The sequence below is a fragment of the Phocaeicola coprophilus DSM 18228 = JCM 13818 genome (assembly GCF_000157915.1).
Taxonomy (GTDB): Bacteria; Bacteroidota; Bacteroidia; order Bacteroidales; family Bacteroidaceae; genus Phocaeicola; species Phocaeicola coprophilus.
On the sequence record NZ_EQ973643.1, the window covers coordinates 477767 to 532627 of the forward strand.

Sequence of the window (54861 nt, forward strand, 5' to 3'; positions counted from 1 at the left end):
TTTTCGGACTAGCTTCTGCCGGTTCTATTGTTTAACTTTTAATCTTTCGGTAAAAATTTACCGAAGTATTGCTAAAAAAAACATCCATATAATATGTTGTTTTGTAAGTTTTATATATATTTGCATCGTTTTATTAAATCTATTTTAATAGAAAGAAATTAATCCTAAACAAATAACAGATACCCGTTTATTAGAATAGAGACAATAAACATAACTGACCTTGTATTAATTTAAATTTAAAACCATGTTAGATCGATTTAAAACTGTAGGCATGCTGTTTGCCTTTTGGGGTGCTTCTACGGGAACGGCATCCGCTTTTACCCCCCCTATAACACATTGATACACAGTGATATTACACAACAAGACGGTGTATGTAAAGGTGTAGTAAAGGACAATCAGGGAGAAACTGTCATCGGTGCGTCCGTTGTTGTAAAGGGAAGTACCAATGGTACCATTACAGGTCTTGACGGTGATTTCACCCTTAACAATGTAAAGAGAGGTGATGTTATCCAGATTTCTTACATCGGCTATGTGAGCCAGGAAGTCGTATGGCAGGGAACTCCGCTTAACATCACATTGAAAGAGGATTCCCAGACGTTGGAAGAAGTCGTGGTGGTAGGCTTCGGCTCGCAGAAAAAAGCCAACCTGACAGGTTCGGTTTCGCAGGTCAAGATGGACGATGTGCTGGGCGAACGTCCTGTAACCAATGTCAAGAATGCCCTGCAGGGTTCTATGCCTGGCCTGATGGTAAGTGGTGGTGCATCACCGGGTGAAGCAAAAAGCTTCAACATACGTGGTACAGTATCCATCAACGGTATGAATCCGCTGGTGCTGATTGACAACGTCGAAGGTGATATAGACTTGCTGAATCCGGAAGATATTGAAAGCGTCACCGTACTGAAGGATGCGGCATCGTCTGCCATCTATGGTGCACGTGCAGCTGCCGGTGTTATCCTGATTACCACCAAAAAAGCCAAGAAAGGCGAAAAGTTCAACTTGAACTACAACGCCAATTTTGGTTTCCAGACTTCTATCAACAGTCCCAAACAGGCTTCCCTTGACGAATACCTGAGAGCTTACCAGGCTGCCGGTTTCTCTGAAACTTACTATGCCGGAAACGGATCCGTGAGTAAGTGGCGCGAATACCTGGCCGGGTATAAGGAAAATCCTGCTGCTTATCCTACCGTGGGTGACGGTATCTATATCGGTGAAGACGGTGCTCCCTATTACCTGAACGACAAGGATGTGTACAAGGCCTTTCAGGAAACCAGCTTCATGCAGACGCATAATCTGACTGCCAACGGAGGTACTGAAAAACTGCGCTACCGTCTGAGTGCCGGTCTCACCAAAGAAGACGGGCCGCTGATTGAATCGAAAGATACCTACATGCGTAAAAACATCTCTTCTTTCATCAGTGCAGACATCACCGACTGGCTGACACAGGAGGCAGATTTCCGTTATACCGTGGCAGACCGCTCAGAACCGATGGGTTCCGGTGACGGTATCTACTGTATGAATCACATCTCGTTCTATCCTTCAGGTATGATGCCCGGTTCGGTCAATACATCGGTAGACAAAGACTTGCCTCTGATTACTCCTGAAAACCAGATCCGCTATAACAACCCGTATCTGACAGACACCGATAACACGCGTATCTACCTGCGCACCATCCTGCGTCCCATCAAGGGGCTGGAGCTGGTGGGTGAATATACCTACGACCGAAAAAACTGGCAGAAGTCATACTATGCCAAAAAGTGGGAATATACTACAGAGCAGCTGGGTTCCAATAATTCAGTTACTTCAGACTATCTGTTCAAGAGCGAAGACCATGAAGACTATAATGCCCTGAACCTGTATGGTACGTATAACTTCTCAATCAAGGAAGACCATATGTTCAAGGTAATGGCCGGTTTCAACCAGGAACGTAAGCAGAATTCATGGATTTCCGTACAGACGCACGATATGATTGCTCCTTCGGCTCCGTCATTCACCAGTGCCACAGGAAAAATCATTCCTCAGAACTCATACAGCGACTACGCTATCCGGGGAGCATTCTATCGTATCAATTATAATTATAAAGACCGCTACCTGTTCGAGGTCAACGGTCGTTATGATGGTTCTTCCAAGTTTCCTAAGGATGACCGCTTTGGGTTCTTCCCGTCCTTCTCTGTCGGTTGGAACATTGCCCGGGAAGCCTGGATGGAAAAGGCATTGGATTATGTAAGCGACCTGAAACTGCGTGCATCCTGGGGACAGATCGGTAACCAGAATATTGGTAACTACGGTTATTATTCTACCATGCAGCCGGTGGGTAACAGCAACTACTGGCTGAAAGACGGTGAATTCATTACTTACATCAGTACTCCCGGTCTGGTATCCAATTCCTTCACCTGGGAAACCGTAGAAACCTTGGATATCGGTTTTGATGCTTCCATGTTCAACAGCCGCCTGCAGGTGACTTTCGACTGGTACCAGCGTACTACCCGTGATATGCTGATAGCCGGTATCCAGCTTCCTGCCGTAGTAGGTACTTCTGCTCCGATGCGGAATGCAGCTGACATGCGTACACGCGGTTGGGAAATTGCCGTAAACTGGCGTGACCAGATTGGCGACTGGAAGTATAACGTAGGCTTCAACCTCTATGATTATAAGTCAAAAATTACCAAATACAGCAACAATGAAGACAAACTCTTGTCTCAGAATTACTACGAAGGAAAGACATTAGGTGAAATTTGGGGTTATGTAAGCGACGGGTTCTATACCATTGATGACTTTGACGGTCCCGGTACCTGGCAGCTGAAAGACGGGGTTGCTTCGCTTGACGGATATAATCCGCGTCCGGGTGACGAGAAATTTGTGAATCTGAACGATGACCGGGGTACTAACGAAATCAATAGTGGCTTGAATACGGTAGATAGTCCCGGAGACCAAAAGGTAATCGGAAACAGCACTCCGCGCTATAACTTCGGAGTCAATTTAGGAGTAAGCTATAAGGGATTTTCTTTGAGCGCCATCCTGCAGGGTACTGCCAAGCGTGATGTATGGATCGGAGGCATGTCACTCTTCCCCTTCGGCGGCAGTGCAAAAGCCTATTATCCGGTGTTCTACAACCAGACCGACTATTGGGAACCGATGGGCAGCTGCGACGGACAGTACACCGAAAACGACCGCGAATATTGGATAGCCAAGAACCCCGATGCGTCTCTGTATCGTCTCTACAGCAATATGCAGAACCATGGTTCCAACCAGCGTGCGTCCACCAAGTATCTGCAGAACGGTGCCTACATGCGTCTGAAGAACATCACCCTGGCCTATACCTTCCCCAAGGCACTGATCAGCAAAGTCAGCCTCAGTGCACTGAAGGTATTTGTCAGCGCAGAAAATTTGGCCACCATCAGTTCACTGCCTAAAGGCTACGACCCCGAGAGATTGAGCTGGGGATACCCGTTCTACCGTACTCTTTCATTCGGTCTTAATGTTACACTCTAAAACCTACGATTGAACCATGAAAAAGATTGCAAAATATACAGCCATTGCCGCATTGGCCATAGGCTTTGCGGGATGTAATGACAGCTTTCTCGATAAAGCTCCAACTACCACCATCAGTGAAGTGACGGCTTTCGAATCCTATAAGTCCACCCAGGCCTATATGTGGCCATGCTATGCCATCCTCTACAATACCACCATTGCCACCTCGCCCAATGACCACGGCTATGCGTCGGTATATAATGGTGATCGGAATGCCGGTTATTTCTCCAACCGTACACCGGGAGGATATAATGCCTATGCCTTCCAGACGGTAGCTCCGTCCTCTTCGGGCAACGGCTGGGATTTCGGCTGGATCTATCACATCAACATCATGCTGAAGGGACTGGAAACCTCTTCCATGCCTACTGCCGAGAAAGAACACTGGCAAGCGGTGGGATATTTCTTCCACGCTTTCTGGTATATGGAGTTGATCAACCGCTTCGGTGATGTGCCTTGGATTGATAAGGTGCTCGACCCCGACACCGATGAGCCTTACGGTCCGCGTACTCCGCGTGATGAAGTGGCCAACAACATCCTGACCCGTTTGAAATGGGCGGAAGAGCACATCGGTAATTTTGAAGAACAAGATGGCAGAAACGCCATCAATCAGGCTTGTGTCCAGATGGCCTTGTCGCGCTTTACCTTGCGTGAAGGTACCTGGCGGAAATATCACGGTCTGAATGATGCAGACAAATACCTCACGGAATGCGTACGGGTATCGAAAGAACTGATAAACAAATATCCGGAACTCTATACCGGTACAGACGGTCAGCCGGCTGCCGGCTATGGCGAACTGTGGACATCGCCCAGTCTGGCCAATGTGCCGGGCGTGATTCTGTACAGAGAGTACAAGACCGACTTCCTGACCTCCATGTTCAATTTCCGCGAACGGAATGACCAGGCAGTCTATCAGCTGTCACAAGATATGGCTGATATGTATCTGACCCAAAACGGTCTGCCCATAGCCAATGCACAGAATACACAGTATAAGGGAGCCAGCAAGGACATCTACGACATCTTTACCGACAGAGACCCGCGTATGTATCATACGGTGACTCCTCCTTACTCTGTCATACAGGGAGGCACCGATAAACCGGCTGAAAACCCAAACTGCAGCTGGGGATATGATACCCGTGATCCCAAATACCGCAAGTTCATTGATATTATGGGGGCGGATGTTACAGTATCTAATCCCGGCAAGGCCGGGCAGATGAAACGTTTGCCCATCAGCAACTGGAATGCAGGTAATCTGATCAAGAAAATGCCTAACCTCAGGGGTGACAACGGACCTTGCAGTACTGCATCGGGCTATTATCTGTGGAAAAACTACAATGGCTGGGAATTGAGCAACAACAATTCAGCCATGTGCGATTCTGACAAGCCTATCTTTAAGGTGGAAGAAGCAATTCTGAACTATGCCGAAGCTGCTTGCGAACTCGGACAGTTTGACCAGGCTGCAGCCGACATCTCTATCAATCGCCTTCGTAAACGTGCCGGTGTAGCCGACATGGAAGTGGCCAAGATTGACGCCTCGTTCGACCCGAACCGTGATAAGGGCAACAATCCTCACTGGTCCGGTGAAATGCCTGACTATGAAGTAGAACCACTTTTGTGGGAAATCCGCCGCGAACGCATAGTTGAATTGATGGGTGAAGGTTTCGGCTTCTATGATGTACGCCGGTGGGCCAAAGCTCCTTATTTCATCAACCGTCAGGAAAAAGGCATGTGGTGGAGTATGGACGATCCTCTCTATACGGCCAACACCAATGGTATCCTGAATACCGAAACAGGCTTGAAAGATGAGACACTCCGGGAAGGTTATATCTATGTTCAACCCAGTCCAAAAGTGGAAGGGAAGGGATGGATTGACAAATACTACTTGTATTGTGTACCTACCGAACAGCTTCTGCTGAACAGGAATCTAACCCAAAACCCGGGATGGCCTACGGTTAATGAATAGCTTATACAGAAGTCGGAGCAACTTGACAGATGGAGTGTTGTTCCGACTTCTGCTTGTTACCCGACAGATTTTTTCTATCACCGTTGCGCAGCATACCTTGAACCCGCATTTCCTGGTGACACTGCCGGGGAATGCACACAGATGCAATAGTCAAGAATTAAAGCCAAAACTTTTTCGGTTTAATTTCAAAAGTCAACAGATATCCAGCTATTAAAAGTAAGATAGACCTTTTGGGGACAAACGGAAAAGATACATGTGCAAAAATTGCCAAAAAGATTTGCCGAATATCAATTTTAAACTATTTTTGCCTGAGAAAATAACCAGTTAGCATAAAAAACCACAGAGAACAGCTTAATGTTCCTCTGTAAAATAACAGTTCTATTTATAAATTGAATTTCTCGAAACCTTATGAGAATTATTAGTGTTAAAAAAGTATCAACATTCATTTTGTTCCTTATAGGAACTATGGTCGGTTGTCAGCACAAGAAGTGTCAGTTGCAGAACCTGAATTCGTCAACAGTTACTGCATCCTTACCAGTGACAGTACCATGAAATTGTTACCGAAAGAAAACGGAATGATAGGTAAACATGAAACCAAGACCAAAAGTTTGCTCAATAAGATTTCGAAAGTTGCCGATGTAGCTGGTTCAGCTGGTGCATTAGGTGCAGTAATCGGTGTCAATTCCGATAATGTATCAGGTGCCATGACAGGTATCAAGGTACTGACCACAGCAAGCAGCGTAGGTGATGTTGCTTCGTCTGCCAGTTTCCTGGCAGGTTCCGTCGGCATGGATGTTATCTTTTCAGGAAAATCATCTAGCTATGTCCATAAATTATGATGGCAAGGATGTGCGTTTACTCATCAAGTCAAGCAGCAATGAGGAAGATCCGCTCGGCATCTATCGCATTGTAAAATTCAATACGCTGAAAAAACAGCGCCGTATCCAATGGTTTGAATTTGAGCCTGCCGTTTTAGCCTCAGAAGAGGCGCAAAAAAGCGTTTTTTTTAAACTTTACAGGACACAAATACGGAGAACAAGCTTACTTACCGTTCCCGCATCGGAAATTGAAAAAGGAGAATATGGGATATTTTTCATGAGTATTATTACAGCTACATCCATTCCCGTGGGAACTTTCAGCATTCAATAGAATCCAGTTTTGGAATAGTTTTGTCTTATGAGTACGGCTTCTAGAAATATGATGTGGTGATGTGGCGGCTGAGCACCCCAATGTGGTGCACGCATGAAGGAAGTCACCTTTGCGCAGTATACACCGAATCCGCATTTTTCGGTGACACAGCCGGAGAAGTGAGAAAAATGGAGATCTTATAAAGAATATTGCTTCAGAAGAAACATTAAGTAACCATTCTATTTTCCGCCTTGACACGCATGTTCCCTAAACCTACCTTTGCGCCGTAACCCTTAAACAACAATGATTATGGCAAAAGAAAAAGTAAACTACCAGGAGGTATATGACCTCTATCAGTTATGCAGTGAGACCAAGGATCTTCGTGAGCTCTGTGCGGATTATGGAGTAAATTACGACAAGTTCATGAACTGGCAGCGTCATCAGCTATGGAGCGAAAAGTTAGGCAAGACAGTTCAGGTTGAGCAACCCAAGGTTGCCAAAGTCCGGATAACCGGCAAGCCTTGCAACAGTCCAACCGTAAAGTTGGAGGTGAAACAACCTGAAGGTGAATCTCCGATTAAGTGGGTAAAACTGCAATTGACATCAGGTGCCACATTGTTCCTGAGAAACACCACAGTTCTTGATTTGAGTCTGTTGCTTAATAAAATGATAGGATGATATGCTTGGACTGAGTGCTAACCTGAACTATTACCTGTTCAACGGTAATGTGGATTTACGGAAAGGCATCCCGTTTGTGTGAGAGTATAAGGGAAGAGATGTCACTTGACCCGAGCGATGCATCCAATGTATATATGTTCATGTCCCGGAACCGGAAGGTTGTGAAGATACTTCATTACGAACGCGGTTTTTATGTGCTTTACGAGAAACGTCCTGTTATGGGAAAGTTCAAGAAACCTGTGTTTGATGAAGTTTCCAAATGCTACCGGATACAGTGGTCTGACATGGCTTACCTGACGGAAAGCATCGTAGTGGACAGGATGTATGTAGTCGTCCCTTAAAAAGCCCATTTTTGAAGGTGTGTCGTAATACCCGATGCACCTTCTTTGGGCATAAAAAAGAAGGTGCGAATTTTGACACACCTTCTTCTGTTTTTTATTCCTTATCTGTTCATTATCCCATTAACCGGAACACTGGCGAAATAAACCAGCGTTTATACATCAGAGTTGCCAGCTGATAAACGAAGAAAGCACTCACTAACCCTACCAGTGAATCAACCAGATAATGTGCCTGGATATATACCGTAGCACAACAAAGCAAAACATAAAAAGGAGCAAGTACCGCCGCCAGCTTCCGGCTCACTCTCCAGGCCATGATCATAACAATGGTAGAGATCGCAACATGCGAACTTGGGAAAGCTGCCGTCGGACGTTCACCGACTTCCTGGGATGCTTCCACCAGCTGATAAAAGAATCCCTGATCGTAACCGGGCCCCGGAACCAGATAATCATTCCAGTTGAAATAATCTCCAATCGGAGGAAATATTCCGGCATTCACTTTATCCATACCAATAGCCGGGAAATAAAATTGCGGACCAGCCACCGGAACAAGGATGTAAAATAAATAATAAATAAAAAATGAGGTAACCAGTACAAAACAGATTTTTTCAAACCATTCAAAATGCGTCAGGAAATACCACACCGTCACCACCAGAATCATAGGATAATAAAAGAAATATCCCATATTGAACGGCTCACTGAACCAAATAGACGGACAATGTTTACTGAACTCTACGGATGGCTGACACCCGAACAGTCCCTGCTCAACTGTAGCAAAGATATAATCCAGGTTCGGGAATAAACGATTAAACTCAAAAGTATCCGGATACCAGTAAGCTAAGAGTGACATTTGTACGGCCATCCGCACAAAAGCAGTCAGACGGCAAGGAAAAGTCTGATACAATGCAATCAAACCGAAAGTAAGTGCCACAATACCGGCACGTTCCAGCAACATTACTCCCGGATGATCCATTCTCGGGAATAACAACAATATCAGCAAGGACGTCAGGGCATTATATATCAGACTTATACTTTCTACCGCAAACAGTCCTTTTCCGCTCTCTACACGTTCAAACAATTTCACAGCCATCCCTCCTTCTTATACCAGTCCATGGTTTCTTTTACTCCACGTTCCAAAGGATACTGCGGCTGATATCCCAGTTCTTCTTCCAGAGGACGGATGTTGCACTTCCAGTTACGCTGACGCATAATCTTATATTTATCTCCATTCAGTGTGACAGGCTTGCGTGTGAATTTGCTCACCAGCTCACAGACCCAGGAAATAGCACGAAGAATCACCAAAGGACAGGTCAGATGAATCATCCACGGATTTCCCAGTTCCTTCCGGATCAGTTCGGCAAAGGCACGCGAGTCATACACCTTTCCGTCGGTTACAAACCATTCACGACGTACGACGCCCTTTTCCAGCGCCAGAAAAACGGCCTGAACCAAATCCTTTACATACACGAAAGTCAGATCCTGACGCCGGAAACCGGCACCAAAGTCAACATGTCGTTTCACGGCCTGTGCCATCAACAAATAATCACGTTCACGAGGGCCATAAACTCCCGTAGGACGAAGAATGACATAAGGAAATTCAGGAAGAGAACGAAGGTACTCCTCTGTATGCAGTTTACTGAGTCCATATGCTGTATCCGGACAAGGAGTATCAGACGGTTCAATAGGAGTCCGGTCATCTTCTCTCACCGGGCCGAACACACTAAGCGAACTGAGCATGACAAAACATTTGGGAACCATGTCCAGGCGTTGCAATGTCTCTATCAGATTACGGGTAGCCCAGAAGTTTCCAATCTCAAAATCAGCTTTGTCCAGACATTTGGTTACGCCCGCACAATGGATAATATAATCCCATCCTCCGTGCTTACGCTTATGAAGAGCCAGCTGAGCCTCCAGAGAATCAGAGTCAGTCAAATCCAGTTCCGCAAAATTCAGCCGACTGTCTGACAGATAACGACGGCTGCTTCTCCCGCGTACTCCGGCCCACACCTGCATCCCGCGTTCCAAAGCCTCATCCACCAGATGACTGCCAATGAACCCGCTGGCGCCGGTCACTAATATTCTTTCTTTCATTGGTTTCCTGTTTTGATGAATCCGCATGATCAGGAAAAGAGTTTTTCCACAGGCAAGCAACAGTTCAAACACTTCCGGACGGCCTTATGACATTCATGCTTCATCAATATTGATTTTTGATTAAATTTAGTGGCAAAGATAATAGTTTTTCAGTTCTTTCACTTAAAATATAGACAGTTATTCATCCACCTTTCCATTTATTTTGTTTACTTTGTAGTAAATCATCAAAAAGGAATTAACATGGCTAAGAAAAAGAAAGAAAAAAAAGGCGGAAAACGCATGAAAAAGAAAGAACTGGTGGAACTGATCATCAGTTACTTCCGCATCAGGCCGACTGAATCAATCAATCTCAAGCAGTTGTTCCAAGGGTTGAAACTCACCACTCATCCATTGAAGATGCTTTGCGCAGAAATCATCGAAGAAATGGCAGAGGATAATTTCCTCATTGAAACAGAAAAAGGACGCTACAAGCTTAACGATAAAGGTCAGATTCTCACAGGAACCTTCCAACGGAAAAGTAACGGAAAGAACCTTTTCATTCCGGACGAAGGAGGAGAACCCATCTTTGTGGCAGAACGCAATTCTGCACATGCCATGAATAATGACAAAGTGAAAATCAGCCTTTGCGCCAAACGGAAACGTCATGAACTGGAAGGACAGGTTATAGAAATCCTTCAAAGAGCTGAAACCAACTTTGTCGGCACTTTGAAGGTCAGCAAGAATTATGCATTCCTGCTGACAGAAACCAACACGCTGGCAAACGATATTTTTATTCCCAAGGAAAAGCTGAAGGGCGGAAAAGATGGAGACAAAGCAGTTGTTAAAATCATAGAGTGGCCGGAGGAAGCCAAAAACCCGTTCGGAGAGGTTGTTGATATCTTAGGAAAAGCCGGAGACAATACCACCGAAATGCATGCGATTCTGGCGGAATATGGCTTGCCTTACACTTATCCGCAGAATGTGGAAGCTGCAGCTGACAAACTTTCGGCTGAAATCACTCCTGAAGACTATGCCGAACGTGAAGACTTCCGCGACGTGGTGACATTTACCATTGACCCCAAAGACGCAAAAGACTTTGACGATGCGCTTTCCATCAGACAGCTGAAACCCGGATTATGGGAAGTCGGTGTGCACATTGCAGACGTATCACACTATGTCAAGGAAGGAAGCATTATTGATAAAGAAGCTGCCAAACGTGCCACTTCCGTATATCTGGTAGACCGCACCATTCCGATGCTTCCAGAACGTTTGTGTAACTTCATCTGCTCCCTCCGCCCTGACGAAGAGAAACTGGCCTATTCGGTAATCTTCGATATGAACGAAAAAGCAGAAGTAAAAAATTACCGCATCTGTCATACGGTAATCCGTTCCAACAGACGTTTCACTTACGAAGAAGCCCAGAATATCATTGAAACCGGTGAAGGAGACTATAAAGAAGAAGTTCTGGAACTGAACCGTCTCGCACAAATCCTGCGTGAGAAACGACTGGCTGCCGGAGCAATCAATTTCGACCGTTGCGAAGTGAAGTTTGAAATCGACGAAAAGGGAAAACCTGTCAGCGTCTACTTCAAAGTCTCCAAAGAAGCAAACAAACTGATCGAAGAGTTTATGTTGCTGGCCAACCGGACCGTAGCTGAACATATTGGTAAGGTGCCTAAGAACCGGAAGCCTAAAGTATTCCCTTACCGTATCCATGATCTTCCGGACCCGGATAAACTGGATAATCTGAATCAGTTTATTGCACGCTTCGGCTACAAGATCCGCACCGGAGGAAGTAAAAACGAAGTATCCAAGTCCATTAACCGGCTGTTAGGGGACATTGAAGGCAAAAAAGAACAGAATCTGATTGAAACCGTTTCCCTACGAGCCATGCAGAAGGCCCGCTATTCAATCTATAACATCGGGCATTACGGACTGGCATTTGACTTTTATACCCATTTCACCTCACCGATCCGCCGTTATCCGGATTTGATGGTTCACCGGTTGCTGACCCGTTATCTGGCAGGAGGAAGAACCGCTCAGGCAGACAAATATGAAACTCTTTGTGAACACAGTTCTGCCATGGAACAGACAGCCGCCAGTGCCGAACGTGCTTCCATTAAGTACAAGCAAGTGGAATTCATGAGTGAACGGATCGGACAAGTTTTTGAAGGAGTGATTTCCGGAGTAACCGAATGGGGATTGTATGTGGAAATCAACGAAAACAAATGTGAGGGCATGATACCGATGAGAGATCTGGGCAATGATTATTATGAGTTTGACGAGAAAAACTATTGTCTGATCGGCAGACGCTTTCATCGCAAATTCAGCTTAGGAGATCCCGTCAAGATCAAGGTAGCACGGGCCAATCTGGAAAAGAAACAACTGGACTTTACCCTGGCTGACGAATAAAAAACAAGAAACAATTATAACCACCATTGCCACGATGTATCGAGCGATGGTGGTTTTTCTATATCCAGCCTTTTCCCTTCGGGCAACTTATTTTACCCTCCGGTTCAACTGATTATTTGCTTTCTCGGGACGAGATTTGCCCACACGTTTTCCACTGCTTTTCTTTTTTCCTGCCTGCTTAGCCTTAAAAGCAAACGGATTTTTCTTATTTACTACCATATCATAATATATTTACGCAAAAATACACTATTTTTGCCAAATAACAAACTTATCAACAAGCCTATGAGCCCATTTGATTACACTCCTATACTGACACAAGCCGTCGACGAGCTTTCTGACAGCCTGTCCTATCAGGGGCTTTTCCATCAATACAAAGATGGTGAACCCTTGCCCTCCGGAAAAACACTGCATCACATTGTGGAGCTGGCACGTGCCATTCTGTTTCCAGGATACTTCGGTAATCCTGCCATCAACAGCCGTACCATCAATTACCACATTGGAGTTAACATTGAAGAACTGTTTGGTCTGCTGACCGAGCAAATTCAGGCCGGCTTATGTTTCGGAGTGGAAAACAATGGACTGGACAATAATGAGAACGAACCTTGCAGAGAAAGTGCCACCCGCCTGGCCGCACAATTCATCAGCCGGCTGCCATCCATCCGACATACATTGGCCACAGATGTAGAAGCAGCCTATTATGGAGATCCGGCAGCTACCTGTTTCGGTGAAATCATCTGTTGCTACCCCATCATCCGGGCCATAACCAATTACCGGATTGCTCACGAACTGTATATGCTGAATGTTCCGTTAATTCCACGCATCATTACAGAAATGGCACATTCAGAAACCGGCATTGACATCCATCCGGGAGCACAGATCGGCCATCATTTTACCATTGACCATGGTACCGGTGTCGTGATCGGAGCAACCTGTATCATCGGAAATCATGTAAAACTCTATCAGGGAGTAACCCTGGGAGCCAAAAGTTTCCCGCTGGATGAACAAGGCAATCCCATCAAGGGAATTCCACGCCATCCTATCCTGGAAGATGAAGTAATCGTTTATTCCAATGCCACTATCCTGGGACGCATTACCATCGGCCGCGGAGCAATTATAGGAGGAAATATCTGGGTCACCGAAAGTGTGGCTCCGGGAATGCGTATCGTTCAGCGAAAAGAGTAACCCTTTCGAACGCGCCTGGAAATATCATTATCCTGAAAATATTCAAAGAGAGCTTCTGAATCCTGCTTCAGGGGGATCTGAAATCCCCCTGAAACAGGATCAGGCTTAAAAGTTTGTCTTCTTGCCTGTTTCTCTTTTCAGTTCCTCAAAGCGCATCATCATCCGGCGCAATACCTTAGGCTCTGATTCAGACAAATCATTCTTCTGTTCCGGATCTTTCCGGATATTATACAACTCGTATGTTCTGTTTTCCCCGGGATAAGGAGGAATCATTACCCAGTCCCCTTGCCGGTAAGCATAATCCAGCATACCTTCAATAACCAGCTCATTACGCCCTTTTCTGTTCTTTCCCAGGAAGGTCTGTAAAGTATTCTGGCTGTCGGTACGATCCGGATAACTCTGTCCCACCAGAGAAGCCAAAGAAGCCAGCAAATCCATCTGACAGACAAAAGCATCTGATACTCCCGGTTCAACAACTCCCGGCCAACGTACAATGAAAGGAATACAGGTACCACCGGCATACCTCATTGTTTTCCATCCCCGATAAGGCCCGGCAGGCTTGTGACTGCCTACCAGCTCTTCAGCCTGATCCTGATATCCGTCGTCCAGAACAGGACCATTATCGCTGGTCAGAATAACCAGAGTATTATCCGTAAGATTCAGCCGGTCCAGCTCCTTCAAGAATTCCTCAACGCACCAGTCGGCTTCAAGAATCACATCCCCGCGAGGCCCCATGCCACTTTTCCCGATAAACCGTTCATTAGGAACCCGGGGAACATGAGGCTGATGAAGCCCATAATAAAGAAAGAAAGGACGGTTCTGATTTTCCTGAAGGAAATGTTTGGCTTTCTCCAGGAAAAGCTCAGCCATGTCTTCATCGCGCCATTGCGCAGCCTTGCCTCCCTTCTGGAATCCGATACGCGGCACTCCGTTCACGATCGATCCTCCATGCCCCACACTCGGATGCATCCGTAACAGTTCCGGATTATCCTTGCCGGTCGGTTCTCCGGGAAAGTTCATACGATAATTTACGTACAACGGATCATCCGCAGACAAACCTACTCCTTTTCCATTTTCAATAAAAATACATGGAACCCGGTCATTAGTTGCAGCCTGTATGAACGAATAATCATAGCCGACTTCTTTGGCTCCCGGATAAATCGGCTGATTCCAATCCACAGCACCATCTCCAAGCCCAAGATGCCATTTTCCCACAGCGCCAGTTACATATCCGGCAGAACGCATCATCTTCGGCAAAGTGATCCGGTGAGTATCTATGATCAGAGCAGCATTTCCCGGAAGAATCTTTGCCTGAGGATTACTCCAAGGATACATTCCCGTCAACAGAGAATAGCGGCTGGGAGTAGAAGTTGCCGCCGTACAATAAGCATCAGTAAAACGCAATCCCTCGTTGGCCAGACGATCCATTCCGGATGTCTGAATGGCAGTCGCACCATAACAGCTCAGATCTCCGAAGCCCAGATCATCCGCTTCAATAATCACAACATTAGGACTCTCCATTTTAGTCTGCCCATATATACCTGCAGGCACTAAAAGCAATCCTCCAATCAAACCTATTTTCATATATCAGATCTTTTCAATTACGACAATACACAGTTAAATTTCTCCATACTCTCCGCCAGCATCAAAAGGACGATTCATCGGCATAACACAGACGATTCTGTTGTATCATGCCGGTGAAACTTTTGTTTCGTCTTGAAGAAACTTCTGTTTTCTGCTGGTGAAACTTTTATTTTCTATTAGTGGAACTTTCAGTTTCAACTGGTGGAACAAAAAGTTTCAGCTAGAAAAAACTCCTGTTTCATCCTAAGAAAACACTTCTGTTTACCATATACTTCTGCCTCATCGTGGGAAAAAAGATCTTACGGGAACAGGATCTTTGCAATCTTCCGGGAATATGCTTCCGCATACTGAAACATACCCAGGTCAGTAGCATGCACTCCATCCACCTGACTGTCCATGCTCAATCCCAGTTCCTCAAAAGTCATATAATACAGTCCATCCACCTTCTGCTTGAGTTCCTGATAGCAGAGACGAAGCTGTTCATTGGTTTTTTCAAATCTGCTTCTTTCCGCATCCGAAACCCGATATCCCATATATCCGTCATGTTCAACCAGCAGAATCGGTGCCTGACTTTTTTCACGCAAGATGCGTATTCCTTTCGCCATCCGATCCGCAATCAGTCCAACCCGGTCATCTTCTGTCATATTAGGCATACAGTCGATAACAAACAAAGACGCATCAGTCTCAGCCAGCAGTCTGAAAAACTCCTCCTCTAAGCGTCCGTTTCCGGAAAATCCCAGATTGACCACAGGGAAATCGAGCTTTCTTTGCAGAATATTGGTCCAGGCCATACCGGGACGCGAGGCGCATGCTCCCTGCGCAATGGATGTTCCATAAATCACTACAGGCTTCTTCTTTGACGGAGCAGCAAACTCAAAATGACTTCCGGCCGGTACACCTATTTCCATCAGGTTTACTCCATTGTAAAGAGGCAGGTAAAGACAGAATTCATTTCCTTTGTCCGACTGACGAGGATAAGTAAGATTATCATATGTATAACGTACCGTATCTCCAAAAGAATATTTTCCGGCACACCATAAAGCCTGTCCGTCAGCATCCTTCATGTACAAATCGACTCCACTGACTCCCGTTGCCGGCATATGCGGCATAGAAAAGCCAGATGTAACCGTGTATTTCACCTGTATTTTCGATGCATTTGTCTTGAACTTAATATACAAGCCTGCACTCTGACAGGACAAATCCCACAAAGCTTTCCGTACCACCTTCTCTGCACGGTCCGGAAGACGATGATATTTTGCACCGATCTCTTCATTCCAGCAACGTCCCTGTACAGGGATTTCCCCTTTACCAAAAGGATTATACCAGTCAGTCTGTGCAAAAATCTGGACACTGCTCCACAAAAGAACAGCTAAAATTCCCAAAGAATGTTTCATATCAGTCACTTTTTAAAACTTCTCATTAAAGGCACTCTTGATAGGTCGGGCAATCCATACCTGCGGTTGTTCAACTCCCAGCATAAATGCCACAGTACCTGCAATATCATACACCATTGTACTTTCGGTAATCTGAGCACCCTGCTTGATACCTTTTCCATAAAAGACAATCGGTGTCTGCATCTCATTCATCGTCTTACCGCCATGACCGGTTCCTTTTCCCCCATGATCGGCAGAGAGTATAAATACGGTCTCGTCCATCATTCCGGCCTCTTTTACTGCAGATACGATCAGTGCCAGAGCCTGATCCAGATGAGTCAGCATCTTAAAATAATCTTCTGATTCCCAACCTTTGCTATGTCCGGCACCATCCGGCTCACCGAAAATAACCGAACAAAACATCGGTTTCTTCTCCTTGAGGTAAGACAATACATCCTTCAGTTCTTCTTTGGAGTTTTCAGCAGACAGATTCAAAGGCTGAACATGATTAATGGCCAAAGTATCAACCAGGTATTTCATGCCATTCCATTCATAGAAGAAACCAAGTTCTGCATCAGGATATTTGGCTCTGATACCACTGTAGATATCCGGAAATATACCATGTTCGTTGAGAACCCGAGAAGGCAGGTCAGGTGTAGAACTACCCCACTCAGTATATCCGTGAAGTTCCGGACCTGCTCCCATAAACATCGAAGCCCAGTTGACGGCACTTGAAGAAGGAAGAACCGAACGGTTTTCCAAAGTGTAACAGCCATCCTGCATCATACTGCGGAACTGAGGCATTTCCGCACCATTATTCAGGCTGTATGAACTCAAGCCGTCGAAACCGACAAGAACAATATGCTTCGGAGGATTCGGCAGAGACTTTCCATTCTCACTTCCACTACAAGACAAAAGGACGCATGACAAGATGCTCCAAACGACTAAATACAATTTTTTCATAATATAAATTCTTTAAATGTTTATAACCCTTATTTCCCATCAGAATAAATGTTCCCTTCAACACAAAGTTCACCTCATTTACTACTTTGCAAAGTTTTTACTTTAAAGGAACAAAAACAATATATGCATCATCTGCTTTTTTCACTGCCAAAGATAATACTTTGGGAGCATTATTTTCAAAAAAAAACAAAGGGACGTTCCATCCGGTCAGGCAAAATACAACCTCCCCCATACAATGGAATCTCCTTTTTCATAATCTTGAAGTCCAAAGCTTTCTTCCAGTCCAGGCCATTGGAAGAAACCATCATTCCTATATAAGTATGTGCATGAAAGCAAGCATAATAAACAGAATTCTTCTGATCACACCATAAAGACATGTCCTCCGTATCCCAGTCCTGAATAACCGGCTTATCCTGAAGAACAAATCCCCTATCCGGATAACTGGAAACAGCAACAGCCTGATTACGTTCAAATTTGGTAGAACCAGGCTTGTCCCCTTTCACAATCAAATAATAGCGTTTATCAACTCCTTGTACGATTGCAGGATTTACAACTAATGTTTCAATCGGTCCGTCAGGTTCCAGCAAAGGCTTTTCATTAATTGAAAATTCTCCATTCAGACTCTCGGAAGAAGCAACAAACGTACGCTGATTGACCCTCAAAGGTTGCCAGTTCTTATGAGAATAACCACCCCGGGCTGTCTCTATCAATTCTTCATTAGAGATATCTCTGTCTAAAGACGTACTGCAAAAATAAAGATAATATTTCCCCTCAAAATATTTAATCTTAGGATTATGAGCCGTTATCATATCTCCTTTCCGGTATACATCCTTTTCGAAATCAAGAACGGTATTCTGATAGTGATAAGGCCCAGCCGGATGATCTGCCACAGCATGTGCTATGGTCGAATGAGTCAGCCAGGCATAAAAAGTGTATGTCCGTTTCCAACGGGAATAAAACAAATGATATTTTCCGTCTTCCCCCTTAATCACCGAACTGCACCAATGATAAAAAGTGGAATCACGAAAAATATTTTCTGCCTTTACCTTCATGATCTTATCAGAGAAGGTAAGTTCATTCTCTCTGGCAAGAATATCCTGACAAGACTCCAATCCGGTGTCCTCTTCATTTGTCAGAAAATCGTCTGTCGCCGGATTTTCTCTCCCGTCCTTTTTCACAAAAGAAGAGATGTCTCTCTGTCCTGAATTATCGGACAGAGAGAACACCTCTTGAGAGAAAAAACTTATAATCAATACATTAAGAAGAAACAGCAATAAAGATCTTTTCATGAAAGCTTAATCTTTGAAATCAACAAACACGTCTTTTATGAAAGATACCAAAGGAAAGCTGCCCAACTTCTCCGGCAAGCCGATTTCTGAAGGAGTCGGCGGCAAGAATTTTGCTTCCGTACCCTTCATGGAAAGTCCGTTATGATCAAGTGTCACAATGCCATACAAAGGTTTGTCGAAGGTCAATGAATATTTCAACAGAGAATATTTGTCATTGATTTCTGCCGGATATCTCTTCTCAGTCTGGGTTTCACAATCTGCCCAAACATACGAGGCACTGTTGATCTGAACATAAGTAATCCCGTTAATCACATCCGTATAGTTGCTGTGATTGTGACCGCTAAATGCAGCAACAACTTTTGTAAATCCGGCTCTCTTGTTTTCAGCTTCCAGAATGTCGCGTACATCATATCCATTATTCATTGCTCTGTCTATACTCTGGTGAGAAAAAAGAATGCAGCGTTTGATTGTTGACGCCAGATCCTTTTTCAGCCATTCCATCTGTTCAGGATCCATAAAGGCCCGCTTACGGCTGTCTACATAATAATTGGCTTTATTATAAGGAATATATTTCCCCTCATCAAACAAATTATTTCCGTCAAGCACAATAAAATGGAAATCACCCTTGTCAAAAGAATAATAACGGCCCGGCATGCCGAATCCGGCAACAAACTCTTCTTTGGAATATTTATCCAGGTCGTGATTTCCCAGAACATGATACTTTTCTCCTTTATACTGATCCCATACTTTCTGCAAAGGCTGGCTGACACTGTCCAGACGAATAAAATCGCCCAACTGAATCAAAAAGTCTACATTCTCTGCATTAGCTGCATCCACTACAGCCTGCATACGTTCACGCCCATCAGGAAGATCGGGAGCATGAAGATCGGAAACAATAGCAAATTTAATGGGTTTCTCTGCTTGTTTGCAAGAGTACAATCCCCACATACTCAACACAATGAAAATGCCATAAAACAATTTAGTTTTCATAATATCAATTAATTTAGTATTCTATATCCTTCGCTTATCCAGGCAATCATTTGGTATAACGACATAATACTATTTCTGAAGCCAACGGGTCAAAGAAGTTGTTGGAGTCTTCACTACAAACTTATAAAACTTGGAAGACGGATACTTTCCTAAATCCACAACAAAACGTCCTGTACTGGCTTTTACCCGGCCTATTTCTGACCAGTTATCCTTACCTCCTTCTTTATAAGCATTGGTTGTAGCCATATAAACAACAGCCTCATCTTTGGCACCTTCCCCTTTCCAGCATAAAGTAACCTGATTGTCATAAGGATGAGTTGTCAGCTCATAAATATCCGTAGGACCATAGAAGGATATACCATCTTTTTCAAAAGCTACATCTCTGGGCATCTGAAAATCCATAAAACGACAGATTGTAGGAAGTATATCTACCAAAGCTAAAGTAGGACGGGTAAACTGTGCATTCAACGCACGGACATTGGTTGAAACCCATACACTACGTTCGCGGGCCAATTGTCCACCATGATGATGTCCGCTTTCTCCACGGCCATGGTCTGTTGTCACAATCACCATCCATTCTTCATCAAACTTCTTTTCACGATATTGAACTGCCTCCCAAATCATTCCAACCAGATCATCTGTCTTATTTACATAACGGTCCATAAAAGCCCCATCACCATAAATATGGAAACCGGAATCGGTATACCACAAATACACCCAACTCAAATCAGGAGCATTCTCACGGATACAAGCAGCGGCTTCTTTGCATACAACTGAGTCAATATCAAAAATATGAAGGTCATCTTTCTTCGCAGGGAAACGATTCTTATCCAATTCATACCCATCACAGACATAATCTATTTTCAGATGATCAGTCTCAGGCTTTCCTTCACCGATCAATACAGTCCGGTTATCAGTCCAGCTGGAAAACAAAGCCGTCTTAAAATCTTTATTTTGATTCTTGGCTATCCGGAAAAGTGACCAATAATTATAATTGGGATTCAGATTGGAATTCCCATTTACATTATGTTTATTCATCCAGGTTCCTGTCAGAATATTCATGTAACCAATCGCTGATATGGTAGGAGTCTGCGAATATGCACCTACTTCTCCTCCCGTATAAGCACGGGCATAACCTCCCTTGGAAGCTATATCGAATATATTCTTCGGATGTACCCGCTCAATATAATCAGCAGGAATACCATCCAACACAATGTAAAGAGCCTTACGTGTTTTGCCTTGAAGGGCTGTCACACAACAGACAACCCATAAAAAAAATCAGTAACCGTTTCATCATAATACTATTATAAAGTTATGTTTAATAAACCCCAACTACCATACTGGTCAACATACTTTTCACACCCATCTTCTTGGGGCTGTTATAAAAAATTGCTGACCACATTTTAAACCCTTATTCCACATAGCAGAAATTGATTACAAATTAACAGAAATAATGGGAGAAAATAAATAATCTATTCAATTTTTTTGTTACTTTGCCCTTGGTTTTTGTAAGACCTTAAATATACAATCATAAAAAACAGACATTTACACACAAAGGTATCAATAAAATTACTTATGAAAAAAAGACTTTTATCATGGAGCGTATTAGGCTTGCTGTTACTAGGACAACCTGCCTTCTCGCAAAATCTGTTACTGCCGGTTCCTTCCGATAAACCCAGTAAAGCCCAACTCAAACAAATCGAACGGAAATATGGTATGTTCATTCATTTCGGAATTAATACTTTTCATGACGAAGAATGGACAGATGGCTCCAAACCAGCCGAATCATACGCTCCTTCACAAATTGATGCAGAACAATGGATACGGTCTGCCAAGGATGCCGGTATGAAATACGTTATCCTGATAACCAAACACCATGACGGATTCTGCCTTTGGGACAGCAAATACACAGAATATGATGTTGCATCTTCCGGAAATCATACAGATGTGGTAGAAGCTGTAGCCAAAGCATGCAAAAAATATGGAATAGGACTGGGACTGTATTATTCTTTATGGGACCGGAAAGTAAATCCGGATGTGGATGATCAAAGCAAAGACGCTGCCTACAATTCTTACATGATTGCGCAATTAAAAGAGCTGGTTGACAAAGTAAAGCCATATACACCTATCGTCGAATTCTGGTTTGACGGAGGATGGACCAAACAGAATTACCGCTGGCCTGTTATGGATATCTACCAGACCATCAAGTCTCAGGAGCCAGATTGCCAGATCGGTATCAACTGGAGCATTGGTTCCCCCGAGAATGTAGATGCCCACCCGGTACTGCCGGAACAGCAAAAAGCAGGATTCCCTATTCGTTATTTCCCCAGTGATTTCCGTCTGGGTGACCCGTATCTGCCAACCGATAATGATCCTAAGACTTTCACTCACGATGGTAAAGATTACTACATGCCATGGGAATCCACAGTATGTATCAGTCAGCGATGGTTCTATAATACAACAGACAATCAGTTTAAGTCTGTAGAAGAGCTGGAAAAATTATATCGTCAATGTACCAAAAACGACAATATCCTGATTCTGAACTGCCCTCCGGGAAGAGACGGTAAATTAAGAAACAAAGATATTGAGATTTTAAAAGAACTCAGAAAACGTTTAGGTATCTAATATATACGGAAAAAGAGGGTGTCATAACATTCAAATCTTAAGTATCACTTTACTACATTATAACACCCTCTTTCCGATTAAAGATTATTCCAAAATCCCCGTCTCAGCGAAGATATTCCTTGAAAAATGTTTCGATCTTATCAAAAGGAATAATATCTGTCTGATCGTACAAGTCTACATGACTTGCCCCGGGAATAATCATCAGTTCCTTATTATCCCCTTTCAACCGCTTGAAAGTATCTTCACTGAAATAGCGTGAATGGGCTTTCTCTCCATGAATCAGCAAGACAGCACTCCGAATCTCATCACAATAAGAAAGGATAGGCATATTTATAAACGAAAGTGCAGATGTTTTATTCCATCCGTTATTAGAATTCAAAGAACGCTGATGATATCCCCGCTTCGTTTTATAATAAGCATAATAATCCTTCACAAATTGAGGAGCATCTTCCGGAAGCGGATCAATCACTCCTCCAGCAAGTGCATAACTGCCGTTTTTCATATCTTCCGTACGCTGAGCATTCAGCTGTTTCCGAAGTTCATAACGCTGGTCTGCATTCATGGCATCAAAATAGCCGTTGGCGGTTACCCGGCTCATATCATACATCGTCGAAGCGACCGTTGCCTTGATGCGTGTATCAATGGCTGCTGCATTGATGGCAAATCCTCCCCAACCACAGATTCCCATAATTCCAATGCGGTCAGCATCCACCAGATCACATACAGACAGAAAATCGACTGCTGCACAGAAATCTTCCGTATTTATATCGGGAGAAGCTACATAACGCGGTTCTCCACTGCTTTCCCCTGTAAAAGAAGGATCAAAAGCAATGGTCAGAAATCCCCGTTCTGCCATTGTCTGAGCATACAAACCTGAGACTTGTTCTTTAACGGCTCCAAATGGTCCGCTCACGGCGATTGCAGGAAGTTTGCCTTCTGTCCCTTTAGGAATATACATATCTGCAGCCAGTGTAATACCATATCGGTTAACAAAGGTTACCTTCCGATGCTCTACTTTATTACTCTGTGGAAATACTTTATCCCACACTTCTGTCAGTTTTAAATCTTTCATACCATTACTGTTTTTTAAACCATTCTTACTTTGTGCATTCAAAGCTTCTCCAATAAAAAGAAAAGCCAATAGAAAGCCAATAACCAGTTTATTCATAAGACTTCATTTTTATATTGCAAATGTAATGCCTGCCTGATTATTATTAAGTACCCGAATTACAGATAATTGTATCTGGATTACATTTTCAGGTACCCCTTGTGATTGTTGAATGGTATCATGTCAGATTTTTATTTCTAAAGTTCTGTAGGTGTACGAAATGAACTGATTAATTCCAGTAATTCCTGATTAGCACGACCATTTATTGCAGCCTCCCGTTTCTCCTCAAAAAGATCTAAAGTAGCAGAACATTCTCCACAAATATCAATACCGGCTATTTTTTCATGACGAAAGACAACTGCCAGCAACTGCTCCAGTTCCTGAAGACTGAGAGATCCTTGATCCCAATTGGTTACAGCCGATTCTGGATTAAGTACATCCTTATCTATGGAAATATAAACAGGTTCATTAACATGCTCTGATGCAAAACGCTTCCAGGTTTCTTCCTGTTTCAGCGCTTTTTCTCCATAAAAATGAACCCTATCTCTGTAAATATCCGGCACTGCACGGATTAACGCCTCCGAGGCTCCGGCTACAACCACTTTCTGTAAATAAGGGTTCGTATCCAGCATATCCTTTACCCAGCTTCCGCAAGAAATCATATCCTCAAACAAAGGAGGTTGCATATCCGGATGATGATCAAAAACTAATAGAGAAAACGGATAGTTCAGTTTGTCCGTCCAGAATTTTGTCAGGTAATGATAATTTCCTGAGTCAATAAAATGAATTCCTTCTGCCGGATAATCCGCAATCAATCGTTTGAGAGAAGCAGCTCCTTCTTCATCACAATAGCATTCCGTCCCATACAAATGACGGCAATCCAGCCAAATACAGTTTTGATTACGGATAAATGGTTCATAGTTATACACTCCTGTAAAATCCATGATAATCAATTGTTTCTTCATATATCCTCCTTTTATGGAATCGTCGGACAAAGATAACAAACTTTTGATCACCGTTTTTTACGGATTGTGCTAAAATAAGTTTTCCACAACCCTGAGCCGGATGTTCAGAAGTTGTGGAAAACTTAATTGATTATTTCAGACGAACAGAGTAAATGGATGGTTTTCCGTTTGACTGAAGAATACGAATCTGCAAACACTGGGCGGATATCGGTTCATCCAGTTTGCAGGAAATTGTTCCATATCCCATAAAGCTTTCTCCACGCTGTTTGGGAATCACGCCACTCTGGTAAACCGGAACCCACTTTCCATTATCTTCCTTATCAATGGATAACTGTGTGATGCTATTTTCACCGATAATCAGGAATATCTCCTGAAACTTACTCTCTTTCCGCAAATTCACAGTCATGGAGGCCAATGAATCAGCAGACATCCATGAAGTAGAGACATCATTATCCACTGCATAAGACGGACCATAATGCAATGTATCATTCTTATAGATGCTTGTAGCCTCAGCAGTAGCATCCGTAATCAAGGACTGAGGTTTCTTCAGTTCTTTTGGGAAAGGTTTTCCGTTTTCAATACCCAGTTGCCGGGCCAACGTCAGAATATTTTCGATTGCTTTCGGATTCTGCTTTCCCTGTGTATCTGGAGGAATATTCAGCAACAGACAGTTGTCATTAATTGTTGCCGTATAGAAAATGTCTGCCAGTTCTTCGACATCACGCACTGTAGTGTCTTCCGGATGACTGAACCAGTTTCCAATTACAGAAATTGTCTGTGTACTTTCAAATGGCAGATAATATTGCTTACCGCTGTGTGTATAAATTTTAGGATCATCAGCCACAGGAAGGAAAGGATCCCATAAACGAAAATCAGAAGGGAAATAAATAATAGAATCACCTTCCTGCATATCTACAGGACGTTTACCTATTGTCCAGTTGGTTGAGATCTGACAGTCCGGCTGCATACTTTTTACAAAATCATATACCTCCTGCAGATGCCAGTCTTCCGTTTTCCGGTCCCAGGCTCCGTCAAACCAAAGTTCATGAACCGGCCCATAACCGGTCATCAACTCCTGAAGCTGATTCTTCATATACTGAATATACACTTTTTTATCTTCATCCTGATAACAAGGCTCATGCCGGTCCCATAAAGAATAATAAACAGAGAATGCTATCCCTTCTTTCTGGCAGGCATCCGATACAGCCTTTACAATATCTACCTTATGCTCAATAGCCGGATTGGCAATGTCATGATCGGTATACTTACTATCCCACAAACAAAATCCGTCGTGATGCTTCGTTGTAAGAACAATCGAACGCATGCCGGCCTTTTTTGCATTTCTCACCCAGCCTGCAGCTTGTTCTGCAATGTCAGCCGGTGGAGCATAAACTCCGGCAGCAGCAGTTCCGTCACTCCATTCTGCATTCAAATAAGTATTCATCCCGAAATGCAAAAACATACCATATTTCCGGTCAATCATAGCTTGCTGGCCCGGAGTAGGCTGAATAGTTGAATTAGAGTCCGTAGTTGAGCAACTTTGCATCATTCCCCCCAAGCAAAGCCCCAACATCAAAATGCCTGAATGTGTTAATCTTTTCATTTTCTTTTTATTTATTATCTAGGTTAATCGGCAACAAAGGTAACAAACTTTTTCAAGAACAAAACCCTTCCATCTGGAAACATGAAAGCAATTATGTAAAGAAGATTATACAAATGTCTAAAAAATGTTATAAAGCAGAGTTTTTTCAAGTAACCTCTTGCAGATTTCAGAAAAGTCCGTACCTTTGCAACGTGTTTTTCATAGTATTAGATTTAAGGTTAACAAAGGTTGGAGTACAGCGGTACTCCTTTTTTTTTGCCTAATCTCAACATCTCCTCTATCAAACAACATAATCCCAAGGAAAAACCACTCAAACCATTGATTGACAAACCAAAAATTCGTACTTTTGCAGAATCAATTGAAATTACGTAATTTAAATAAAATGAATCAAGAATTTGAGCTGATAGCCAAAACCTTCCAGGGGCTGGAAGAAGTACTGGCACGAGAACTCACCGAGCTGGGAGCCAGCAACATTGAAATCGGACGCCGTATGGTATCATTCACCGGCGACAAGGCCCTGATGTACAAAGCAAACTTTTGTCTTCGCACAGCCATCCGCATCCTGAAACCAATCAAACATTTCACTGCCAAAACAGCCGACGAAGTGTACAATGCTGTGAAAGCGATCGCCTGGGAGGAGTATTTGGACAACATGAGCAGCTTTGCTGTGGATGCCGTAGTATTCTCAAACGAATTCCGCCACTCCAAATTCGTTGCTTACAAAGTAAAAGATGCCATCGTAGATTATTTCCGTGAAAAGACAGGCAATCGTCCGTCGGTCCGTATCAGTAATCCGGACCTGGCTATCAACATCCATATAGCCGAAGATCAGTGTACTTTGTCTTTGGACAGTTCTGGAGAGTCTCTTCATCGTCGAGGATACCGTCAGGAACAGGTAGAAGCTCCGCTCAATGAGGTACTTGCTGCCGGAATGATCCTGATGACCGGATGGCGTGGAGAATGTGATCTGATCGATCCGATGTGTGGATCCGGAACAATTCCCATCGAAGCGGCCCTGATTGCACGCAACATTGCACCGGGTATTTTCCGCAAGGAGTTCGGCTTCGAAAAATGGAAAGATTTTGATCAGAATCTGTTAGACTCCATTTATAATGATGATTCACAGGAACGTGAATTTACACACAAGATTTATGGCTACGACAATAATCCGAGAGCAAACGAAATTGCGACTCATAATGTCAAGGCTGCAGGAGTAAGCAAAGACGTTATTCTGAAAATCCAGCCGTTCCAACAGTTCGAACAGCCAAAGGAAAAAAGTATTGTTATCACCAATCCTCCGTATGGCGAACGTATCTCTTCCGGAGATTTGCTGGAACTTTATAAAATGATCGGTGAACGTCTGAAACACGCCTTCACCGGTAACGATGCATGGATCTTGAGTTATCGGGATGAATGTTTCGACCAGATCGGTCTGAAAGCTTCAGTCAAGATTCCTTTGTTCAATGGTGCACTGGAATGCCAGTTCCGTCAATATCAGCTGTTTGACGGTAAATACAAGGCTTTCCGTAGCGAAAACGCAGGAAAAGACTTTAAGCCCAGACGCAACACAGACTCTCCGCGTCCCAAAACACGTTCATTCTCGCGCGACGGAGAACAGAAGGGTTTCCGTAAAAAAGAAGACCGTCCGTCCGGTTCCCGTAAAAACGAAGGCTTCCGCAAAGAAGAAGGCTTCCGCGGACGCAAGGCTGGTGACGGAAAAGAATTCACGCGCGAACGCCGTAACGAGTTCCGGTTCAAAGACGAATCAAAGCCACGCACACCACGTCCTTCCACAGACGACGGACGCCCGAAACAGGCTCCCGGTCCACGCTACATGCACAGCCGCCGCAAACCGGAAATCGAGAGAGAAAACAATGAATCAATGGATGAACAATAATTACCGCTCAATCAAACAATGAAACGCGTATTCTTACTTGTATGCCTATTCTGTATGACAGCAACAGCTAGCTTCGCACAAGAAAAGAAATCCTATACCCTGGAAGATGTCATTCCGGGAGGAAACAATTACTTCAACCTGGTTCCGAAAAATATACCGGGACTGCAGTGGTGGGGAGACGTTTGTGTACGTACAGATGTAGAGAACATCGTAACCATCAATGTCCGCAATGGAAAAGAAACTGTACTGGTAACACTTGATGAAGTAAACGAAGCACTTCTCAATGGAGAAAAACCTTTTCAGCCAACTCAGGAACTGAAACAGCTCCGTACACTGATGGGAGCTTCTCTTCCCTGGGGAGATCAGAAAGTAATTACATTCCGTCAGGGAAACTATATGGTATGGTATGATTTCGGTCAGAAAAAGATCAGCAACCTGTTCCGTCTGAACGAAAAAGCTGCCAATCTGGACTTCTGCAAGGAGAATGGCTACGTAGCCTATACCGTGGGAAGCAATCTTTGCATCGCACATGAAGGAGAAAAGGATTTGCAGATCAATCCTGACGAAAAGAAAGCAGATCCGATGGATATCGTATACGGACAGGCTGTTCACCGCAACGAATTCGGAATCTATAAAGGTACATTCTGGAGCCCGAAAGGAAACTGTCTGGCTTTCTATCGCATGGATCAAAGCATGGTAACTGCTTATCCGCAGGTTAATACCACTACCCGCATTGCAACCCTTGAGCCGGACAAATATCCGATGGCAGGAATGACCAGCCATAAGGTAACCGTAGGAGTATATCATATTCAGAGCGGAAAAACAGTTTATCTGCAGGCCGGAGACCCGACAGACCGTTACTTTACCAATATCAGCTGGTCTCCTGATGAAAAGAGCATCTATGTTATCGAACTGAACCGTGACCAGAATCATTCACAACTGGTACGCTACAATGCAGAAACCGGTGCCAAGGAAGCTATGCTGTTTGAAGAAACTCATCCCAAATATGTAGAGCCACAACATCCCATCGTATTCCTTCCCTGGGATAGCAACCAGTTCATCTACTGGAGCCAGCGCGATGGTTTCCATCACCTGTACCTTTATAATAAGGAAGGACAGCTGATCAAACAGCTGACACAAGGAGACTGGCTGGTTCAGGACATTCTGGGATTTAACACAGCCCGCAAAGAAATGATCATTGCGAGTACGGAAATCTCACCTCTGCAGACCAATATCTTCAGTCTGAATGTAAAGACAGGCAAACGCACACTGCTCGGCCAACAGGACGGAACACACTCAGCACGTCTCTCTGCCAGCGGAACTTACCTGATTGACAACTTTACATCATTCAATGTTCCCCGTGAAATCAGCATTCTGCCGACCAACGGAAAGACCGGAATCAACCTGCTGACAGCTACTGATCCGATGAAAGAACAGTATAATCTCCCGGAAATCACACTGGGTACCATCAAGGCAGCCGACGGAAAGACAGATCTTTATTATCGTCTCATCAAACCGGTCAACTTCGATCCTAACAAGAAATATCCCGCCATTATCTATGTATATGGAGGACCGCACGCTCAGCTGATCCACAACAACCGTTTCTATGATGCACGGGGATGGGATCTGTACATGGCTCAGAAGGGATATGTCATGCTGACCGTAGACAGCCGTGGAAGTGATAACCGCGGACTGGAATTTGAGAACTGCACATTCCGTCAGTTAGGTGTGGAAGAAATGAAAGATCAGGTGGAAGGAGCTAAGTTCCTCCAGTCACTGCCTTATGTAAATGCAGATAAGATCGGTGTACACGGATGGAGTTTCGGTGGATTCATGACTACTAACCTGATGCTCACTTACCCCGAAATCTTCAAGGTAGGTGTTGCCGGCGGACCGGTTATCGACTGGCAGTACTACGAAGTGATGTACGGTGAACGCTACATGGACACTCCGCAGACCAATCCGGAAGGCTACAAGAACTCAAACCTGAAGCTGAAAGCCGGTAACCTGAAAGGACGTCTGGAAGTGATCATCGGTGGAGCAGACCCCACCTGTGTGCCTCAGCACAGCTATACTTTCCTGCGTGCCTGCATTGATGCCGGAACGCATCCCGATTTCTTTGTCTATCCGGAAGACGGACACAACATGATGGGACGCGACCGTGTACATCTGCACGAGCACATCACCCGCTACTTTGAAGATCATCTGAAGTAAAGCAAAACAAGAAAAGTCAAACCCATAATAACAAAACGAATTATGAAACTCTTATTGTTAGGCTCCGGGGGCCGCGAACATGCACTGGCATGGAAGATTGCACAAAGCCCTAAAATAGAGAAACTATACATTGCACCGGGAAATGCCGGTACACGTGAAGTGGGCGAAAACGTAGCTATCAAGGCTGACGATTTCGATGCCATCAAGCAATTCACTCTCGACAACGATATCCAGATGGTGGTTGTAGGTCCGGAAGATCCGCTGGTAAAAGGAATCTACGACTATTTCCGCAACGATGAAGCGTTGAAAAACATTCCGGTCATCGGTCCTTCAAAAGCAGGTGCCGTACTGGAAGGAAGCAAGGAATTCGCCAAAGGATTCATGCAGCGTCATCACATCCCGACCGCAGGATACAAGAGCATTACAGCCGACAACCTGGAAGAAGGACTGGCTTATCTGGAAACTCTTCAGGCACCCTACGTGCTGAAAGCCGACGGACTGTGCGCCGGAAAAGGCGTACTGATTCTCCCGACTCTGGAAGAAGCCAAGAAAGAACTGAAAGAAATGCTGGGCGGCATGTTCGGAAATGCTTCTGCAACAGTTGTGATTGAAGAATTCCTGAGCGGAATTGAATGCTCCGTATTCGTACTTACCGACGGTAAGAGCTATAAGATCCTGCCCGAAGCCAAAGACTACAAACGTATCGGTGAAGGCGACAAAGGACTGAACACCGGAGGTATGGGTTCTGTATCTCCCGTGCCGTTTGCCGACAAGGAATGGATGCAGAAAGTAGAAGACCGCATCATCCGTCCTACAGTTGAAGGACTGGCAGCTGAAGGTATTGACTACAAGGGATTCATCTTCTTCGGACTGATCAATGTGAAGGGTGATCCGATGGTCATCGAATACAATGTCCGTATGGGTGATCCCGAAACGGAAAGCGTCATGCTGCGTATCAAGAGTGATCTTGTAGATCTGTTTGAAGGCGTAGCAGCAGGCAATCTCCACGAAAAGGAACTGGAAATCGATCCCCGCTCAGCAGTATGCGTCATGCTCGTATCAGGCGGCTATCCGGAAGCTTACGGAAAAGGTTATCCCATCAGCGGTATTGAGGAAGCCAAAGCCGGAGGCAGCATCGTATTCCATGCAGGAACAGCTGTTAAAGACGGACAGATCGTGACATCCGGAGGACGTGTCATCGCAGTCAGCTCATATGGAGCCGACAAGGCAGAAGCTCTGGCACAGTCATTCTGCAATGCCGGAAAGATCAGTTTCGAAAAGAAATATTTCCGTTCTGATATCGGATTCGACCTCTAATCATCCGACAATGGCAATAAGAAACAGATTTCAATATGAAGTGGCAACGGGAAGAATGACGCTTCCTGTTGCCATTCTCATTGCATTACTGGTTTGGGGGAGCACTTGCAGAGAATGGACCGAACTGGTTTCAATGGCTCTTTGTGCAGCAGGCACTTATCTTCTCATTGAGCTAAATACTACTTTTGCCCTTATCCATACACGCACCACCCTTCCCTCGGCCCTGTTTCTGACACTTTATGCCTTCTGTCCTTTTCTCCATGCCTACACACCGGCAGTCTGGCTTCCGGTTCTCTTTTTGGGCATTCTGTTTGCCCTGTTTCAGAGTTACGAAGCCTTCTATGCCTCTACTCCTGTGTACCATGCCTTTCTGTTGCTCGGACTAGGAAGTCTGGCCATTCCTCCCGTGCTTTATCTTATTCCTCTTATATATATTGCAATGGGAGATCTGCGCTCCTTCAGTGCACGCACTTTTTTTGCCGGACTGGTAGGAATTGCCACCCCTTACCTGTTTCTGCTCAGCTATCATCTGTATTTGGGAAATCTGGAATCTGCCTGTGATACCCTTCTCTCCTCATTCCGCCCCATGCCGATTGATTACAGCATACTCAGTCTGGAACAGGCCGTTTCAGGCGGCATTGTCCTGCTGATCATACTTATTTGCAGCGTTCGTAGCCTCATGGCAACCTATCAGGAAAAGGTACAGACCCGTATCATGCTCCGCACCTTGCTGATTCTGGAAGCAGGTATCCTGCTGCTTTTACTGCTTCAGCCTCATCTGTTTAATGCACTGTTCCCGCTACTGATCGCCTTGGGAGCCTTGCCTTGCGGACATCTCTTTGCTCAGACATACAATCGTTTCACCCGTATATTCTTCGGCACAGCATTGCTTCTGATTCTGATGCTGGGCTTGTTTAACTTATGGATGCATTTATTCAGTTTCTGACCGAGTGGGGCTATTGGGGAATGTTTATCTCCGCTTTCCTCGCCGGTACCATTCTGCCTTTCAGTTCCGAAGCCGTCATGCTGGCCTGCGTCGGTCTGGGACTTGATCCGGTTCTGTCCACACTAGCCACCACTGCTGGAAACGCCCTCGGCGGACTGACCTGTTACTGGATCGGCCACCTGGGAAAAATGGAATGGATTGAAAAATATTTCCGGGTAGATCATAAACAGCTGGAGAAAGCCACACGCTTTATTCACGGACGCGGTTCCTGGATGGCCTTTTTCTCTTTTCTGCCTATCATCGGCGATGCTGTCCTGATTGCCCTCGGCCTGATGCGTGCCAATGTGTGGATCGTCACTTTCTCAATGACCCTCGGAAAACTGGCCCGCTATGCCATTCTTGTTGCCACGACCACTGAACTGTTTCTCTAAAAACAACCAATAATGAAAGAAAGAACCCTCGAAAAGACAGCCGACGGAAGCTATACCCTCTTTGTTCCGGAAATGGACGAGCATTATCATTCCGTAAAAGGTGCACGGACAGAATCAGAACATATCTTTATCAACATGGGATTGAAACAAAGTTCTGCTGCTGCACCTCATGTACTTGAGATCGGTTTCGGAACAGGTCTCAACGCTTTTCTGACTCTGCTGGAGGCTGAAACAAGCGGACGCGACATCCGTTTCACAACTCTGGAACGCTACCCATTGCCCGAAGATCTCATCCGTCAGATGAATTATCCCGAACAGATCGCTCCCCAGCGCAGTGAGGCATTCTACAGTCTTCATCGTGCTACATGGAATGTCCCTGTACAGATAACTCCCCATTTCACCCTCTGCAAAATAGAAACTGACTTCACCACCTGGCAGACCGATGAACGCTTCGATGTAATTTATTTCGATGCCTTCGCTCCCGAGAAACAACCCGAAATGTGGAGCCAGTCTCTGTTTGATCACCTGTATGCTTTACTCCGGCCTGCCGGTATCCTCACAACTTATTGTGCCAAAGGTGTCATTCGCCGGATGCTCCAGTCTTCCGGTTTCCACGTGGAACGTCTTCCGGGACCTCCGGGTGGGAAACGTGAGATTCTGCGTGCAAGTAAGGTTGAACCCTGTCCTTAAAAAAAGCCTTCCAGGTTTTAAAAAAACGCTTCGGCGTACACGAGAAAAGGCTTCGATGTTTTGATGAAAAGACTTCGACGTTTTCCAGACGTACTTCCTATCAGTTTTTTCATATTCACCCTCCCTCCCTTTCGTGAAAAAACATTTAAAAGTCTTTTCTCTTTCTTCAGAAATGTTTCTAAAAATCTTTTTCATTTTTGTCAAATCAACGCAAAACTATTGTAAAAGCATACATATTTTCACAATTTGTCGATTTTGCCGTTAAAATGTATTGATTGACAAACCGAATCAAGCTATTCATGTCTATGTTTGCTCTTGCCGAGGCGGAAGAGGACAGACAAAATCCTCAAAACGACGCGGTGCTTGAAAACTTGAATAACTTTGAAAACGAAACTTATTAACTTGAATTTTGAGGATATATCTGCAAATATAAGAAAAGATTTTACTTATTAAAACTGGAATATTAACTTTTTAAAACTTGGATTTACTTATGAAAAAGAAATTCATTGCAGTGTCAGTACTGATTTGCGCATTGGCACTGGGTTCAACGACACTTACTTCTTGTGTTGACGACAACGAATCAGCATCAGTTACCGCTATCCGTGATGCAAAAGCAAAACAGTTAACAGCTCTCGCTGGATATTATGACGCACAAGCTTTGTACCAACAAGCTAACGCTAACTACCAGCAGGCATTAGCTGATGAGAAAAATCAACAGACTGCTCAGGATGCAGAACAATGGTCGTATGAACTGGAAAAAATAAAGAAAGATTATGAAGAGCAGATTGCTTCATTTGAACAACAGATAGCTAATTACAAAAAACAGTTGGCTGAGAATATGAAGGACTATCAAGCACAATTGTTTACAAATTATGAAGATGCTGCTGATAAAGTAAATACAATTAATGGTGAAATTGCTAATAATTTGTATTTGATTGCCAAATTGGAGAATGGTGTAGCTTCCGCAAAGGCTGCTATTGCAGAACTGAACTATACAGATGAACTTACAATTGCAGAGAATAAGGCTAAAATTGAAGCCTATAAGCAAATGTCCGGTAGTAGCTTGAGTGATTTGAAGAGTGAATTAGCTGAACTTGAGACTCAACTTAAAGAAGTGAACCTGAAGGATTCGGAAGCAGACCGTAAATTGGCTGATGCTGAGGAAGCCTTTAAGCAGGAAGTTACACCTATTAAAGGGTATAATGCTACGGGTGCAAGTGCTGATGCGACATTAGCTACAGCTCTAGCTATTGATTCTTTAAGAAACAATGGTTATTTCTGTAATAAGCATCTGAAGACTACTGGTCAAAATTTACCTGCTACTTATCTTGACAATGTTACTTTATATGCAGAAGGTGCGGAAAAACTTGGTACTACTTTTGCGGCAAAGGCATCACTTACTAAATATTCTCTTAAAGCAAGTGCTGTAACCAATGCGGCAAATCTGATTGCGGCAGAAGTTTATGAAGCAGAAAAAGCATTAGGTAAAACAGATGATGCGGCAACAGGAACTTCTCTATATGCTCAATACAATGCTAAAGGTGAAGCTGTAAAAACTGCTCAAACAACTTATGATAATGCATTGAAGGGTACAGATAATGCTGCTATTGAAGCTGCAAGAAAAGCTCTTGAAAATGCTAAATATCAACAGCAGCTATTTGCTGAAAGTACTTTAGCTGACGGTATCGAAACTGTAAATGATGCTAAAGAATTACAGATTCTGTTCACTAATGTACAGAAGGCTTTCACAGGTGATACTTATAAGGCTTATGAAACAGCTATCACTACAGCTTTGGCAGGAGAAAACGCTAAGGCAATGGTTGCTGCACAACAAGAAATCAATAGCTTAGCTGTTACGAGTGCTCAACTGACTGCAAGTAAAGGCGCTCTTGAACAGTTGATAGGTAATTTGGATGGTACCATAGATGATTTAGATGTTGATGCCTTGATTTTGGCATGCGAAGAAGAGATTGCTAATGCAGAAAGAGATATTGCTAACCGTGAATATGACGCGAACAATATCATTAACGATCCTCAAAATCCAGCTATTGGCTTAACAATAGATGACGCTATAGCAATGCTTGAAGCTGACAATGAACAATTGAAGGTTGAGTTAGTTGCAGCAGAAGCTAGACTGAGTGCAGCTAAAGCAGCGTTGGATGCAGAATTTGGATCAGCTTCTTCTGAAGTTCCTGAAACTCCTGCAGAAGGCGAAGAAACTCCTGCTGAATAAGCAAAGGTCTCTTGAAACAAGATGCTAATAGCAAAAAGTTTATAATCCGAAGGAAGGAGGAGCAATCCTCCTTTCCCGAAGGATAAACCCAACAACAAAACAGAAAAATATGAAAATCAATAAACTTTTAATATTAGCCGCACTCCCGATGATTGGACTTACAGCCAATGCCCAGGATAAAGGTCCGCAAAAGAATGACTTTACCGTGGCAGCAACCGTAAGTTATAACAATACAGTAATGCAGAATGCTGCCGTAGGCACTCTGCCCAGCTACAATGGTTTCCAGGCTCAGTCAACCAACTGGAATGACAAGTCTCTACAAGTGGGAATCGAAGGTGGCTGGTTCTTCCTCGACGAATGGAAACTGGTATTGGGAGGAGGCATGAGTATCACCAAGCATCCGGGTTATTCGGGCGTGCCGGGAAGTGCCGACAGCGACGAATCATTCGAATGGGGTGATGTTCCAAGCTACGGCGCTGTAGCTGATCAGAACTTCGTGCAATTCAATGTTTACACAGGAGTTGATCGCTACTTCAAGACGAAAGTCGACGGTCTGTATCTCTATGCCGGAGCACGCGTGGGTTACGCCTACGGACGTAACATCTCATTCACCGACGATGAGTACAACATGGGTAAATCAGTTGGCGAAGCGTTCAACGTACGCGGAGCACTGACCGGAGGTGTAGAATATTACATCACAGACGGCCTGTTCGTAGGTGCACAGGTTGACCCGTTTGCTTACACCTACAACCGCAGCTTGATCAAGCCGCAAGAGGGACTGAGCAACCTCGATGCCAATAGTCATAACTATTCCATCCTGGCAGCCCCGACAATTAAAATTGGATTCAAGTTTTAATAGATACACGTAGAGTACTATTAAGGGGGAAGGCTCTGTCGGGAGACAGGGCCTTCATTCATTTTTCCTTCTTCCTAATCTGACGAAACTTCGGATTCTTGCTTTCAGACTTCGGAAAGATTTTGTAGCTTTGCGAAGAATACTCTATCTAATATCTGAATATATGTGTATAAAAAAATATCTTTTCCTGCTTCTGGCGGTGCTGTCACTTGCTTCATGTGCCGGAAACGGGAATAATGACAAGCGGCAGACTCTGACCGTAACCATCGAACCGCTCCGCTATTTCACGGAAGCTATTGCCGGGGATAAATTCAATATTGTCAGCATGGTACCCGAAGGAAGCAATCCTGAAACGTATGACCCTACCCCGCAACAGCTGGTGAAACTGGCCAAGAGTAAGGCATACCTGCAAATCGGACACATCGGATTCGAACAGGCATGGATCAAAAAGTTACAGGCAAATACACCGAACCTGCCGTTCTACGACATGTCGGAAGGCATTGATCTGATTCATGAAATCAACGGACATACGCACGGAAAGGAAGACAAGCACGCACATGGTGTGGAACCGCACATCTGGAACTCCACACAGAATGCGGCTATCCTGGCTGAGAATATCTATAAAGTTCTGTGTGAACTGGATCCGGCCAGCGAATCTTATTTTCATCAGAGACTGGACAGTCTGGAAAAAGAAATACAGACTACTGACAAGGAAGTACAGGAACTGATGGAGCATGCCGACCAGGCTTTCCTGATTTATCATCCGGCACTGAGTTATTTTGCCAAAGATTACGGAGTGAAACAGATCAGCATCGAAGAAGGAGGAAAAGAACCTTCACCGGCTCACCTGCAGGAACTGATCAGAACCTGCCGCGAAAATCAGGTACGGATCATCTTCGTACAGCAGGAGTTTGACGTGCGCAATGCGGAACTTATTGCCAAGGAACTGGGCGTGCAGGTTGTTTCCATTAATCCGCTCAGCTACCGCTGGAAGGAAGAAATGCTCAAGGTAGCACGGGCTTTGTCGAACCCTGACAAGAACAGCGGCGTATGAAAACACCGATCCTGCAAATGACCGGCATCTCTGCCGCTTACGACAACAAAACAGTTCTGGAGAACATCAACCTGACAGTGTTCGAACAGGATTTCCTCGGTGTCATCGGACCCAACGGAGGAGGAAAGACCACTCTCATCAAGGTGATGCTGGGCTTGCTGAATCCCACCGCCGGCAAGGTGACTTTTTATCAGGAAGGAAAAGAGGTGCCCGAAATCAGCATGGGCTACCTGCCTCAGTATAATTCCATCGACAAGAAATTCCCAATCTCGGTCTATGAGGTCGTGCTTTCGGGACTGAACCGGCAGAAATCGCTTTTCCGGTCGTTCTCGCCTGCCCAGCATGAACAGGTGAAACAGGTCATTGCACGCATGGGACTGGAAGGACTGGAGAAAAGAGCAATCGGACAACTGAGCGGTGGACAGCTGCAACGGGCCTTACTGGGACGGGCACTCGTCTCCAATCCGCAGGTTCTGATTCTGGATGAACCCAATACCTATATCGACAAGCGTTTCGAAGCGAAGTTATATTCTCTGCTGGAAGAAATCAACCGCGAGCGGGCCATCGTACTGGTGAGCCACGACATCGGTACCGTCCTGCAAAATGTAAAGAGTATTGCCTGTGTCAACGGCACACTCGACTACCATCCCGACACGGAGGTGCCTGCGGAATGGCTGGAAAAACACTTCGGATGCCCCATCGAACTGCTCGGCCACGGGAATCTGCCCCACAGAGTCCTGAAATGCCATCACCACTGATTTCTTTGAAAACTTTAAGACGCGTGAACCTCGCTGGAAGTAAATTCTTTACTATCTTTGCCGCATTGAATGTTAATGAAATAACAAAATGAAGCAACAGTACAACAAGATTAACAATCTGGTGGGTTGGATCACGTTTGTCATTGCAGCTTTCACTTACTGCATGACCATCGAACCGACTGCCAGCTTCTGGGACTGCCCCGAGTTTATCACGACCGGGTACAAGCTGGAGGTGGGACATCCGCCCGGCGCACCTTTCTTCATGCTGACAGCTAACCTGTTCAGCCAGTTTGCCAGCGATCCTTCACAAGTAGCCATGATGGTAAATATCATGAGCGCACTGATGAGCGCGGCATGTATTCTCTTCCTTTTCTGGAGCATTACGCACCTGACACGGAAGCTCATCTGCCCGGATCTGGACCAGCTGACCAAAGGAAAACTGATCTCAATCATGGGAGCAGGCGTTGTCGGAGCACTGGCCTACACATGGAGTGATACATTCTGGTTCAGTGCCGTCGAAGGAGAAGTATATGCTTACTCAAGCCTGTTCACGGCCATCGTGTTCTGGCTGATCCTGAAATGGGAAAACCGCGCCGACGAACCTCACAGCGACCGCTGGCTGATCCTGATCGCTTACCTGACAGGACTTTCCATCGGTGTTCACCTGCTGAACCTGCTGTGTATTCCCGCCATCGTACTGGTATACTATTATAAAAAACACCCGCAGGCCAATCTCAAAGGAAGTCTGCTGGCACTTGTCGGCTCCATGATCCTGGTAGCAGCCGTACTTTACGGTATCGTTCCGGGCATCGTGAAAGTAGGCGGATGGTTCGAACTGCTCTTTGTCAACAGCTTCGGCATGCCGTTCAACACGGGAGTCATCGTCTACCTGGCTGTTCTGGTTGCCTCACTCGTATGGGGTGTCTATGAAAGCTACACGCAGAAGAGCCGCAAGCGCATGAACATTTCGTTCCTGCTCACCGTCGGTCTGCTGGGAATTCCGTTCTACGGCCACGGCACCGGCAGCGTAGTCATCGGTATCATCGTTCTGGCGATACTGGCCATCTATCTGTTTGCCAACCTCAGCGAGAAATACCGGGTCAGCGCACGCACGCTGAACACCAGCCTGCTGGCCATGATGATGATCGTGGTAGGATATTCTTCATACGCTGTCATCGTGATCCGTTCGTCAGCCAATACGCCGATGGATCAGAACTCTCCGGAAGACATCTTTACTCTGGGTGAATATCTGGGACGCGAACAGTACGGAACCCGTCCGCTGTTCTACGGACAGACATACGCTTCGAAACCGGCCCTGAAACAGGTGGACGGCGGATGCATGTACGACGTGACAGAAGGAGCTCCGGTGTACCAGCGCAAGGAAAAAGAACGTCCGGATGAAAAAGACAGCTACGAAATCGTACGCAACAAGACGGAATACAAATACGCACAGAACATGCTCTTCCCCCGCATGTGGAGCTCGGATCATGCCTCAGCCTACGAACAATGGCTGGGAGGTGTGGAAGGCAAACAAGTGCCTTACGACCAGTGTGGTGAAATGATCATGGTGAAGGTTCCTACCCAGTGGGACAACATCAAGTTCTTCTTCATCTACCAGTTGAACTACATGTACTGGCGCTACTTCATGTGGAACTTTGCCGGACGCCAGAACGACATACAGGGACAGGGAGAAATCGAACACGGCAACTGGATTACGGGCATTCCGTTCATCGACAACGCACTGGTGGGCGACCAGACTCTCCTGCCCGGCGAGCTGAAGAACAACAAGGGACACAACGTATTCTACTGTCTGCCGCTGCTGCTCGGACTGATCGGTATGTTCTGGCAGGCTTACCGCGGAAACAGAGGCATCCAGCAGTTCTGGGTGGTATTCTTCCTCTTCTTCATGACGGGACTTGCCATCGTGCTCTACCTGAACCAGACTCCGCTCCAGCCGCGTGAACGCGACTATGCATATGCCGGTTCGTTCTATGCCTTTACCATCTGGATCGGTATGGGTGTAGCCGCCATTGCCGAATGGCTGCAAAAGAAGAAAGTGAGTGAAACCGCAGCTGCCGGAATCGCTACCGTAGTCTGCCTGCTGGTTCCCATCCAGATGGTAAGCCAGACATGGGACGACCACGACCGCAGCGGCCGGTATACCTGCCGCGACTTCGGACAGAACTACCTGAGCACCGTGCCGGAAAAAGGAAACCCGATTCTTTTCACCAACGGTGACAACGATACATTCCCCCTGTGGTATAACCAGGAAACAGAAGGATTCCGCACCGATGTGCGCGTCTGCAACCTGAGCTATCTGCAGACAGACTGGTACATTGACCAGATGCGCCGTCCGGCCTACGACTCTCCTTCAGTACCGATCAACTGGGAACGTATAGACTACGTATCCGGCCACAACGAGGCTGTTTATGTACGTCCGGAAGCCATGAGCACTGTCATGAACTATTACAAACAGAATCCCGAAGAAGCCAAGCAGGAATTCGGAGACAATCCTTACGAACTGAAGAACATTCTGAAACACTGGGTTCGTTCGCCGAAAGAAGGCCTGCAGATGATTCCTACCGACAGTATCGTACTGAAACTGGACAAGGAAGCCATCAAGCGTTCGGGTATGCTGGCACCGGATTCCATTCCGGAATACATGCACATTTCACTGAAAGGCAAGCACGTGCTCTACAAGAGTGAGCTGATGATGCTGGAAATGCTGGCCAATGCCAACTGGGAACGTCCCATCTACATGGCCATCACCGTAGGTTCGGAAAACCATCTGAACCTGACCAACAACTTCCTGCAGGAAGGTCTGGCCTACCGCATCACTCCGTTCGACAACGTGAAGCTCGGACGCCGCCTGGACAGCGAAAAGATGTACGACAACCTGATGAACAAGTTCAAGTTCGGAGGAATCGACAATCCGGACATCTATCTGGATGAAACCGTCCTGCGCATGTGCGACACTCACCGCCGCATGTTCGTACAGCTGGCCACCCAGCTGATCCGCGAAGGCAAGAAGGACAAAGCCCTGAAAGCTCTGGACTACTGCGAGAAGGTGATCCCGAGCACGACTGTCCGTCACGACTACGTGATGAGCAGCTCAAAGGAAATGGCTCATGACTACATCGAACTGGGCGAACATGCCAAAGCCGACAACATCCTGAGACAGCTGGCTGACAATGCCGTGGAATACATTTCCTGGTACATGAGCCTGGACGATGTCCGCTTCACAGGTGCATACGAAGACTGCACACGCTATTTCTACATCCTGGACGATGTATGCAAGGAAATGGAGTTGCTGAAAGATCCGTCGACCGGCAAAGTCATGGATTCGGCTGCACACTATACACAGAAATTTGAACAGCTCTACAAGCTGCTGGAACAGCGTGTAGGCAAAAAGTAAAAAAACAGAAGGCACAGCGCGTTCTCCCTGCGGAGTAATGCGCTGTGCCCTAAATTTTAAATAAAGTGCTGATAGAACAACCCCCTCAAATCGTACGCTGGCTTTATCCCCGTGCCCTCTGGCGCATGGACAAGAAGGTAAAAGCCGTTTACCTGACCTTCGATGACGGCCCGATCCCGGAGATAACTCCCTGGGTACTGGACCTGCTGGACAAATATCACATCAAGGCAACCTTCTTCATGGTGGGAGACAATGTACGCAAGCATCCGGAAGAGTTCCGGATGGTAGTCGAAAGAGGGCACCGCATTGGCAACCACACCTTCAATCATATCCGCGGATTCGAATACCTGAGCCGGAACTATCTGGCCAATGCCGACAAAGCCGACGCCTATCTCCATACGGATCTGTTCAGACCGCCGCACGGACACATGCGATGGCTGCAATATATGGTCCTGAAACGGAAATACCGCATCGTGATGTGGGATCTTGTAACCCGCGACTACAGCAAACGGCTGAACGGCCGGCAAGTATTTGCCAAGGTGAAGAAATATGCACGCAACGGCTCCATCATCACGTTCCACGATTCCCTGAAATCGGAAAAGAACATGAAATATGCCCTGCCCCGCTCCATCGAATGGCTGCTGGAACAAGGCTATGAATTCAAGGTGTTCGACTGACACTGTCTGCCTGACAGACCGGGAAGACCATTCAGACCGGTCACAGCATAACCTATCATATACGGAAACACATGGACAATTATCCGGAAATAAGCAACATCAGAAAAAGCATCAAAAGCCATTATCCCGTTTCTGATGAATCCATCGACCTGCTCGGGAAGCATTTCAGGAAACACCTTTTCCCTGCAAAGCATCTGATTATCAGAGGATGTATTATTGACAGGAATGTCTATTTCATTGAAAAAGGCCTGACCCGTTCCTACTGTCTTGCCGACGGAAACGAACATACGACCTGGTTCTCAAAGGAAGGAGACATTACTTTCGGCCTGCTCTGTCTGTATCACAATCGGGCCGGATTTGAATATGTAGAAACCATCGAACCCACTCTGGCATACTCCATTCCCATAAGCATCCTCAATGAATTATATGAAACCAACATCGAAATTGCCAATTGGGGAAGAGTCATCCACCAGGAATGCCTGCTGTCGCTGCAATGCATACGGATAGACAATCTGACAATGACCGCAAAAGAAAGATATGAAGCACTGCTCAGCACATTTCCGGATATCTGCCAAAGAGTCAATCTGGGCTACATCGCTTCCTTCCTCGGCATATCGATATCTGCGTTAAGCAGAATCAGAGCCGGAAAATAATTTCCTGTACAGATTTTGACCTATGTCAAAAAAACACTTCCCGGCAGTGGCTATTTTTGTTGCAAAAAACAATGAAAGAACCATCCTATGCAAGCAGCGACAAGCGAATTATATGGCTTGATCTTGTGAAATTCATCGCTATCTTCATGATGATAGCTGTCCACTGTACCGACAATGTGACTCCGGCCGAACGTTCAGAACCCTGGTACAATCTCTGGGGAAGCTTTTACGGCTCCTTCATGCGTCCCGCCATTCCACTGTTCGTAATGGTTACCGGCGCCCTGCTCCTGCCTGTCAGAGAGAATCTCTCCACCTTTTACGGCAAGCGTCTTACCCGGATCGTCGTTCCATTTCTGATCTGGTCAGTCCTTTATAACCTTTTCCCCTGGATAACCGGATTGCTGGGGCTGTCACCAACCGTCATCAACGATTTCTTTGCCTGGGCCGAACCCGATCAGTCATTTTCCGGAGCCTTGCATCACATTCTGATGATTCCTTTCAACTTCTCTCTCCTGGCGGTTCAGATGTGGTATGTCTATCTTCTTATCGGTTTATATCTTTACATGCCTATATTCTCTGCCTGGGTCCGGCAAGCCTCTGTCCGGGAACAAAGATTCTTCCTGTTGCTGTGGTTTGTTTCTCTCTTCATTCCCTATCTGAGAGAATATCTCACAAAAGACCTGTGGGGAACCTGTTCATGGAATGAATTCGGGCTTCTTTATTACTTTGCGGGACTCAACGGTTACCTGCTATTGGGGCATTATCTTATCAACAACCCTGTTAATATCAGCTGGAGCAGACTCATTGCTTTCGGCCTGCCCGTCTTTATCACAGGATATTGCATCACTTTTCTGGGCTTCAAATCGGTTACTGCAGTGCCCGGACAACCGGTGGAACTGGTAGAACTGTTTTTTACCTATTGCAGCCCGAACGTACTGATGATGACACTTCCCCTGTTTCTTGCCATGCAGAAAGTGAAAATACGATCAGAAAGAACCAGGCGTTTTGCCGTAAACATCTCGACATGCACGCTGGGGATCTGGATGTCACACTATCTGTTTCTGGGCCCCTGTTACATGCTGGTTGAATCACTTCCGATACATACCATGCTGAAAATGATAGTCTGCACAATCCTGCTGCTGTCCGTAACCTGGATATTTGTCTATACAGTCAGAAAATCAGGCAACATAGGAAGGTGGATCATGGGATGACGAAGGGAAATGATTTCATTTTGACATTTTGCTTTTTACGGCCCGTGAGAATCAGGAATTCACGTCCTGAAGGACGGGCCATTCTGATTTCGCGAACGATTTTTCGGATATCTCCCTGTACCATTGTTGATTAGATCAAAATTTAACACTTCCGGGAGACTCCTTCCAGCTCAAAATGACGAATCCGGAAAGGTCTGCCTTCCTTTTTTCATCCGTTTGCAGACCTTTCCGGAAATTCGTCTGCACGTTTCAGACGAAACGTCTAAACATTATCGGCAAAACGAATAGTCATCTTCATTGAATCGTCTGCAAGTTTCAGCAAAGGTATGCAGTCAGAACCGGGAAAATCCGCATATTTATCCCTTTTTTCGGGTACAGACCTGTATGTTTATCTGGTTTCCATTCATACCTCTTCCCCAATGAAGCAAAATGCCTCAACAGGGAGTCAGCCCAAAAGCGGAAAAAGAAACATTCTGTCAGGAAAATCCCCGATCAGAAAAATCAATGCAACAGACAGAAGAACAGCGTAATTTGATCTGCGACAAATTATTATTGACTGCGATTGCCTACCTTTGCGGAGAAAACCACAATCAACGTCAATATAATAATGATTCATAGGAATATAACAAACTATCAGTACGAACTGGATATATTAAGGGCCCTTGCATGTTTTCTGGTCATATGGCAACATGTAACGGAGTGCTATTATATACAGCCTGATTTCACAATCAATAACAGCCCTGACATTACCATGATCGGCTGGATAAACAGCCTTACCCCTATAGAGGTACCACTTTTTGTCATGATATCAGGATATTTCCTTTTACCCATGAAAAGTGATCTTACGCAATTTTTCCGCAAAAGAGCCCTGCGTGTGGTTTACCCCTTCGTCATATGGTGTATTGTGTATGCCATATACTACTATTTCAAACGCAACGATACAATACAAGATGTTATCAACAACATTCTGCATATTCCCGTCAACTTCGGAACAGAAGTCGGACATTTATGGTTTATTTATATGATTCTGGGACTATATATATTGACTCCAGTCATATCACCCTGGCTGGAACAATGTTCCAAAAAACAATTGCAGGGATATCTTTGCTTGTGGGGATTCACCAATTGCATCCCCTACATTCATCTTGTTTTCCCCGCCATATTGGGAGAATGCTTTTGGAATCCCTCCCCAATGTTGTACTATTTTACAGGGTTTGCAGGCTATTACATACTGGGATTTTACATCAGACGCTATAACAGTTTATCCTCACGGACATCCCTCATTCTCATCGTTACAGGGTATCTGTTTACTGCCTTTTTCTACCAATACAGAATAAATGTGGCAACCAGTGTAAGCGAACTGGAACTAGGATGGCGCTTCTGTGCCATCAATATTTCACTCATGGCTTTTGGAGTATTCTCCCTGATCAAGAATATACACTGGAAACAGAATGGCCTGACTGCCGGATTTATAAAAGACCTCTCCCGGAAGAGCTATGCTGTCTATTTCATTCATCTGATAATTGTCCAGTATCTGCATCCGGCCATCAGTCAGACAGACTTACCTATATATATAAACATTCCTCTGATAACGACGATATGTTTCATTTGTTCCTATCTGATAATCAGCCTGCTGTATTTGATACCCGGCATCAATAAATATATAGGATAAGAATATATTCACAAGGCATTCATATACATTAACCTAAAATAAACATATATCCAAAATGAAAAATTTTACTGCATCATCGGCTTTCACAGATACAAAGCCGCACTATGAACTTCTTGACGGACTGAGAGGCGTAGCCGCCCTGCTGGTCGTATTCTATCACATCTTCGAAGGATTCTCCTTTGCCGGAGGAGGAACACTGATCACAACCATCAACCACGGATATCTGGCAGTAGACTTCTTCTTCATACTTTCCGGCTTCGTTATCGGTTATGCCTACGACGACAGATGGGGAAAGACGCTGACAATGAAAGATTTCTTCAAGCGACGTCTGATCCGCCTTCATCCCATGATCGTAATGGGCGCCGTGATCGGTGTCATTGCCTTCTTCGTACAGGGAGGTGTGAAATGGGACGGAACGCACGTTGCAACCTCCATGGTCATGCTGACCCTGCTGCTGTCTCTGTTCTTTATTCCCGCCTATCCGGGAGCAGGCTACGACATCCGGGGCAACGGAGAAATGTTTCCGCTTAACGGACCAAGCTGGTCGCTGTTCTTCGAATACATCGGCAACCTGCTTTATGCACTTTTCATCCGTCGTCTGGGCAACAAGGCACTGACCGTTCTGGTCGTTCTGCTCGGACTGGGACTGGCAGGATTTGCACTGTTCGATGTCGTAGGATACGGCATGCTGGGAGTGGGATGGACACTCGACGGACAGAACTTCCTGGGAGGCTTGCTCCGGATGCTGTTTCCTTTCACTCTGGGCATGCTGATATCAAGAAACTTCCGTCCGTTCCAGATAAGAGGCGCTTTCTGGATCTGCGCAATCGTCCTGCTCGTTCTTTTCTGTGTTCCCTACATTGAAGGAAAATCTCCCGTCTGCCTAAACGGTGTATTCGAAATGATCTGTATTGCAGTCATATTCCCCGTTCTGGTATGCATCGGTGCTTCCGGCAAGACAACCGACAAGCAGTCCACCCGCATCTGCAAATTCCTCGGAGATATCTCCTATCCGCTCTATGCCGTACACTACCCGATCATGTATGTATTCTATTCCTGGCTGATAGAGACCAGACAATATACCCTCGGAGAAACCTGGCCGGTTGCAGCAGCGGTATATTTCGGAAGCATCCTGACGGCCTGGCTCTGCCTGAAACTTTACGACGAACCTGTCAGAAAATGGTTAAACCGCAGATTTATGAAGAAACGTTCGCTGTAGGCTAAGGCATTATTCTTTCGATACTCCCCAATCATGCGCTCAAATAAAAGTATATTTACAGAAAGAGTATAGAAAATTTGGAATAATCGTTTAATTCTTATAACTTTACTAGACCTATAAAAGCAACCTTAAAAAATTAAAGTTATGAAAAAGATTATTTTACTATGCCTTTCAATGCTCCTCCTTACATCCTACGGATGTAAGGAGGAGGATGTAACCATATTAAAAACTCATCTCTATTATTACAATATAGCAATAGCATTTGAGAACCAGTCTGGTGAAAATCTGGTTGAAGGAATTCCTTACGACGAAAGTTCCAACAGTATTCTGAATACGGAGTACAAACAGACTATATCTGTATCGCCAGATGAATCCGGTTTTAAACCGAATCTTTACAGAGTAAACGAACCAGGTATATGGAAAGATGAAAATGGAGAAGAAAATTTCTTTTTCACTGCAATGATGTATAACAATATATATACTATGGTTACCCAGAAACTGGTTTGCCCGCATATCTTCGGAGATAACAATGAGCATGTACTTGTCTCTTATTGGAAAAGCCTTTCTGCTGAAGAATATACGTGTACAGGATTTACTCTGAGAAGATATTGTAATTTACTATACAATGAAAAAACATAATATGCAATTTAAAAGAGAATGATAACCCTGTCATCATATTCTACCAACTAAAATCCTAACAACCATGAACACATTAAGCAAACTGACACTAATATCTGTCATGATTTCAGCTATGGCAGGTTGCTCCGTACGCAAAGACGGAAACAACTTATCCAATGTAACGACTGCCGATTCTCTTCTATTTACAGAACCGCTTGACACTTTGCCGGACGGAGTGATCAGTTCGGTCAGCTGGCTTCCCTTGCAGAATAGCGACCAAAGAATTATCGACGAAATCTCAAAATTGTCTGTTGTTGACAGCTTTATAGTCATAGGAAGCCGCCGGCAAGCTGTTCTGCAGGTTTATTCCACCGAAGGTAAGTTCTTGTATGAGATTTCCGAAAAGGGACAGGGACCGGAAGAATATCTTGAAATCGCAACATTTACTGTCACTCCTACTTCCATATATATTCTTGATAACTTTTCTCATAAAATATCCCGCTATACACTTGAAAAGGGAACTTTCATGGGAAAAACGGAAGTTCCTTTCGTAGCCTGGGATATGGAAGCATTTGATGACAATGACTTTCTTTTCACCTGTCTGAATAACAATCCTGACGTAAAGGTTTCACCGTCACCCGTAGACTTTGCCGTGTGGCGTACGGACAGTCACTGGCAAATTACAGACAAATATCTGCCAGTGGAAAAAGAATATACGGAACTTTATGGCAAGTCACGGTATTTTACCCGGTACAAACACGACATTGTTTTCCATTCCTTTCAATATGATGGCTTCTTTACTTTCTCCCGGAAAGAAGATCCCGTTTTTCATCCCATCCTGTTCTCCCGTCCGTTTCCCCGCGACAACGAGTCTCGTCTGAAAGAAGCCAATTCCGGCCAATGGCAGTTGCTGGCTGAAACCCCATTTGTGGTTGACGGCTATAATATCGTAGAAATAAGTATCGCCGGTCAGGGCCAGCAGATGTTTGCCGTCAACGCCAGCAACAAGATATTCGGCAATTCAGAAGTATGTCCGAAGAATATTCCGATCAACATCATAGGTACGATGGGAAATCATTTTGTAGGCTACATAAATGACAATTATGAGCTTTACAGGAATCTCGTTGCATACGGATTCCAGAAAGGAAGTCCGGAAGCGGAAGATATCCTGAGCCGGGGAGGCTGTTGCCTGATCATTTATTCTGTCGGCAACCTTTAACGCGCCAGTATCTCACAGAACCGGTCCTGGAACGTACGGGCTTCACGGGATTTCAGTACATTCTGGTTGATGATTACAAAGGCCAGAAGATGGCCGTTCGAAGCATGAACGTAGCCTGCCAGTGAACTGACTCCCGTCACGGTACCGGTTTTGGCATGTACATTCCGGAAGGCTTTTCCTCCCCGCATGCGGTAGCTCAGCGTGCCGTCTACTCCGGCCACCGGCAAAGCATCGTAGAACGGACGGAATACTTCCGGATGAGCGTAGGCATAACGCAGATAGGCCATCAACAGATCGGGAGATACATAATTGTATAAAGAAACACCGCTTCCGTCGGCAATCCGGAAGTCTTCGGGAGAAATTCCCACTGACTTTTCCATGAAAAGACGGATGGCCCGCTGTCCGTCGGCATTGCTGATGGAACGTTTATCCCGGGAAGCATTCAGTCCGACATGGTAGAAGAGGGCTTCGGCAGAAAGATTGTCGCTCTTTTTCAGGGCCCGCTTCAGAAGTGCATCAAGCGGACGTTCGTGGATATACAGCCGGGAAGCTTCGTCCGGACATACCCCATAGGCGATGCTGTCGGGACTGATCTCTACGGCTCTTGTCTGCAAGCGCTTCCAGAAACTCTGCATGAAGAAGGCAGATGAATCAAACAGGTTCAAAGTCCGTGTATAGGGACCGGTCACATTACCGGTCAGAATGATCCGGTTGCCGTTGGTCAGCCAGTTGCGGGTGATACGCAGTTTCCCCGCAGAAGGAGTACGGCTGAGCGTACGGTTGTCCAGTTCATAATAGTCAGACTGGGGAAGAACCGTTACCTTGGCTGGCTTTCCCTTAGCCGACGGAGAAACGGTAATATCCACACATCCGCGGTTCAGCATCAGGGGAGACAGATAAGGCTGAAAGGATTCCGGCGTGTCGTCCCACGACCATCCGGGTCCCCAGTAAACAGAATCCATCAGTGATATGTCGCCGACCAGACGGCCTTTGATGACGCGGATTCCGGCTTGTCCGGCTGCATCGGCCAGTCGGACAAGGTCGCTCTCCATAAATTCCGGATCGAAACCTCCGATCACATACAGATCGCCCTTCAGGGTGTCCTGTTCAATGGTTCCGGTATAAGCCAGTTGCGTACGGAATGTATATCCGGTTCCCAGAACAGACAGGGCCGTAACCGAAGTAATGACTTTCTCAACGGAAGCCGGACGGTAAAGTTTGTCGGCCTGATGACGGTACACGGAAGTACCCGCCGTCAGGTCATAAACGGCTATTCCTGCCTCGGAAGTCCGCATCAGAGGAGTGACGGACAATAACGAGTCCAGCTGTCCGGCCAGCGGACGGGCCACCAGCAGACAACAGGTACAGATCCACATCAGTAAAGTTATTTCTATCCGTCTCCTCATAATGCCTCCTTGCTTAAATCAGTTCACGAAATATTTCACCTACCGTCGGATGCGGAAAGACGTAACGTTTCCACTCAGACAGTTTACGCCGGTCTTCAATCATCATTCCGGCCATGACAATCAGTTCAGATGCCGGATTTCCAAGAAGATGTACTCCGAGCAAGGTATCATCGTCGGCCAGAAGCACCTTGCACACGCCGTTGACGCCTTCGTTTTCGGCTACAAAACGTCCGGAATAGGCCATCGGAAGCTTCACGGTCCGATATGAAACACCTGATGCCTGCAGGGCTTCTTCACTCATGCCCACAGAAGCAATCTCCGGATTGGTATAGACTACACCGGGAATGGCACGGTAGCTCATCGCATCGTTCCGTCCCAGAATATGATTGACGGCCACTTCTGCTTCACGGACAGCAGTATGTGCCAGCAGGGATACTCCGTTCAGGTCACCGCATACATATACGCCCGGAACAGAGGTCTGCAAATGCTCGTCAACCTTGACATTTCTGCGTTCCGTCAGTTCCAGATTCAGGTTTTCAAGTCCGAATCCGTTCAGCACCGGACGTCTTCCCACACTCATCAGCAGTTTTTCACCGCATACGGTTCCTTCCGTTCCGTCCTGTTCATAAGTCACGGTTATGCCTTCGGGGATCTGGCTGACTCCGGTCACTTTCGTGTGCAGCAGGAATTTTATGCCGCGTTTGGTATATTCGGCCCGCAGCAGACCGGAAAGCTCCCGATCCATTCCGCCCAGAATTTCATCCATCATTTCAACAACGGTCACTTCCACACCAAGGGTCTGGAAGAAAGCGGCAAACTCCATGCCGATTACTCCTCCGCCTACAATGACCAGCGAACGGGGCACTTCCTTGTTGTCGAGTGCATCACGGTGAGTCCAGTAGTTTACTTCCTGAATGCCGGCAATGGGAGGTATGAATGTTTCACTTCCGGTACAGATCAGAAGATGATCGCAAGTATAAGTTTCTTCTCCGCAACGGACGGTATGCGGATCAACAATGCAGGCTTCTCCCTGAACCAGTGTCACCTGATGGGCTGTCAGTTTGGATTTGACGCCCAAAACCAGCTTGCGCACGACCTTTGACTTCCGGGCTATGATCTTGGCCAGATCAAAGGACGCTTCGGGAACATTGACTGCGTATTTGGAAGCATGCTTTGCATAATCATAGACTTTAGCTGAATACAGCAGGGTTTTGGTCGGTATGCATCCTTCATTCAGGCATACACCTCCCAGACTTTTTTTCTCGAACAAGACCACGCTAAGCCCGGCCTTTCCGGCTGCTTCGGCCGCCGTATATCCGGCTGGTCCTCCGCCAATAATTGCAACTTGGTATTTCATAAGGTTATAAGATAGTACATAAGGTTATGCATAAAGATTATTCTTCAAAATATTCTGCGTGCGGATTTCTTTCACGGGCACACTGGATGAAACCATTCAGATCGGCCGGATCTACATTGATGAATCCTTTGGTATAATAGATAAGCACCCTGCCGCGGCTCCAGGGTTTCTTGGTTTTCTGCTTGATGATACGCATTACTCCATACGCCTTGACACTGCCGCTCAAACCGCGACGGATCCAGATGTCTCCGTTGTCGCGTACCTGAATGCGGGTCATACGTTCATCGATAACAATCAGAATCGGAAGAACCAGGGGAAAAAGATTCCAGTAATCGTTAGTTTCCCAGACAGTCCATACGATGGCAATCATAATAACCAGCGCAAACAGCCAGTTCCAGATGGCGATCTTGCGCATCTTAAAATTCCGTACCATATCTTTATTTGTTTTGAGTTTTCTATCTGTTTATTCCACCCGAATGGCCTGATTGCGTTTCATCAGGCAGCGGATGAAATCATCTTCTCCTTTCGGGGAAACCAGTACAGAAGCTTTTCCTTTCTCCGTCTGATAACTGATCTTCAGGCGTACCGGAGATAAAGCGGGAGCTATTCCCCAGCTTTTTACATGCTGAATCAACATAATTTTTTCCAACGGTATCGTGGCTTTCCGTACAAAACGGCCGGTTTCGATCTGCAGATTTCCCTCTGCCGTTACTACATATTGCGTGTGGATCAGCATCTCAATCTCAAAAATCATCACAATGGCCAGCAACAAAGTCAGCAGCAGCTCGTGAAACCAAAAGAAGTCAAATAGCAAAAAGGCGGTAGCTGCCATCAGTAACCAATACCCCGCTCCTACCCTTGAATGAAAAGTTCTGTTCATTATCTATGCAGATATTTAATAATTTCTCGTGAAGATAGTAATTTTTTTGTAGTTTTGTCGAAAATACGCATTAATCATGGTAAGAAAATTCGATTTTCTCGTTATCGGTTCAGGAATTGCCGGAATGAGCTTTGCGCTGAAAGTGGCGCATAAAGGTTCGGTTGCACTGATCTGCAAGGCCGGACTGGAAGAAGCCAACACCTACTATGCACAGGGTGGTATTGCTTCTGTAACAAATCTGAAGGTGGACAATTTTGAAAAACATATCCACGACACGATGGTGGCCGGAGACTGGATCAGTGATCCTGCTGCTGTTGAAAAAGTAGTTAAGAATGCTCCTTCCCAAATTGAAGAACTGATCAAATGGGGAGTCAATTTCGATAAAAAGGAAAACGGGGAATTTGATCTTCACAAAGAAGGCGGACACTCTGAATTCCGTATTCTGCATCACAAGGATAATACAGGGGCTGAAATCCAGAACAGCCTGATTGAAACAGTCAAGAAGCATCCTAACATTACGGTTTTCAGTAATTTCTATGCTGTTGAAATCATTACGCAGCATCATTTGGGCATCATTGTTACCCGACACACTCCGGGAATCAAATGCTTCGGTGCTTATGTTCTGAATGAAAAAACCGGTGAAGTGGATACATTCCTTTCCAAGATAACCGTAATGGCAACTGGAGGATGTGAAGCTGTCTATAATCACACAACCAATCCTCTGGTAGCAACAGGTGACGGTATTGCCATGGTATACCGTGCAAAGGGTGCTGTTAAAGACATGGAATTTATTCAGTTCCATCCCACAGCTCTCTATCATCCGGGCGACCGTCCCAGTTTCCTGATAACGGAAGCCATGCGCGGATATGGCGCCGTTCTGAAGAATCTGGACGGAGAAGAATTCATGCAGAAATATGATCCACGCCTGTCTCTGGCTCCACGTGACATCGTAGCCCGTGCCATTGACAGTGAAATGAAACAGCGCGGAGAAGATCATGTTTATCTGGATGTAACACACAAAGATCCGGAAGAAACCAAAAAGCATTTCCCGAATATCTATAAAAAATGCTTGAGTCTGGGTATCGATATCACCAAGGATTATATTCCGGTTGCCCCCGCAGCACACTACCTTTGCGGAGGTATCAAAGTGGATCTGGACGGTCAGTCCAGCATCAAGCGCTTGTACGCCCTGGGCGAATGTTCCTGCACCGGACTGCACGGCGGTAACCGACTTGCATCCAATTCACTGATAGAAGCCATCGTATATGCGGATGCTGCTGCCAAGCATGCTATCAGCGTCATGGATCGCTATGATTTCAATGAAGATATTCCTGAATGGAATGAGGAAGGAACTATTTCCAACGAAGAGCGTATTCTGATCACTCAAAGCATGAAAGAAGTTAACCAGATCATGGAATCTTACGTAGGTATCGTACGAAGCAATCTCCGACTGGTTCGCGCCTGGAACAGACTTGACATCTTGTATGAAGAAACAGAACGCCTATTTAAGCGCGTAAAAGCTTCGCGTGAGATCTGCGAATTACGAAACATGATCAATGTAGGTTATCTGATAACCCGACAGGCCATGGAACGGAAAGAAAGCCGCGGATTACATTACACAATTGATTATCCGCATGCCGGAACAGAAAAAAAGGATTAAACAGAAAATCAATATAGAAACAGGGGCCATCTCAAATTTGAGATGGCCCCTGTTTCTATATTATTTCCTCAGTCTCCGCCATGAAATAAGAAGCTACCAACATACTGACATTGGATCTATTTTTAATATGCTGAATAACCCACTATGAATAAAGCCGTCTGATTTGCCTTCATTTTTCCCTTAGAGACATTTAATTAAATAAAAACAAGGATTTATACATTCACATCCCATTCTTTCCGGAAATCAAAAAAGACAGGCTCTTGCCACAACAGACCCTTACAAGGAAAATATATACCATCTTTGATGAAAAACAAATCTCAACTATACATCAGCACGACCATAATTCATCCATACAACAGTTCCAGACATTACTATTTACGTTTCTGTCAGGGGATGAAAAAGGGAAAAATTATTTGAGAAGCATCAGGCTTACCGGAGATAACAGGACATTATCCCACGCCATAGCAGATATTTTATGGCTGATATCTTCCATTATGTAAACATAAGAGCTTATTCAATGCCCCACAATTCTCAGACGAACCTCAAATACTGCCGTTCTACCGTCCGAACCGGACAGAGCTCCCAAAAGCTTACAGCTTCCACTAAGCGGGTTATCTGTCAACCTCGAAGATCCAAAGGATATTCCCATCTTCCTGTAAAGCGGTCTGTCTGTCAATCCCGC

The 54861-nt window shown here is 45.3% G+C and carries 42 protein-coding genes and 1 pseudogene; 28 read left to right on the forward strand and 15 right to left on the reverse strand.

The genetic code is table 11. From position 1 onward, the window contains the following. The first annotated feature begins 336 nt into the window (after positions 1-336). From BACCOPRO_RS10030 to tnpB, 6 genes and pseudogenes are all read left to right on the forward strand, one after another. Positions 337-3489: a SusC/RagA family TonB-linked outer membrane protein gene (locus BACCOPRO_RS10030; protein WP_008143290.1), complete on the forward strand. Its 3153-nt coding sequence runs from the start codon at positions 337-339 to the stop codon at positions 3487-3489. Positions 3490-3505: 16 nt separating this feature from the next. After that, on the forward strand, positions 3506-5488 hold the full coding sequence (locus tag BACCOPRO_RS10035) for a RagB/SusD family nutrient uptake outer membrane protein (protein WP_008143291.1): 1983 nt from the start codon (positions 3506-3508) through the stop codon (positions 5486-5488). 575 nt (positions 5489-6063) lie between these two features. Further along, a complete protein-coding gene (locus BACCOPRO_RS10040) occupies positions 6064-6327 on the forward strand; it encodes a hypothetical protein (protein ID WP_156321746.1) in 264 nt (87 codons plus the stop codon). After that, a complete protein-coding gene (locus BACCOPRO_RS10045; protein ID WP_008143296.1) occupies positions 6311-6637 on the forward strand; it encodes a hypothetical protein in 327 nt (108 codons plus the stop codon). The genes BACCOPRO_RS10040 and BACCOPRO_RS10045 overlap by 17 nt, the downstream gene beginning before the upstream one ends. A gap of 288 nt (positions 6638-6925) precedes the next feature. Continuing rightward, a complete protein-coding gene (locus tag BACCOPRO_RS10050; protein ID WP_173585530.1) occupies positions 6926-7294 on the forward strand; it encodes a hypothetical protein in 369 nt (122 codons plus the stop codon). A 1-nt stretch (position 7295) separates the two neighbouring features. Beyond that, positions 7296-7635, forward strand: a pseudogene (gene tnpB, locus BACCOPRO_RS10055) (IS66 family insertion sequence element accessory protein TnpB). A gap of 112 nt (positions 7636-7747) precedes the next feature. On the opposite strand, the gene BACCOPRO_RS10060 reads toward tnpB, so the two are convergent. Together BACCOPRO_RS10060 and BACCOPRO_RS10065 are read right to left on the reverse strand one after the other, a co-directional pair. Beyond that, positions 7748-8722 (reverse strand): phosphatase PAP2 family protein, encoded by a 975-nt coding sequence (locus tag BACCOPRO_RS10060; RefSeq protein ID WP_008143305.1) that lies wholly within the window; start codon positions 8720-8722, stop codon positions 7748-7750. Next, positions 8713-9723, reverse strand: a complete 1011-nt coding sequence (locus BACCOPRO_RS10065; RefSeq protein ID WP_040311417.1) for an NAD-dependent epimerase/dehydratase family protein — start codon at positions 9721-9723, stop codon at positions 8713-8715. Before BACCOPRO_RS10065 ends, BACCOPRO_RS10060 begins: the two co-directional genes overlap by 10 nt. Positions 9724-9963: 240 nt before the next feature. On the opposite strand from BACCOPRO_RS10065, the gene rnr reads away from it, so the two are divergent. Continuing rightward, on the forward strand, positions 9964-12114 hold the full coding sequence (gene rnr / locus BACCOPRO_RS10070) for a ribonuclease R (RefSeq protein WP_040311361.1): 2151 nt from the start codon (positions 9964-9966) through the stop codon (positions 12112-12114). A gap of 282 nt (positions 12115-12396) precedes the next feature. Further along, complete coding sequence (locus BACCOPRO_RS10075; RefSeq protein WP_008143309.1) at positions 12397-13296, forward strand: serine O-acetyltransferase; 900 nt, start codon at positions 12397-12399, stop codon at positions 13294-13296. Between the two features lie 105 nt (positions 13297-13401). Here the strand turns inward: BACCOPRO_RS10075 and BACCOPRO_RS10080 are convergent, their stop codons facing one another. The 6 genes from BACCOPRO_RS10080 to BACCOPRO_RS10105 all read right to left on the reverse strand — a co-directional run bounded on the left by BACCOPRO_RS10080 (position 13402) and on the right by BACCOPRO_RS10105 (position 20749). Continuing rightward, positions 13402-14817 (reverse strand): sulfatase-like hydrolase/transferase, encoded by a 1416-nt coding sequence (locus BACCOPRO_RS10080; protein WP_246497820.1) that lies wholly within the window; start codon positions 14815-14817, stop codon positions 13402-13404. Between the two features lie 362 nt (positions 14818-15179). Continuing rightward, positions 15180-16274, reverse strand: a complete 1095-nt coding sequence (locus BACCOPRO_RS10085) for an SGNH/GDSL hydrolase family protein (protein WP_008143311.1) — start codon at positions 16272-16274, stop codon at positions 15180-15182. 12 nt (positions 16275-16286) lie between these two features. After that, entirely contained in the window at positions 16287-17216 is a 930-nt protein-coding gene (locus tag BACCOPRO_RS10090) for an alkaline phosphatase family protein (protein WP_008143312.1), read from the reverse strand. 176 nt (positions 17217-17392) lie between these two features. Further along, positions 17393-18505: a glycoside hydrolase family protein gene (locus BACCOPRO_RS10095; protein ID WP_008143313.1), complete on the reverse strand. Its 1113-nt coding sequence runs from the start codon at positions 18503-18505 to the stop codon at positions 17393-17395. Positions 18506-18511: 6 nt separating this feature from the next. Next, entirely contained in the window at positions 18512-19495 is a 984-nt protein-coding gene (locus tag BACCOPRO_RS10100; protein WP_008143314.1) for a metallophosphoesterase family protein, read from the reverse strand. A gap of 69 nt (positions 19496-19564) precedes the next feature. Next, entirely contained in the window at positions 19565-20749 is a 1185-nt protein-coding gene (locus BACCOPRO_RS10105) for an alkaline phosphatase family protein (protein ID WP_008143315.1), read from the reverse strand. A gap of 321 nt (positions 20750-21070) precedes the next feature. On the opposite strand from BACCOPRO_RS10105, the gene BACCOPRO_RS10110 reads away from it, so the two are divergent. Next, positions 21071-22120 (forward strand): alpha-L-fucosidase, encoded by a 1050-nt coding sequence (locus tag BACCOPRO_RS10110; protein WP_008143316.1) that lies wholly within the window; start codon positions 21071-21073, stop codon positions 22118-22120. 103 nt (positions 22121-22223) lie between these two features. Here the strand turns inward: BACCOPRO_RS10110 and BACCOPRO_RS10115 are convergent, their stop codons facing one another. The 3 genes from BACCOPRO_RS10115 to BACCOPRO_RS10125 form a co-directional block, all read right to left on the reverse strand. Further along, the gene (locus BACCOPRO_RS10115) at positions 22224-23192 is read right to left on the reverse strand and encodes an alpha/beta hydrolase (protein ID WP_246497753.1); all 969 of its coding nucleotides are present in this window, start codon (positions 23190-23192) and stop codon (positions 22224-22226) included. A gap of 233 nt (positions 23193-23425) precedes the next feature. Further along, the gene (locus tag BACCOPRO_RS10120; RefSeq protein WP_008143318.1) at positions 23426-24193 is read right to left on the reverse strand and encodes an arginase family protein; all 768 of its coding nucleotides are present in this window, start codon (positions 24191-24193) and stop codon (positions 23426-23428) included. Between the two features lie 130 nt (positions 24194-24323). Then, on the reverse strand, positions 24324-25796 hold the full coding sequence (locus BACCOPRO_RS10125; RefSeq protein WP_081446928.1) for an alpha-L-fucosidase: 1473 nt from the start codon (positions 25794-25796) through the stop codon (positions 24324-24326). A gap of 382 nt (positions 25797-26178) precedes the next feature. Between BACCOPRO_RS10125 and BACCOPRO_RS10130 the strand changes: the two genes are divergently transcribed. The 18 genes from BACCOPRO_RS10130 (at position 26179) to BACCOPRO_RS10220 (ending at position 48876) form a co-directional block, all read left to right on the forward strand. Next, positions 26179-27693, forward strand: coding sequence for a THUMP domain-containing class I SAM-dependent RNA methyltransferase (locus BACCOPRO_RS10130; RefSeq protein WP_008143321.1), 1515 nt, complete (start codon positions 26179-26181; stop codon positions 27691-27693). A gap of 54 nt (positions 27694-27747) precedes the next feature. After that, positions 27748-29907, forward strand: coding sequence for a S9 family peptidase (locus BACCOPRO_RS10135; protein ID WP_008143322.1), 2160 nt, complete (start codon positions 27748-27750; stop codon positions 29905-29907). 42 nt (positions 29908-29949) lie between these two features. Then, positions 29950-31224, forward strand: coding sequence for a phosphoribosylamine--glycine ligase (gene purD / locus BACCOPRO_RS10140; RefSeq protein WP_008143324.1), 1275 nt, complete (start codon positions 29950-29952; stop codon positions 31222-31224). 10 nt (positions 31225-31234) lie between these two features. Continuing rightward, positions 31235-32170, forward strand: a complete 936-nt coding sequence (locus BACCOPRO_RS10145) for a hypothetical protein (RefSeq protein ID WP_008143326.1) — start codon at positions 31235-31237, stop codon at positions 32168-32170. Further along, on the forward strand, positions 32146-32601 hold the full coding sequence (locus BACCOPRO_RS10150; RefSeq protein WP_008143328.1) for a YqaA family protein: 456 nt from the start codon (positions 32146-32148) through the stop codon (positions 32599-32601). The genes BACCOPRO_RS10145 and BACCOPRO_RS10150 overlap by 25 nt, the downstream gene beginning before the upstream one ends. A 12-nt stretch (positions 32602-32613) precedes the next feature. Next, entirely contained in the window at positions 32614-33291 is a 678-nt protein-coding gene (gene mnmC2 / locus BACCOPRO_RS10155; RefSeq protein ID WP_008143330.1) for a tRNA (5-methylaminomethyl-2-thiouridine)(34)-methyltransferase MnmC2, read from the forward strand. Positions 33292-33781: 490 nt separating this feature from the next. Further along, positions 33782-35524 carry a hypothetical protein gene (locus BACCOPRO_RS10160; RefSeq protein ID WP_008143333.1) on the forward strand — a complete coding sequence of 581 codons (1743 nt, stop codon included), beginning with the start codon at positions 33782-33784 and terminating at the stop codon, positions 35522-35524. Between the two features lie 109 nt (positions 35525-35633). Then, on the forward strand, positions 35634-36380 hold the full coding sequence (locus tag BACCOPRO_RS10165; protein WP_008143335.1) for a BT1926 family outer membrane beta-barrel protein: 747 nt from the start codon (positions 35634-35636) through the stop codon (positions 36378-36380). Between the two features lie 163 nt (positions 36381-36543). Then, a complete protein-coding gene (locus BACCOPRO_RS10170) occupies positions 36544-37434 on the forward strand; it encodes a metal ABC transporter solute-binding protein, Zn/Mn family (protein ID WP_008143336.1) in 891 nt (296 codons plus the stop codon). After that, on the forward strand, positions 37431-38192 hold the full coding sequence (locus BACCOPRO_RS10175; protein ID WP_008143338.1) for a metal ABC transporter ATP-binding protein: 762 nt from the start codon (positions 37431-37433) through the stop codon (positions 38190-38192). Before BACCOPRO_RS10170 ends, BACCOPRO_RS10175 begins: the two co-directional genes overlap by 4 nt. An 88-nt stretch (positions 38193-38280) precedes the next feature. Further along, a complete protein-coding gene (locus BACCOPRO_RS10180; protein WP_008143340.1) occupies positions 38281-41607 on the forward strand; it encodes a DUF2723 domain-containing protein in 3327 nt (1108 codons plus the stop codon). Positions 41608-41672: 65 nt separating this feature from the next. After that, positions 41673-42284 (forward strand): polysaccharide deacetylase family protein, encoded by a 612-nt coding sequence (locus BACCOPRO_RS10185; RefSeq protein ID WP_008143342.1) that lies wholly within the window; start codon positions 41673-41675, stop codon positions 42282-42284. Between the two features lie 71 nt (positions 42285-42355). Beyond that, the gene (locus BACCOPRO_RS10190; protein WP_008143345.1) at positions 42356-42937 is read left to right on the forward strand and encodes a Crp/Fnr family transcriptional regulator; all 582 of its coding nucleotides are present in this window, start codon (positions 42356-42358) and stop codon (positions 42935-42937) included. A gap of 71 nt (positions 42938-43008) precedes the next feature. Further along, positions 43009-44148 carry an acyltransferase gene (locus BACCOPRO_RS10195; protein ID WP_008143346.1) on the forward strand — a complete coding sequence of 380 codons (1140 nt, stop codon included), beginning with the start codon at positions 43009-43011 and terminating at the stop codon, positions 44146-44148. A gap of 607 nt (positions 44149-44755) precedes the next feature. Then, the gene (locus tag BACCOPRO_RS10205) at positions 44756-45820 is read left to right on the forward strand and encodes an acyltransferase (RefSeq protein ID WP_008143349.1); all 1065 of its coding nucleotides are present in this window, start codon (positions 44756-44758) and stop codon (positions 45818-45820) included. Positions 45821-45875: 55 nt separating this feature from the next. Continuing rightward, entirely contained in the window at positions 45876-47039 is a 1164-nt protein-coding gene (locus BACCOPRO_RS10210; protein WP_008143350.1) for an acyltransferase family protein, read from the forward strand. Positions 47040-47183: 144 nt separating this feature from the next. After that, on the forward strand, positions 47184-47678 hold the full coding sequence (locus BACCOPRO_RS10215) for a hypothetical protein (RefSeq protein ID WP_008143352.1): 495 nt from the start codon (positions 47184-47186) through the stop codon (positions 47676-47678). Positions 47679-47742: 64 nt separating this feature from the next. Then, a complete protein-coding gene (locus tag BACCOPRO_RS10220; RefSeq protein WP_008143358.1) occupies positions 47743-48876 on the forward strand; it encodes a DUF4934 domain-containing protein in 1134 nt (377 codons plus the stop codon). Here the strand turns inward: BACCOPRO_RS10220 and dacB are convergent. The 4 genes from dacB to BACCOPRO_RS10240 are packed head-to-tail and all read right to left on the reverse strand — an operon-like array spanning position 48873 to position 52519. Continuing rightward, positions 48873-50282, reverse strand: coding sequence for a D-alanyl-D-alanine carboxypeptidase/D-alanyl-D-alanine endopeptidase (dacB, locus tag BACCOPRO_RS10225; RefSeq protein WP_040311365.1), 1410 nt, complete (start codon positions 50280-50282; stop codon positions 48873-48875). The two genes, BACCOPRO_RS10220 and dacB, sit on opposite strands and share 4 nt — an antisense overlap. A 13-nt stretch (positions 50283-50295) precedes the next feature. After that, positions 50296-51639, reverse strand: coding sequence for a dihydrolipoyl dehydrogenase (gene lpdA / locus BACCOPRO_RS10230; RefSeq protein WP_008143363.1), 1344 nt, complete (start codon positions 51637-51639; stop codon positions 50296-50298). A gap of 37 nt (positions 51640-51676) precedes the next feature. Next, positions 51677-52072 carry a hypothetical protein gene (locus tag BACCOPRO_RS10235; RefSeq protein ID WP_008143365.1) on the reverse strand — a complete coding sequence of 132 codons (396 nt, stop codon included), beginning with the start codon at positions 52070-52072 and terminating at the stop codon, positions 51677-51679. A 30-nt stretch (positions 52073-52102) separates the two neighbouring features. Further along, complete coding sequence (locus BACCOPRO_RS10240; RefSeq protein ID WP_008143366.1) at positions 52103-52519, reverse strand: PH domain-containing protein; 417 nt, start codon at positions 52517-52519, stop codon at positions 52103-52105. A 76-nt stretch (positions 52520-52595) separates the two neighbouring features. Here BACCOPRO_RS10240 and nadB point away from each other — a divergent pair, with 76 nt between their 5' ends. Next, positions 52596-54179, forward strand: coding sequence for an L-aspartate oxidase (nadB, locus tag BACCOPRO_RS10245; RefSeq protein ID WP_008143367.1), 1584 nt, complete (start codon positions 52596-52598; stop codon positions 54177-54179). Positions 54180-54861 lie beyond the last annotated feature (682 nt).

Excerpts from the sequence above, each read along its gene's own strand:
- BACCOPRO_RS10035 (WP_008143291.1), top strand. The coding sequence starts at position 3,506 with ATGAAAAAGATTGCAAAATATACAGCCATTGCCGCATTGGCCATAGGC.
- BACCOPRO_RS10040 (WP_156321746.1), top strand. The coding sequence starts at position 6,064 with ATGATAGGTAAACATGAAACCAAGACCAAAAGTTTGCTCAATAAGATT.
- BACCOPRO_RS10045 (WP_008143296.1), top strand. The coding sequence starts at position 6,311 with ATGTCCATAAATTATGATGGCAAGGATGTGCGTTTACTCATCAAGTCA.
- BACCOPRO_RS10050 (WP_173585530.1), top strand. The coding sequence starts at position 6,926 with ATGGCAAAAGAAAAAGTAAACTACCAGGAGGTATATGACCTCTATCAG.
- BACCOPRO_RS10060 (WP_008143305.1), bottom strand. The coding sequence starts at position 8,722 with ATGGCTGTGAAATTGTTTGAACGTGTAGAGAGCGGAAAAGGACTGTTT.
- BACCOPRO_RS10065 (WP_040311417.1), bottom strand. The coding sequence starts at position 9,723 with ATGAAAGAAAGAATATTAGTGACCGGCGCCAGCGGGTTCATTGGCAGT.
- rnr (WP_040311361.1), top strand. The coding sequence starts at position 9,964 with ATGGCTAAGAAAAAGAAAGAAAAAAAAGGCGGAAAACGCATGAAAAAG.
- BACCOPRO_RS10075 (WP_008143309.1), top strand. The coding sequence starts at position 12,397 with ATGAGCCCATTTGATTACACTCCTATACTGACACAAGCCGTCGACGAG.
- BACCOPRO_RS10080 (WP_246497820.1), bottom strand. The coding sequence starts at position 14,817 with ATGGAGAGTCCTAATGTTGTGATTATTGAAGCGGATGATCTGGGCTTC.
- BACCOPRO_RS10085 (WP_008143311.1), bottom strand. The coding sequence starts at position 16,274 with ATGAAACATTCTTTGGGAATTTTAGCTGTTCTTTTGTGGAGCAGTGTC.
- BACCOPRO_RS10090 (WP_008143312.1), bottom strand. The coding sequence starts at position 17,216 with ATGAAAAAATTGTATTTAGTCGTTTGGAGCATCTTGTCATGCGTCCTT.
- BACCOPRO_RS10095 (WP_008143313.1), bottom strand. The coding sequence starts at position 18,505 with ATGAAAAGATCTTTATTGCTGTTTCTTCTTAATGTATTGATTATAAGT.
- BACCOPRO_RS10100 (WP_008143314.1), bottom strand. The coding sequence starts at position 19,495 with ATGAAAACTAAATTGTTTTATGGCATTTTCATTGTGTTGAGTATGTGG.
- BACCOPRO_RS10110 (WP_008143316.1), top strand. The coding sequence starts at position 21,071 with ATGAAAAAAAGACTTTTATCATGGAGCGTATTAGGCTTGCTGTTACTA.
- BACCOPRO_RS10115 (WP_246497753.1), bottom strand. The coding sequence starts at position 23,192 with ATGAAAGATTTAAAACTGACAGAAGTGTGGGATAAAGTATTTCCACAG.
- BACCOPRO_RS10120 (WP_008143318.1), bottom strand. The coding sequence starts at position 24,193 with ATGAAGAAACAATTGATTATCATGGATTTTACAGGAGTGTATAACTAT.
- BACCOPRO_RS10125 (WP_081446928.1), bottom strand. The coding sequence starts at position 25,796 with ATGAAAAGATTAACACATTCAGGCATTTTGATGTTGGGGCTTTGCTTG.
- BACCOPRO_RS10130 (WP_008143321.1), top strand. The coding sequence starts at position 26,179 with ATGAATCAAGAATTTGAGCTGATAGCCAAAACCTTCCAGGGGCTGGAA.
- BACCOPRO_RS10135 (WP_008143322.1), top strand. The coding sequence starts at position 27,748 with ATGACAGCAACAGCTAGCTTCGCACAAGAAAAGAAATCCTATACCCTG.
- purD (WP_008143324.1), top strand. The coding sequence starts at position 29,950 with ATGAAACTCTTATTGTTAGGCTCCGGGGGCCGCGAACATGCACTGGCA.
- BACCOPRO_RS10145 (WP_008143326.1), top strand. The coding sequence starts at position 31,235 with ATGGCAATAAGAAACAGATTTCAATATGAAGTGGCAACGGGAAGAATG.
- BACCOPRO_RS10150 (WP_008143328.1), top strand. The coding sequence starts at position 32,146 with ATGGATGCATTTATTCAGTTTCTGACCGAGTGGGGCTATTGGGGAATG.
- mnmC2 (WP_008143330.1), top strand. The coding sequence starts at position 32,614 with ATGAAAGAAAGAACCCTCGAAAAGACAGCCGACGGAAGCTATACCCTC.
- BACCOPRO_RS10160 (WP_008143333.1), top strand. The coding sequence starts at position 33,782 with ATGAAAAAGAAATTCATTGCAGTGTCAGTACTGATTTGCGCATTGGCA.
- BACCOPRO_RS10165 (WP_008143335.1), top strand. The coding sequence starts at position 35,634 with ATGAAAATCAATAAACTTTTAATATTAGCCGCACTCCCGATGATTGGA.
- BACCOPRO_RS10170 (WP_008143336.1), top strand. The coding sequence starts at position 36,544 with ATGTGTATAAAAAAATATCTTTTCCTGCTTCTGGCGGTGCTGTCACTT.
- BACCOPRO_RS10175 (WP_008143338.1), top strand. The coding sequence starts at position 37,431 with ATGAAAACACCGATCCTGCAAATGACCGGCATCTCTGCCGCTTACGAC.
- BACCOPRO_RS10180 (WP_008143340.1), top strand. The coding sequence starts at position 38,281 with ATGAAGCAACAGTACAACAAGATTAACAATCTGGTGGGTTGGATCACG.
- BACCOPRO_RS10190 (WP_008143345.1), top strand. The coding sequence starts at position 42,356 with ATGGACAATTATCCGGAAATAAGCAACATCAGAAAAAGCATCAAAAGC.
- BACCOPRO_RS10195 (WP_008143346.1), top strand. The coding sequence starts at position 43,009 with ATGAAAGAACCATCCTATGCAAGCAGCGACAAGCGAATTATATGGCTT.
- BACCOPRO_RS10205 (WP_008143349.1), top strand. The coding sequence starts at position 44,756 with ATGATTCATAGGAATATAACAAACTATCAGTACGAACTGGATATATTA.
- BACCOPRO_RS10210 (WP_008143350.1), top strand. The coding sequence starts at position 45,876 with ATGAAAAATTTTACTGCATCATCGGCTTTCACAGATACAAAGCCGCAC.
- BACCOPRO_RS10215 (WP_008143352.1), top strand. The coding sequence starts at position 47,184 with ATGAAAAAGATTATTTTACTATGCCTTTCAATGCTCCTCCTTACATCC.
- BACCOPRO_RS10220 (WP_008143358.1), top strand. The coding sequence starts at position 47,743 with ATGAACACATTAAGCAAACTGACACTAATATCTGTCATGATTTCAGCT.
- dacB (WP_040311365.1), bottom strand. The coding sequence starts at position 50,282 with ATGAGGAGACGGATAGAAATAACTTTACTGATGTGGATCTGTACCTGT.
- lpdA (WP_008143363.1), bottom strand. The coding sequence starts at position 51,639 with ATGAAATACCAAGTTGCAATTATTGGCGGAGGACCAGCCGGATATACG.
- BACCOPRO_RS10235 (WP_008143365.1), bottom strand. The coding sequence starts at position 52,072 with ATGGTACGGAATTTTAAGATGCGCAAGATCGCCATCTGGAACTGGCTG.
- BACCOPRO_RS10240 (WP_008143366.1), bottom strand. The coding sequence starts at position 52,519 with ATGAACAGAACTTTTCATTCAAGGGTAGGAGCGGGGTATTGGTTACTG.
- nadB (WP_008143367.1), top strand. The coding sequence starts at position 52,596 with ATGGTAAGAAAATTCGATTTTCTCGTTATCGGTTCAGGAATTGCCGGA.